The following is a 55283-nucleotide window of genomic DNA, read 5'->3' on the forward strand; positions in this document are numbered from 1 at the left end:
CATCGAGCCGTCGTGCACCGACCGCCACCAGCGCTCGCGACCCTTGCCCAGCTCCGGAGCGTCCTCGACCAGCCCGCTCTCCGCCAACTGGCGCAGGTGGTAGCTGGTCGCACCGCTGGACTCGGCGAGCCTTTCGCCGAGTTGGGAAGCGGTGGCGGGGCCGAAGTCGCGCAACGCCTTCAGTAGGCGAATCCGCAGGGGGTGCGCGACGGCGCGCAGCGTACGGGCGTCGACGTTGTGGATCCTGCGGTCGGTTCCGTCGTGGCGGTAGGGGTGGACGTCCTCGTTCTCTGCCATGGTTCGAAGGTAGAGATGCAAAGAAAACTTTGCAAGGCTTTTTTGCAAGGAACTGTTTGCAAGGATCCTTTGTAACTCACCCCTCCTTGATGAACCCCTCCGCCACCAGCCAGTCCTTCGCCACCTCGTGCGGGTCCTCGCCCTCCACGTCCACCTTGGCGTTCAGCGTCTGCGCGACCTCGGTCGTCAGCTTCTTCGCCAGCGGGTCCAGCAGCTCCGCGATCACCGGGTACTTCTCGAAGGTCGCCTCGTGGATGACCGGGGAGGCGTTGTAGTTGGGGAAGAAGTCCTTGTCGTCCTCCAGGACGTCCAGGTTCATCGCCTTGATCCGGCCGTCGGTGGTGAACACCTCGCCCAGCAGGCAGGAGTCGGACTCGGAGACCTGGGTGTAGATGATCCCGGCGTCCATCTTGCGGATGTTGCCCGCCGGGATGCTCATCCCGTACTTCTTCTCCATGCCGGGCAGCCCGTCGTCGCGGGAGGCGAACTCGTTCTCCACGCAGATCGTCACCGCGCCCGGGTCCTTCTTCGCCAGGGCCGCCACGTCCGAGAGGGTCTTCAGCCGGTACCTGGCGTTGTTCTTCTTGCTGATGGCCAGCGCGTACGTGTTGTCGAGCGGCGCCGGCGGCAGCCAGACCACCCCGTTGCCGCGGTCCTCGTCCCGCACGGCCTCGTACTGCTTCCTCGGGTCGACGATCGGGTCCGCGTGGCCGAGGAAGGTGATCCAGCCGGTGCCGGTGTAGTCCCACTGGGCGTCGGCGTCGCCGTTGATGATGGCCTCGCGCGCGCTGATCGAACCCGGCAGGTTCGTCCGGTCCAGGACCTCCGCCCCGGCCGCCTTGAACACCAGGCCGGTCATCTGGCCCAGGATGATGTTCTCGCTGAAGTTCTTCGACGTCACGGTCAGCGTCGCGCCCTTGAGCGGCTCGCCCTGCCCGACCGACCCCGGCGACACGTCGTCCACCATCGGCGAACCGCTCTTGAGCCCGCAGCCGCCCACCGCCACCGCCAGGGCCAGGCCACCGATCGCCACAGCCCCGCGCCGGGGAACGTACGCCGTCCTCCTCATCGCTCCTCCAGCCCGCGCGGCGTCAGCGCCAACTCGGCCAGCGAGGCCAGCCAGTCCACCAGCAGGGCCAGCACCACCGTCAGCACCGAGCCGATGACCAGCACCGGCATCCGCTGCGTCTGGATCCCCGACGTGATCAGGTCGCCCAGCCCGCCGCCCCCGCCGAACGTCGCCAGCGTCGCCGTGCCGACGTTCAGGACGAGTGCCGTACGCACCCCGGCCAGGATCAGCGGGACCGCGAGCGGCAGCTCCACCTTCATCAGGACGCCCCGGCCGGACATCCCCATCCCGCGCGCCGCCTCGATCATGTTCGGCTCGATCGCCCGCAGGCCCGCCACCGTGTTGGAGAGCACCGGGAGCACCGCGTAGATCACGATGCCGATGATCGCGGTCCGCGGGCCGATGCCCAGCCAGATCACCAGCAGCGCCAGCAGACCGATCGCGGGCGTCGCCTGCCCGATGTTGGCCAGCGCGGTGAACGCCGGGGCCGCCTTCCGCAGCCGCCGCCGGGTCAGGGCGATGCCCAGCGGGATCGCGATGATCAGCACCCAGAACGTGGAGATCGCCGTCAGCCGCACGTGCTGCCACCAGCGCAGCTGCACATTGCCCCCGGTCAGCGAGTTCTCCGCGATCGAGTCCAGGCGGGTGTTGGTGATCCAGACGTAGGTGACGACGAGGATCACCACCAGCACCACCGGCAGGACCACCAGCTTCCGCCAGGTGAACCGGCGCTCCGGAGCGGCCGGGGCGGGGGAGGGGTCGCTCTCCTCGTCGTGGAACGCGTGGCCCTTGACGTCGTGCTCGCCCGGCGGACGGGTGGGGGCGGCCGGGCCCTTGCCGGAGCCGGCCCGATGGCTGGGACTCATCGGCCGCCGCCACCCCCCTCCAGCTCCTGCTCCGTCTGGTGGACCCGCAGCTCCTCCAGCTCGTGCTGGTGCTCCATCGCCGTCAGCCGGTCGGCCTCCAGCAGCTCCTGCACGTTGTCCATCAGCGTCTTCATGTCGACGACCCCGATGAACTCGCCGCGCCGCCCGGTCACCGCGACCCGGCCCCCGCTGTCGGTGAGGACCGCCTCCAGCGCGTCGTGCAGCGTGGCGTCCCGGGTCACCGTGTCGTGCACCAGCTGCCCGGCCCGCGCCAGCGAACCGCGCGCCCGCATCAGGTCGCCGCGCCGCAGCCACTTGTACGGGCGGTTGCGGCGGTCCAGCATCAGCAGCTCGTTGTGCGAACCGCTGCGCAGCTTGTTGAAGATCGACTGGAGCGGGTCCTCGACCGTCACCGTCGGGAAGTCCGCGATGCCCACATCCCGTACGCGGGTCAGGTTCAGCCGCTTCAGGGCCGCGCCCGCGCCGACGAAGCCGGAGACGAAGTCGTCCGTCGGGTTGGTCAGGATCGCCTCGGGGGTGTCGAACTGCGCGATGTGCGAGCGCTCCCGCAGCACCGCGATCCGGTCGCCGAGCTTGATCGCCTCGTCGAAGTCGTGGGTGACGAACACGATCGTCTTGTGCAGCTCGTGCTGGAGCCGGATCAGCTCGTCCTGGAGGTGGTCGCGGGTGATGGGGTCGACGGCCCCGAACGGCTCGTCCATCAGCAGCACGGGAGGGTCGGCGGCCAGCGCCCGCGCCACCCCCACCCGCTGCTGCTGCCCGCCGGAGAGCTGGCGCGGATAGCGGCCGTGGAACTCGCGCGGGTCCAGGCCCACCAGGTCGAGCATCTCCTCCACCCGGTCCTTCACCCGGGACTTGGACCAGCCGACCATCTTCGGGACCAGGGCGATGTTGTCCGCCACCGTCATGTGCGGGAAGAGGCCGGAGGACTGGATGGCGTAGCCGATCTTGCGGCGCAGCTTCACCGGGTCGATGTCGGTGACGTCCTCGTCGTCGATCCGGATCCGGCCCGACGTCGGCTCGATCAGCCGGTTGATCATCTTCAGGGTGGTGGACTTCCCACAGCCGGACGGCCCGACGAAGACCACCGTCTCACCCGCCCTGATCTCCATCGAGACGTTCTCGACGGCCGGATTCGGGGTGCCCGGGTAGCTCTTGGTGAGGTTCTCCAGCTGGATGGTGGCCCCGGAGGTGGCGGTGGCCCCCTCCTCCGCGACGACGGCGCCGGTCTCGGTCTCAGGCACGGATCCCCCTCGGGATGGTCAGCCGCCCCAGCAGGACGTACGCGGCGTCGAAGAGCAGGGCCAGGACGACGATGCCGAGCGTGCCCGCGAGGACCTGGTTGATCGCGTTGGCGCTGCCCAGCGAGGCGATGCCCCGGAAGATCTCGTTGCCGAGGCCGGGCCCGGAGGCGTACGCGGCGATGGCGGCGATGCCCATCAGCATCTGGGTCGAGACCCGGATCCCGGTCAGGATCGGCGGCCAGGCGAGCGGCAGCTCCACCCGGCACAGCCGGGCCGGCCGCGACATCCCGATGCCCGCCGCCGCGTCGACCAGCGACGGATCGACGCCCCGCAGCCCGACGATGGCGTTCCGGACGATCGGCAGCAGCCCGTACAGCGTCAGGGTGATCACGGTCGGCGCGACACCGAGGCCGACCAGGGGAATCAGCAGACCGATCGCGGCGAGGGAGGGGATGGTGAGGATCGTGGCCGTGGAGGTGATGGCGAGCGAGCCGCCCCAGCCGCTGCGGTAGCTCACCACGCCGATGACCACGCCCAGCACGGTCGCGATCACCATGCACTGGAAGACCGCGCTGACGTGCTGGAACGCGTCCGTGAGCAGCTGCTGGTGGCGGGTGTTCAGATACTCCCAGAAGCTCACACGGCGCTCCTTCGGATCGGGTGGCCTCCCGAGCCCTTCGCTCAGTCGGTGTCCTCGGCCGCCTGTTCCACCAGCGGGATGATCCGCAGCGGAACCGGGTTCTCCATGACGATCGCCGTGGAGGCCCGGACAATGCCATCAAATCCGACAACCCGGTCGATCACCCGCTGGAGATCCGCGTTGGAACGGGCGACGAGGCGGCAGAACATGTCGCCGTGCCCGGTGGTCGTGTGCAGCTCCAGCACTTCCGGCACCCCGCCCAAGTGGGCGCGTACATCGGCCCCTTGGCCCTGCTTGATCTCCAGCGTGGCGAACGCGGTGACCGGGTAGCCGAGCGCCGCCGGATCCACGTCGGGTCCGAATCCCCGGATGACGCCGTTCGACTGAAGACGGTCCAGCCGCGCCTGCACGGTCCCGCGCGCCACCCCGAGCCGCCGGGACGCTTCGAGGACACCGATCCGCGGTTCGCGCGCCAGGAGCACGATGAGCCGCCCGTCCAGATGATCGATCGCCATGAGCCTGCCTCTGATGGTCACCCTGTACAGATAGTCCGGCCATCATCGCGACGCGCTGGGCACATTGACCAGTGGATGCGCGAACTGTTGCGCACCTTGCGATGTGGGGAGAGCCTTCGAACATGACTGAGACTCTGCACACCAGCCCCGAAACCGCCCGGCGGGCCGACCCCTTCCCGGTCAAGGGAATGGACGCGGTCGTCTTCGCCGTGGGCAACGCCAAGCAGGCCGCGCACTACTACTCGACCGCCTTCGGCATGAAGCTGGTCGCCTACTCCGGACCGGAGAACGGCACCCGCGAGACCGCGAGTTACGTCCTGACCAACGGCGCCGCCCGCTTCGTGTTCACCTCGGTGATCAAACCGTCCACCGAGTGGGGCACCTTCCTCGCCGACCACGTCGCGGAGCACGGCGACGGTGTCATCGACCTCGCGATCGAGGTCCCGGACGCCCGCGCCGCGTACGCGTACGCCGTCGAGCACGGCGCCCGCGGCCTCACCGAGCCGCACGAGGTCAAGGACGAGCACGGCACCGTCGTCCTCGCCGCCATCGCCACGTACGGCAAGACCCGCCACACCCTGGTGGAGCGCTCCGGCTACGAGGGCCCCTACCTCCCCGGCTTCGCGGCGGCCTCGCCGATGGTCGAGCCGCCCGCCAAGCGCACCTTCCAGGCGATCGACCACTGCGTCGGCAACGTCGAGCTCGGCCGCATGAACGAGTGGGTCGGCTTCTACAACCAGGTCATGGGCTTCACCAACATGAAGGAGTTCGTGGGCGACGACATCGCCACCGAGTACTCCGCCCTGATGTCGAAGGTCGTCGCCGACGGCACGCTCAAGGTCAAGTTCCCGATCAACGAGCCGGCCATCGCGAAGAAGAAGTCGCAGATCGACGAGTACCTGGAGTTCTACGGCGGCGCGGGCGTCCAGCACATCGCGCTCGCCACGAACGACATCGTCGCCTCGGTCCGCGCGATGCGCGCCGCCGGCGTCCAGTTCCTGGACACCCCGGACTCGTACTACGACACCCTCGGCGAGTGGGCCGGCGAGACCCGGGTGCCGGTCGAGACCCTGCGAGAGCTGAAGATCCTCGTCGACCGCGACGAGGACGGCTATCTGCTGCAGATCTTCACCAAGCCGGTCCAGGACCGGCCGACCGTCTTCTTCGAGATGATCGAGCGCCACGGCTCCATGGGCTTCGGCAAGGGCAACTTCAAGGCCCTGTTCGAGGCGATCGAGCGCGAGCAGGAGAAGCGCGGCAACCTCTGAGCCGTACCGTGCGCACATGACGCCGCCGCGGTCCGGGGCAGTACCCCGGACCGCGGCGGCCACGTCGTTCGCGGCGTCCTGTCCGGGTCAGGGGCTCTTCGACGCCTCGGCCGCCGCCTCCGGCTTCCCGGCCGCAGCGCTGCTCGCCGCCGCCTTCGACGGGGCCGGGGCCGGGGACGGGGGCGCGGAAGGGGCCGCCTTCGAGGGGACCGGAGCCTCGGGCTTCGTCTCCCGCCCCGTCTCCCGCTCCCTCTTCCGCTCCCCTTCCCGCTCTGTCTCCGGTTTCGGATCCGGGGCGGGCGGCGGCGGGGCCGGCCGCGTGGCGCCCGGCCCGCCCGGCGGCGGCTCGCCCAGCGCGTCCAGCGCCTGGCGGGCCAGCGGCGCGGCGAGCGGCGAGAAGGCCGGGTTGGTGCGCACGGCCTGTTCCAGATTCCGGCGCGCCGGGCCGTAGTCCTCCAGCTCCCGCTGGATCACGCCCAGGTGGTAGGCGTACGAGGCGTTCCGCACGCCCGTGTCCGCGGCCCGCTGCGCGTACTCCAGGCCCTCCTCCGACTCGCCCGCCCGGTGCAGCGCCCAGCCCAGCGCGTCCGCCACCGCCGCACTGCGGTGCTGCTTAGCCCACTGGCCGCGCAACAGCTCCACCGCCGCGTCCGGGTCCCCGTGGTCGGCCTCGAAACGGGCCAGCACCAGGGACTCGTCGACCCCGGTCTTCTTCGCCCCGGCCACCATCTTCCGCAGCCGGGCGTACTGGGTGCGGGCGTCCCCGTCCAGCCCCAGCGACTCGTACAGCTCGCCCAGCTCCAGGGCGTACTCCGGGCGCGGGAGCTTCTCCAGCGCGCTCTGGTACGCGGCCAGCGCCTCGTCGGTGCGCTCCAGCGCCACCAGGGCCCGGGCCCGGCCCGCCAGCGAGGCGTGGTGACCGGCGTCCGTGCGCAGCGCCGCGTCGAACTGCGCCACCGCCTCCTCCGGCTCGCCCCGCTCCCAGGCCAGCTCGCCGAGCCGGTGCAGCGCCTCGGCCTTCTCGGCGGGCTGCGTCGCCCGGTCCGCCGCCTCCCTGGCGGTGGCCAGCGCGTCCTCGCGCCAGCCCTGGCCCCGGTACAGCTCGGCGGTGCGGGCCAGCGCCGGAACGCCCTTGCGCAGCTCGCCGAACTTCTCCGTCGCCGCGGTCGCCGCCTTCTGGTCGCCGAGCCCGGTGTACGCGTCGATGAGGACCGGGTACACGCTCCAGGCCTTCGGCTGCTGCCTCTTCACGGTCTCGCCCCACCGCTTCGCCGCGAGGAAGTCGTGCCGGGCGTTGGCCAGGGCCGCCAGGCCCACCCACGCCTCCTCGTTCCCGCGCTCGCCCGCCCGCGCCTCCAGCGAACGCTTCAGGGTCTCCTCGGCGCGGGCGTAGTACGTCGTGTCCGCCGAACGCCGCGCCCACTCCACGTACGCCGTGCCGAGCGTCGCCAGGGACGGGGCGTCCTCGGGGTGGGACTCCACCCACTTCTGCCGGTCCCCGATCAGCGCGGTGAGGTCCGACAGTGAAGCGGGGGAGCCCGCGGTCACCGCCGCCTCGGCCCGCTCGACCGGCCCCGGCTCCTTCGGCCCGTCCCCCTCCCCGTCCTCCACCGCCACCAGCGCCCCGGCCAGTAGCACCCCGGCGGCGACCGCCCCGAACGCGGCCCGGCGCAACGTCGTCCGCAGGGTGGGCGGCGGCGGGGGTACGGCGGTGGCGCCTTCGGCGGGCATCACGTAAGGGGCTTGCGGGTCTCGCGAGTCCAGCGGCTCCAGCGGGTCCAGCGGCTCCAGCGGGTCCAGCAGGTCCTGTGGGCCCTGTGGCCCCTGCGGGGACGGCTCGGGCGGCTGGCGGGACTCCGGACCCTGCTGCGGCATGACATCCATGGCCATCACTGTGCGTCAGTCATACGAGCACACCGCTCCTTCGGATCGTCGCCGCCCACGGGTTCACACCATTGGCCCCGGGTGTCACGCTTGGATCATGAGCGATCTCCTCGAACGGCTGCGCGCGGGACTGCCCCCCGAGGCGCTGATCACCGATCCGGACGTCACCGCCTCCTACGCCCACGACATGGCGAGCTTCTGCGAGGCCGGCACCCCGGCCGTCGTGGTGCTCCCGCGCACGGTCGAGCAGGTCCAGCACGTCATGCGCACCGCCACCGCGCTGCGCGTCCCGGTCGTCCCGCAGGGCGCCCGTACCGGCCTGTCCGGCGCGGCCAACGCCTCGGACGGCTGCATCGTGCTCTCCCTGGTGAAAATGGACCGGATCCTGGAGATCAGCCCGGTCGACCGGATCGCCGTCGTCGAACCGGGCGTCGTCAACGCGGTGCTGTCACGCGCGGTGGACGAACACGGCCTGTACTACCCGCCGGACCCCTCCAGCTGGGAGACGTGCACCATCGGCGGCAACATCGGCACCGCGTCCGGCGGCCTGTGCTGCGTGAAGTACGGGGTCACCGCCGAGTACGTTCTCGGCCTGGACGTCGTCCTCGCCGACGGACGGCTCCTGACCACCGGCCGCCGCACCGCCAAGGGCGTCGCCGGATACGACCTGACCCGGCTCTTCGTCGGCTCCGAGGGCAGCCTCGGAGTCGTCGTCAAGGCCGTCCTCGCGCTGCGGCCGCGGCCGCCCCAGCAGCTCGTCCTCGCCGCCGAGTTCCCCTCGGCAGCCGCCGCCTGTGACGCTGTGTGCCGGATCATGGAGCGTGGTCACACCCCGTCACTCCTCGAACTGATGGACCGTACGACCGTGCGTGCCGTCAACGCGATGGCCTCCATGGGCCTGCCCGAGACCACCGAGGCCCTGCTGCTCTGCGCCTTCGACACCCCCGACCCCCTCGCCGACCTCGCCGCCGTCGGAGCCCTGTGCACCGCCGCCGGGGCCACCGAGGTGGTCCCCGCCGATAATCCCGCCGAGTCCGAACTCCTCCTCCAGGCCCGCCGGATGTCGCTCACCGCGCTGGAGACCGTCAGGCCCGCCACGATGATCGACGACGTCTGCGTACCGCGTTCGCAGCTCGGCGCGATGCTCGCGGGCACGGCGGCCATCGCCGAGGAGTACGACCTCACCATCGGCGTCTGCGCCCACGCGGGCGACGGCAACACCCACCCCGTCGTCTGCTTCGACCACCACGACCCCGACGAGTCCCGCCGGGCCCGCGCGTCCTTCGACGCGATCATGGCGCTCGGCCTGGAACTGGGCGGGACCATCACCGGCGAACACGGCGTCGGTGTCCTCAAGAAGGAGTGGCTCGCCCGCGAACTGGGCGAGACCGGCATCGAACTGCAGCGCTCCATCAAGGCGGCCTTCGACCCGCTGGGCCTCCTCAACCCCGGCAAGCTCTTCTGACAGCAACCCCGGCGCGTTCTTCTGACAGCAACCCCGCGAGCTCTCCTGACAGCGGCCCCGCAAGCTTTCCTGACAGCGCCCTCCCGTTCGGCAGCCCTCACGCCTCGCCGTCCTGGGACGGCGCGTCGTCCGACTGCCACGGGTCGCTCAGCCAGAGGTCGTCGGCCGGCAACGGGGCCAGCAGCTCCGCCAGCGCATCGTCGATGCCGAGCCGGTCGCTCTCCGAACCCGGCGGCACCACCCGCAGGGTCCGCTCCACCCAGGCGGCCACGGCCGCCGAGTTCATTTCGAGCAGGGCGTCGCCGTCGGGGGAGGTGAGGGCCACACAGATGACGCCGCGGCCCGCGACCTTCGTCGGCCAGATCCGTACGTCCCCGTGCCCGCACGGCCGGAACACGCCCTCCACCAGCAGCTCCCGGGCGAACGTCCAGTGCACGGGCGACTCGGAGCCGATGTGGAAGGCGATGTGCACGGCGTACGGGTCGTCCGTGCGATACGTCAGCCGGGCGGGTACGGGAATGGACCGCTCGGGGGACAGGACCAGCTTCAGCTCCAGCTCACGTTCCACGATGCTCATCATGAGAATGCACAACCTTCCGGTGCTCGTGGGCCGGCCCCGTGACCGTCCCGCACAAGGAGAGAGCGCCCTCCCCGCCACCTATTACGCGACTTCTCAAAAAAACTTCACGCAGTCCCGAAAGTGGTCCCAAACAGGTGGACCGGCCCGAGGGCGGTCGGCGGTCTGATAGATGTGGACCCTTGTATTGAGGCCGTCCGCCCGCCCGGCGGGGACGGCCTGAGGCCTCGAAGAGATACGGGACCCGCTGATGAGCGCGCCAACTCCGGCACCCGGTGACGAAAGCCCCCGCCAGGGCTACTACCCCGACCCCTCCATCCCCGGTTACGTCCGGTACTGGAACGGCGCGTCCTGGGTCCCCGGCACGAGCCGCCCCGCGCCCCGTCAGGCGGGCCCGGCCGCCGCTCCCGCCGACGGGGGGCAGGGTGCGCCGGTGGAGGAGACCGGGCCGATCTTCTTCGACGAGGAGGACGGTCTCCAGGAGGGCCTCCAGGACGGCCCGGCGGCCCCGGCGGCCCCGGCGGCCCCGGCGGCCCCGGCGGCCGGCTCCGGTGAACCGGACGCGGACCCCGCGGGCTCCGCGTCCGTCTGGCAGGCGGACACCGCACGCCAGAACGGTTTCGGCGGCGGACGGGACCGCCGGGTCGACTGGGGCGGGCCGGCCCAGGAGCCCGCCGGCCACGCCTCGGCGTCGGCCGACCCGAGGGCGCCGCTGGCCCAGGACCCGACCGGCGGCGCGCTGCCGGGAATGCGGGACGGCGGCCGGTCCGCCGAGGAGGCCGGGACGCGTCCGCCGACCGACGGGACGGTCACGATCCGCGCGGTGGGACCGCGCGCCGCAGGGCCCGACGCCGCACAGTCCAACGCCGCACAGTCCAACGCCGTTCAGCCGGCCGCTCCGGCACCGTCGAACGCCGGTACGCAGCAGGGGCCGCAGAACGTGGTCGCGGCACAGAGCGGCCTCGCACCGGCTCCCGCGCCCCGGGCACTGCCGACGCAGGCGCAGCACGCGCAGCAGTCACAGCAGGCACAGCACGCGCAGCAGCCACAGCAGCGACTGGCACAGCAGGCGCAGCCCCAGCAGACACCGGTACAGCCGGCACCGGTACAGCAGGCAGCCCTGCCGGCCCCCGCGCCGACCGCCCCCGTCCCGGCCCCCGCTCCCGTACCGCAGGAAGTGCGGCAGGGGCCGGTCCAGGCCCCCGCCCCCGTGCCCACGCCATCCCCCGCCCCCGTGCCCCCGGCGGCCCCGCAGACGCCGCTGACGCCGGGCCCCGGCGGCGGCTCGGCCTCCTGGGCGCAGCAGGTCCACCAACTGGCCCAGCCCGAGCCGCGACAGCAGCAACCGCACCAGCAGCAGCAACCGCACCAGCCCCAGCACCAGGGGCCGGGCGCGGACCAGCCCGTCGTGCCCTGGAAGCCGCCGGTCGACGACCATTTCCAGCAACTCGCCCGCAACCAGGCCTCGGCCCGGCCCGCGGGGCTCGGCAAGCGGTTCGCCGCCCGGCTGGTCGACAGTCTCGTGCTCGGCGCGGTCGTCGGGGCCGCGGCCGTCCCGCTGGCGACCCGGGCGCTCGACCACATCGACCGGAAGATCACCGCGGCGAAGGAGACAGGGGAGACGGTCACCGTCTGGCTGCTGGACTCCACCACCGGGGCGCTGCTGGGGGCGCTGCTCGCCGCGTTCCTCCTCATCGGCTTCCTCCTGGAGGCGCTGCCGACGGCCAAGTGGGGCCGGACGCTGGGCAAGAAGCTCTGCGGGCTCGACGTACGGGACATCGAGTCCCACGACGCGCCCACCCTGGGCGCGGCCCTGCGCCGCTGGCTCGTCTACGGCGTGCTGGGGCTCCTCGTCATCGGCGTGGTCAACGTTCTCTGGTGCCTGATCGACCGGCCCTGGCGCCAGTGCTGGCACGACAAGGCGGCCCGCACGTTCGTCGCCGGCTGAGCGGGTTGAGCGGGCTGAGTCGGCTCATCGGGCTCATCGGGCCGACCGGGCTGGGCGCGCTGAGTGGACCCGGGGAAACGCGTGCCCGGGCTCCGGCAGGACGCGTGCCCGGGCTCCGGCAGGACGCGTACCCGGGCTCCGGCAGAACGCGTGCCCGGGCTCCGTGGCAACGCGTGCCCGAGCGTGCGGCGACCTGCCCGTTTAGACTCGGATGCCGCTCCGTGTCCCCCGAACGCACCTGAGCCGTTGCGGGGCCCGGTGGAGCGGGATGCACTGCCCCCATGAGCAACGACCAGCCGACGCCCGGCCAGCCGCCCGAGGACGACGATCCGTTCCTCAAGAAGCCGCAGGAGCCCTCGCCGCCGTCCGAGGGTCGGCCGTACGGCAGCGCGCCGCCCCCGCCGCCGCCCCCGCCCCCGCCCCCGCCGAACGACCCGTACGGCAGCGGCGGCGGCTTCGGAGCGCCCGACCCGCTGGCCGGAATGCCGCCGCTCGCCGAGCCGGGGAAGCGGATCCTGGCGCGGCTCATCGACTTCCTCGTCATCTCGATCCCGCTGTACCTGATCTCCCTCCCCTGGGGCGGCGCGGTCGACGTCAACGGGGACGGCGACGACGGGTTCGGCGACGCCGTCGCCAACGGGTACGGCGGGAGCCAGCTGCTGTGGTCGATCATCGGCCTGGTGGTCTACGTCGCCTACGACACGTACTTCACCCACAAGGACGGCCGCACGCTGGGCAAGCGGCTGCTCAAGCTGCGCGTCGCGATGCTCAACGACGGGCGGGTGCCCGACACCGGGGCGGCGCTGATGCGGGCCGTCGTGCTGTGGGCCCCGGCGCTGCTGTGCTGCCCGTGCCTGTGGTGGCTGATCAACATCGTGCTGATGTTCACCGACAAGCCCTACCGGCAGGGGCTCCAGGACAAGGCGGCCAAGACGGTCGTGGTGGCCGCTCGCTAGCGGACGGCCACCCTGCGGTCCGTCGTCGCCCGCTCAGCGGCGCAGCGAGTGCTCGTCCGCCGGCGCCGGCGCCGACGAGCGGCCCGCCGTGACCCGCTCCCGGGCCCCGATGCCCTCCAAGGCGTGGTGGGTTCGGGCGGCGTCGGCGGTCGCGGTCCGTCCCGCTGCCTCCGCGGCGCGGTGGCGGGGGAGGGGCAGGAGCACGGCGACCAGAAGGCCGAGGGCGAGCGCGGTCGTCCCCACGGCGGCGACGCCGATGCCGGACTCCGTGCGGAACAGCAGCAGCAGGGCGAGCGTCGTGACGACGACGGTGGCCGAACCGTAGGCGAACTGTGCGGCAGTCGGACGCGGCATGGCGGTTTCCGTCCTCGGGACGTCGGATGGGCGGGCGGCGGTCGGCACGGTCGTGCGCGCCGAACGACCCTACGACGGTGGATGCCCGGGCCGGACCGGTAGTAAGCGTGACCTAACGCACGGTACCGGTGCACAGGGGGCGCACGGAGTCACGCCGCTCACCAACCGGACGGCGCGACGCGCCTGTTGGTGTGGGGCGAACGGCCAGGTCCGGGCCGCGGACGTTCTTTTACCGTTCCCATGCCCTTCCCATACCGTCCGCATACCGGAAGGGCACTCCGCATAGTGCACTTGGTCTGTTCAAGTCAAGGTCTGTCTTTTCTTTCATGACTCCGATCGAATGTCGTCACTTGTGACGCGTTTACGCGCGCGGCCCGCTTTCTACCCCCCTGGCCGCTGCGCGGACGCCCGGGGAGGACTGCATCAAGTGACCAATCAGAGACGGGCGCTTCGCGCCGCCGCCGTTGTCGTGGCCATGGCCGCGACCGCCGCGACGGCGTCGACCTTCGCCACCGCCCAGGCGCATGACAGCTCATCAGGTTCCGGTGTCTCCACCGTCGACCGCCGTGACCCGGCGCCGGCCAAGGGGCACGTGGAGCACAACCTGGAGGGTCCCTTCAGCGAGCAGCAGGCCGCTCAGCGCGAAGCCGCGCTGGAGCAGGTGCTGTCCGGGGACAAGAAGGTGACGAACCGGAACGGCTCCAAGGTCGTCAGGCTCGGCGACAAGAAGTACGTGGAGCTCGGCCGGGAGAAGACCGACAAGATCTTCACCATCCTGCTGGAGTTCGGCGACCAGGTCGACGACACCACGATGTTCGACCCGGACGGCGACGGCCCCAAGCCGCCCGTCAAGAAGTTCGGGGGCGCCCCGGGCCCGGCGCACAACAAGATCGCCAAGCCGGACCCGAAGAAGGACAACAGCACCGCCTGGAAGGCCGACTACAACCGGGCGCACTTCCAGGAGCTCTACTTCGGCGAGGGCAAGGGCGTCCACTCGCTCAAGACCTACTACGAGAAGACCTCCTCGGGTCGCTACTCGGTCGAGGGAGAGGTCTCCGACTGGGTCAAGGTCCCCTACAACGAGGCCCGTTACGGCTCCAACTACTGCGGCCAGACCAACTGCGCCAACGTGTGGGACGCGGTGCGCGACGGCGTGAACGCCTGGGTCGCCGATCAGCAGGCCAAGGGCCGCACCGACGCGGAGATCAAGGCGAACCTCGCTGAGTACGACGAGTGGGACCGCTACGACTTCGACGGTGACGGCAACTTCAACGAGCCCGACGGCTACATCGACCACTTCCAGCTGGTGCACGCCGGCGAGGACGAGTCGGCCGGCGGCGGCGCCGAGGGCACCAACGCCATCTGGGCGCACCGCTGGTACGCGTACGGCACGAACGCCGGTGCGACCGGCCCCGCGGACAACAAGGCCGGTGGCGCCCAGATCGGCGACACGGGCATCTGGGTCGGCGACTACACCGTCCAGCCCGAGAACGGCGGCCTGGGCGTCTTCGCCCACGAGTACGCCCACGACCTCGGTCTCCCGGACCTGTACGACACCTCCGGCGGCGGCGAGAACTCGGTCGGCTTCTGGTCCCTGATGTCGGCGGGCTCCTGGCTCGGCACCGGCACCGGCGAGATCGGCAACCTGCCGGGCGACATGACCTCGTGGGACAAGCTCCAGCTCGGCTGGCTCGACTACGACAAGGCCAAGGCCGGCAAGACCTCGCTGCACAAGCTGGGCGTCTCGGAGTACAACACCAAGAACCCGCAGGCGCTCGTCGTCGAGCTGCCCGAGAAGGCCGTCACCACCACCGTCGTCAAGCCCGCCGAGGGTGCGAAGCAGTGGTGGAGCGACATGGGCGACAACCTGTCGAACACCCTGACCCGCTCGGTCGACCTGACCGGCAAGTCCAAGGCCACGCTGGACCTTTCGGGCTGGTACGACATCGAGGCCGAGTACGACTACCTCTACACCGAGGTGTCCGACAACGGTGGCGCCAACTGGACCGCGCTCGACGGTACCGCCGACGGCAAGGCCCTCCCGCGCGACGCCAGTGACAAGCCGGCCCTGACCGACGTCTCGGGCGCGTACAAGAAGCTGTCCTTCTCCCTGGACGCCTACGCGGGCAAGAAGGTCGACTTCCGCTTCCGCTACCAGACGGACGGCGGCGCGGGCGGCAAGGGCTTCGCGGCCGACGCCATCACCGTCACGGCCGACGGCGCCGCGCTCTTCTCGGACAATGCCGAGGGCGACGACAACGGCTGGACCGCGAAGGGCTTCTCGCGCATCGGCGAGTCCTTCACCCAGAACTACCCGCAGTACTACATCGCGGAGAACCGCCAGTACGTGTCGTACGACGAGACCCTCAAGGTCGGCCCGTACAACTTCGGCTTCTCCGGCACCCGTCCGGACTGGGTCGAGCACTACGCGTACCAGAACGGTCTGCTGGTCTGGCTCTGGGACACCTCCCAGAAGGACAACAACACCTCCGTCCACCCGGGCCAGGGTCTGATCCTGCCGGTCGACGCGCACGCCAAGCCGCTGAAGTGGAAGGACGGCTCGCTCCTGCGCAACAAGATCCAGCCGTTCGACGCGCCGTTCAGCTGGTACCCGAACCAGGGCTTCACGCTCCATAACGCGGACGTCCCGCTGCACATCAAGCCCGCCCTGGGCAACCCGGTCTTCGACGACCGCAAGGGCACCTACTGGTACAAGGAGAACCCCACGGGTGGTGTCAAGGTCCCTGACACGAACACCCGCATCTCCATCGTCCACGAGCCCCGCAACGGCTCGACGATGAGCGTGCTGGTCAGCCCCTCGGGCCGCTGATCGAGTAAACCCGCAGGTCAAACCATGATCGGCCGTCGCCCCCTAGCGGGCGGCGGCCGATCGTGTTTAGGTGCGTCTTGTTCACATCCTTATTGACACGACGTCTCACGGGGGAGCGCGGAGCATGGCAGGCGGAGGTTTCTGCAGGTTGCCGAACGGCACGGTGGTGGTCGCACTGACCCTGACCAGACCGGCCGACGGAGCGGGCCCCCACGGGGGTACGGGGGAGGGGCCAGGGGCCCCCGTGCGGGTGCTGGTGCACGCGGCGAACCGGGCGCGCGCCCTGACCAGGCTGCGCAACCTGGGGCTGCGGGCGGTCTACCTGCGCGGCAACGACCGGCCGCCCACGCCGGACGAGGTCACGGCGGTGCTGCACCATCCGGACGGGCTGCTGTGGCGGGCCGCCCCGCAGGCGGAGCCGGCCGGCCTGCCGGGCCTCGCGCCCCCGTCGCCCCCGCCCTCCGCGTCGCCCCAGTCGTGCCAGGAGCTGTGGCACCCGATCAGGGCCCTGCTGGGCCCCACCGGATACGCCGGACCGGCCCGCCCGGCCGCGTAGGCGCGCGAGGCGGTGATATCCGGGCGCGGCGCGCGAGGTGTGATGCCCGGGTGCGGTGGGGTCCCGGGTGCGGTGGGGTTACGACGCGACGACCGGTGTGCCGGAGAGCTTCACGCCCGCCGTGCGCAGCTCCGCCAGGGCCCGCTCCGTGGTCGCCCCGGACACGCCCGCGGTCAGGTCGAGCAGCACGTGCGTGACGAAGCCCTCACGGGCCGCGTCCAGCGCGGTGGCCCGTACGCAGTGATCGGTGGCGATGCCGACGACGTCGACCTCGGTGACGTCGCGGTCGCGCAGCCACTGGGCGAGTCCGGCCCCGTTCTCGTCGGAGCCCTCGAACCCGCTGTAAGCGGCCGCGTACGCACCCTTTTCGAACACCGTGTCGATCGCGCCGGAGGCGACGGCGGGCGCGAAGTTCGGGTGGAAGCCGACCCCCTCCGTACCGGCGACGCAGTGCACCGGCCAGGAGTGCTCGAAGTCCGGGCTGGGCGAGAAGTGGTCGCCCGGGTCGATGTGGTGGTCGCGGGTGGCCACCACGTGGCGGTAGCCGGGCTGGGCGTCGCCGATCAGGTCGGTGATGGCGGCGGCGACGTCGGCACCGCCCGCCACCGCGAGGCTGCCGCCCTCGCAGAAGTCGTTCTGAACGTCCACGACGATCAATGCGCGGTGCATGGCGGGTGTCCTTCGGTGGGGGCGGGAGCGGATGGGGCGGGGACGGGACGGGGGCGGGAGCTCGTGGGGCCGGAGCGGGGTGGCGCCGAGCGGAGGGGGGTGCCGGGGTTTCCGGGTGTGTCCGCGGGTTCGAGCCTAGGCACTGCACCGTCACAATCAAGCCCGTCGGCCAAACCCCCGGTTCCGGACCCGGCCGGTCCGGACGCCGGGGCGACCCTGGGGGCCGCCCCGGGCCGTTCTCAGGCGTACTCGGTCGGGATCACCGGCTCGCCCCGCGACAGCTGGATCGCCGACATCGGCAGCCCCGCGCGCGCCGCCACGTGCCGCTCCCGGATGGCCTCCAGGGGCTCCCGCGCGAGCACCTCGCCACCGCGCACCAGCTCCACCGGCAGCTGCCGGTCGGCCAGCTCCTCGGGGACCGGACCGGTGCCGATCACCTCGGCCTCGGCGACGCCGTGCTCGTCGGTCCGGCGGGCGGCCCACTTGCGGCCGCCCTTCGACGACTTCGCGCCGAGCGACTTCTTCGCCACCGGCACCAGCGGGGCGTCCGGCTCCGCCGAGCCGGCGCGGGCCACCAGCTTGTAGACCATGGAGCAGGTGGGGTGCCCGCTCCCGGTGACCAGCTGGGTGCCGACCCCGTACGCGTCCACCGGCGCGGCGGCCAGCGAGGCGATGGCGTACTCGTCCAGGTCCGAGGTCACCACGATCTTCGTGTCCGTCGCCCCCAGCTCGTCCAGCTGCTGCCGCACCCGGTGCGCGACCAGGAGCAGGTCCCCGGAGTCGATCCGTACGGCGCCCAGCTCGGGCCCCGCGATCTCGACGGCCGCCCGGACCGCCTCGGTCACGTCGTACGTGTCGACCAGCAGCGTCGTGCCCCGGCCCAGCGAGTCCACCTGCGCCCGGAACGCGTCGCGCTCGCAGTCGTGCAGCAGGGTGAAGGAGTGCGCGCTCGTGCCGACGGTCGGGATCGCCCAGCGGAAGCCGGCCGCCAGGTCGGAGGTGGCGTCGAAGCCGCCGACGTACGCGGCGCGGGCCGAGGCGACCGCGGAGAGCTCGTGGGTGCGGCGCGCGCCCATCTCGATCAGCCGGCGGCTCCCGGCGGCGGCCGACATCCGTGAGGCGGCGGCGGCGATGGCGGAGTCGTGGTTGAGGATGGAGAGGATCACCGTCTCCAGCAGCACGCACTCGGCGAAGGAGCCCTCCACGCGCAGGATCGGGGAGCCGGGGAAGTAGACCTCGCCCTCCGGGTAGCCCCAGATGTCGCCGCCGAAGCGGTAGTCGGCCAGCCATTCGAGGGTGGGCTCGTCGACGATCTCCTGCTGCCGCAGGAAGCCGATCATCTCGTCGTCGAAGTGGAAGTTCTCCACCGCGTCCAGCACCCGGCCGGTGCCCGCGACGACTCCGTAGCGCCGCCCCTCGGGCAGCCGGCGGGTGAACGCCTCGAAGACCGAGTGCCGGTCGGCGGTGCCGGCCCTGAGGGCCGCCTGCACCATGGTCAGCTCGTACTGGTCGGTGAAGAGCGCGGTCGACGGAACGCCGACCCGTCGCCCGAGGTCCGCTGAGTTCATGGCTGGGATGCTACCCCCTATTCGTCAAAGTGACGAGATGTGGGGTCCGTTTATGCGCGGGACCCGCCCGGGTGGCAGCATGGGACAGGTGAGCGTTGCTACCCCGCTAGAGATCGAACGTCCCGATTCGGCCGAGGAGACCTTCGCGGTCCCCGAGCCGGACGTCCCGTGGGTGACGCTCGTCCACAATGACCCGGTCAACCTCATGAGCTACGTGACCTACGTCTTCCAGGCCTACTTCGGCTACCCGAAGGACAAGGCCCACCGGCTCATGATGGACGTGCACCAGAAGGGCCGCGCCGTCGTCTCCAGCGGGAGCCGCGAGGAGATGGAGCGCGACGTCCAGGCCATGCACGGATACGGACTGTGGGCCACCCTCACCCAGGACCGCAACTAGAGCCGCCCGGGCCCGCCCGACCGCCCCGCTCTCGCCCGCCCCGCCCTCCCCCGCCCCGTTCGACCCACCATCGGAGAATCCATGGCCGGCCATTTCGAGGCCACCCCAGGCGGCGGCGCGGCCGTCGCGCTCGACGAGGTCGAGATCTCCATCCTGCGCTCCCTCGCCGTCCAGCTGCTCGAACTGATCGGCCCCGGCGAGACGCCCGCCGACGGCGAGGACCCGCTCGCCGCCCTCTTCGCCGAGGGCCCCAGCAAGCCGCCGTCCGACCCGGCGCTCGCCCGGCTCTTCCCCGACGCCTACGGCGGCCCCGACCGGCCCGCCGAGGGCGGAAAGCCGGAGGAGGAGCTCCGTGAGCTGTCCTCCGAGTTCCGCCGCTTCACCGAGAACGACCTGCGCTCCGGCAAGCGCGAGGACGCCGTCACCGTCGTCCGCACCCTGGACGCGCTCTCGCCCGCCGGGGACGGCGGCGCCATCCTCACCCTCACCGGCGAGGAGTGCCGCAGCTGGCTGCGCTCCCTCAACGACCTGCGTCTGACCATCGGCACCCGGCTGGAGGTCTCCGACGAGGACGAGGGCGGCGAGGGCTCGCTCTACCGGCTCCCCGACGCCGATCCGCGCAAGCCGATGGTGATGGCCTACCTCTGGCTCGGCGCACTCCAGGAAACGCTCGTCGAGACGCTCATGCCGTAAAGCGGTAAAGCGGTAAAGCCGTGAACGCAGAGGGCGCCCGCCCGCCCGCCGTGCCGGGGCGGGCGCCCTCTGCGTTCGCTCAACGGACGCTCAGATCCGCATAAAGATCACACCAAATGATCCGGCCTTTTCGTGCCAGACAGAACCCCTTGCCCGCTTTTTCCTGTGTCGTGCGCCACAGAATGTCCCATCGTGTCCCGCGACGGCCGTGTTAAATCTTCACGACCGCCCGGGAACGCCACCCCTGTTCCCGGGGGCGCCACGAACCGGCCGAACGCCGGCGGCACTCCATCCATATCCGGGGGGATCAGGACCTGATCCGCGGCCTTGTGAGGCGCGGATCGGCGTGGAGAAAGGCGCACCACCATGACATCGGCGCAGGTCGACGAGGGACAGGCCGACAAGGGCCGGCCCGGCGGCGACGCCGGGGGATCCGGGACCAGTGGCGAGGGATACCAGCGCGGTCTGGGCGCTCGTCAGATCCAGATGATCGCCATCGGCGGAGCCATCGGCACCGGGCTCTTCCTCGGCGCGGGCAAAGCCATCGACCGGGCCGGACCCAGCCTCGTCCTGGCCTACGTCATCGCGGGCCTGGTCATCTTCTTCATCATGCGGGCCCTGGGCGAACTCCTCATGTACCGCCCGGTCTCCGGTTCCTTCTCGGAGTACGCCCGGGAATTCCTCGGCCCGTTCTTCGGATTCGTGACCGGCTGGACCTACTGGCTCTTCTGGGTCGTCACCGGAATCACCGAAGTCACCGCCGCCGCCACCTATATGACGTACTGGTGGAACATTCCGCAGTGGCTGTCCGCCCTGGTGTTCACCGTCATTCTGTACGGCGCCAACCTGATCTCCGTGAAGCTCTTCGGTGAGCTGGAGTTCTGGTTCTCCATGGTCAAGGTCACCGCGATCATCGGCATGATCCTGATCTGCGCGGGCGTCCTCACCGTCGGATTCTCCGACGCCGGCGACACCGCCACCGTCGCCAACCTCTGGAACGACGGCGGCTTCTTCCCCAACGGCATCACCGGCACGCTCATGACGCTCCAGATCGTCATGTTCGCCTTCCTCGCCGTGGAACTCGTCGGCGTCACCGCCGGGGAGTCCAAGGACCCCGGGACCGTGCTGCCCAAGGCCATCAACACCGTGCCGTGGCGCATCGCCGTCTTCTACGTCGGCGCGCTGATCATGATCCTCTCGGTCGTGCCGTGGTCCACCTTCAAACCCGGCGTCTCCCCGTTCGTGAAGGCCTTCGAGGAGATGGGGTTCAGCGTCGGCGCCGCCGTCGTCAACTTCGTCGTCCTCACCGCCGCGCTCTCCTCCTGCAACTCTGGCATGTACTCCACCGGCCGCATGCTCCGCGACCTCGCCCTCAACGGCCAGGGCCCCCGCGCCTTCACCAAGCTGACGAAGAACGGCCTGCCGCTCGTGGGCACCACGTTCTCCGCCGCCCTGATGCTCGTCGGCGTCGGGATCAACTACCAGTGGCCCGGCGAGGCGTTCAACTACGTCGTCTCCTTCGCCACCATCTCCGGCATGTGGGCCTGGATCATGATCCTGTGCAGCCAGATCCGCTACCGCCGCATGGCCGACGCCGGTCTGCTCCCGCAGTCCTCGTTCAAGGCCCCCGGAGCCCCGTACACGAGCTGGTTCGCGCTCCTGTTCATCGGCATGGTCATCGTCATGATGGCGATCGACGAGGACGCCAGGATCTCGCTCTACTGCGCACCCCTGTGGGCGCTCATCCTCTTCGTCTCCTACCGGGCGCTCCAGGCGCGCACCCCGGAGAAGAAGACCACCACCGAGCCCCACCACTGACCCGGGGGCGGGCCCCACACCGCCCCCTCCCGGACCGCCCCGGCCGCCCCAACGGCCGACGTGTCCAGCATGCGGCCCCTTCCGTACCACCCACCGGTACGGAAGGGGCCGCCCGCATATCCTGGCGCCATGCTGACCATCACCCAGACGCTCTACGACCAGATCGTCGCCCACTCCCGCGCCGACCACCCCGACGAGGCGTGCGGAGTGGTCGCGGGCCCGGCCGGGACGGACCGCCCCGAGCGCTTCATCCCGATGCTCAACGCCGCCCGCTCGCCCACGTTCTACGAGTTCGACTCGGCCGACCTCCTCAAGCTCTACCGCGCGATGGACGACCGCGACGAGGAGCCCGTGATCGTCTACCACTCGCACACGGCGACCGAGGCCTACCCCTCCCGCACCGACGTCACCTACGCCAACGAGCCCGGCGCCCACTACGTCCTGGTCTCCACCGCCGACACCGACGACGCCGGACCCTTCCAGTTCCGCTCGTACCGCATCGTGGACGGCGAGATCACCGAGGAAGACGTGCGGGTCGTCGAGGCGTACTGACCCACCAGGGACTCACGAGGGACCCACCAGGGACTCACGAGGGACCCACCAGGGACTCACGAGGGACCCACCAGGGACCCACCAGGGACCCAGCCAGGGACCTACGAGGGTGCCCCCGCAGGGCCCCCGCACGGGTCTGGCACACTGCTCCCAGACCCAACAAGGCAGCAGGAACCAGGAAGCCGGTGCGAATCCGGCACGGTCCCGCCACTGTGACCGGGCCCCCTCCCACGCGGACGACTCCCCAGCGGACGACGTCGCACCGGAGGGCGGCCCGGAAGTCAGGAACTGGCCCGCCGCCTTCTCGCATCGACCAGGGGACGCGGAAATCCCCCGGAGAGGCCTCGCCATGTCCCGGCGCACCCCCGCGCTCATAGCCGCCGCCGTGCTGCTCCCGCTCGCCCTCACCGCCTGCTCCTCCTCCGACGGCGACGCCGCCGCCACCGGGGACAGGGCCGTGGCGAAGAGCGACGGATTCCCGTACACCGTGAAGAACTGCGGTGTCACCACCACGTTCGAGGCCCCGCCGAAGCGCGTCGTCACCATGAACCAGCACGTCACCGAGATCATGCTGGAGCTGGGCCTGGCGAAATCCCTCGTCGGCACCGCCTACCTCGACGACCAGGTCCTGCCGAAGTACGCGGAGGACTACGCGTCCGTCCCGGTCATCGCCAAGGAGTACCCCTCCTACGAGCAGGTCCTCGCCACGAACCCCGACTTCGTCTACGGCGGGTACGCCAGCGCGTTCGCGGCAGGCGACGGGCGCGGGCGCGCGGCGCTGAAGAAGTCCGGCATCGAGAGCCGGCTCAACACCGAGAGCTGCACCAAGGGCGACCAGCCCATGGACACCCTCTACGACGAGATCCGCGAGCTCGGCCGCACCTTCGGCGTCACCGACCGCGCCGAGGCCTGGATCAAGCAGGCCAAGGCCGACAACGCCGCCACCGCCAAGAAGCTCGCCGGCCTGAAGCCCGTCTCCGTCTTCGTCTACGACAGCGGCGACAAGACCGCCTTCACCGCGGGCGGAGAGGGCATCGGCAACGAACTGATCGAGCGGGCCGGCGGCACCAACGTCTTCGCCGACCTCGACAAGCCCTTCGGCGACGCCTCCTGGGAGAACGTCGTCGCACGCAAGCCCGAGGCCATCGTGATCTACGACTACGGGGCCACCACCGTCGAACAGAAGAAGAAGCGCCTCCTCACCGACCCGGCCCTCGCCGACGTCCCCGCCGTCAAGAACAAGCGTTTCGCGGTCATGCCGCTCTCCGACGCCGTCCTCGGCGTCCGCGTTCCCGCCGCCGTCGGCAAACTCGCCGCCCAGCTCCACCCGGGGGCCACCACCCCGTGAGCTGCCGCACCCCCGCACCGCGGCGGCTGCTCCGCTACACCCTGGTCGTCGGCACCCTCGCCGCGCTCCTCGCCGCCGCCGTGCTCGCCGCGCTCGCCCTCGGCTCCGTCCGCATCCCGCCCGGCCAGGTCATCGACATCCTGACCGGGCAGGCGGACGCGAGCCCCTTCCGCACGATCGTCCTGGACGTCCGGCTGCCCCGGGTGCTGCTCGGCATCGTCGTCGGCGCCGGACTCGCCGTCATCGGCACCGTCCTCCAGGCCCTCGTACGCAACCAGCTCGCCGACCCGTTCCTCCTCGGCGTCTCCTCCGGGGCCTCCACCGGCGCGGTCCTGGTGATCGTCCTCGGCATCGGCGCCACCCTCGCCACCACCGTCACCATCCCCGCCGCCGCCTTCGTCGGGGCGCTGCTCTCGCTGCTCCTCGTCTACACCCTGGCGCGCGGTGGCGGCGGCCTCACCACCAACCGGCTCGTCCTCGCCGGGGTCGCCGTCTCCTACGTCCTCTCCGCCCTGACCAGCCTGATCCTGGTCACCTCCGCCCGCGCGGACCACCTCCAGGAAGTCCTCTACTGGACCCTCGGCGGCCTCGGCGCGGCCCGCTGGGACATGCTCGCGCTCCCCACGGTCACCCTGGCCGTCGGCACCGCCGTCCTCCTCACCCTGGCCCGCCCGCTCGACCTGCTCCTGGTGGGGGAGGAGGGCGCGACCGTCCTCGGCCTCGACACCGCCCGCTTCCGGGCCGCCGTCTTCGTCCTCGCCTCCCTGATGACCGGGGCGCTCGTCGCGTACAGCGGGGCGATCGGCTTCGTCGGGCTGATGGTCCCGCACATGGCCCGGATGGCCGTCGGCGCCGCGCACCGCGCCCTGCTCCCGGTCGTCGCCCTCGGCGGGGCGGTGTTCCTGGTCCTCGCCGACCTGGCCGCCCGGACGGTCGCAGCCCCGCAGGACATCCCCGTCGGCGTGCTCACCGCGCTGACCGGCGGCCCGTTCTTCCTCTGGATGCTCCGCCGCCGCCCCGAAGGAGCGCCCGTATGAAGACGCCACTCGTCGAGGGAGCCCGCGCGACAACTCCGTACGCCCGGGGAGCCCGTCCGACCGCTCCGTACGCCGGAGGAGCCCGCCCGACCGCTCCGTACGCCCGGGGAGCCCGCCCGACCGCTCCGTACGCCCGGGGAGCCCGTCCGACTGCTCCGTACGCCGGAGGAGCCCGCCCGACCGCTCCGTACGCCGAAGGAGCCCGCGCGACAACTCCGTACGCCCGGGGAGCCCGCCCGACCGCTCCGTACGCCCGAGGAGCCCGCCCGTGACCACCCTGCGCACCGAGGGCCTCTCGTACGGGGTCGGCGAAGGCCGCCACCTCGTCGACGCCGTCGACCTCACCGCCGCCGACGGCGAGACCGTCGGCCTCGTCGGCCCCAACGGCAGCGGCAAGACCACCCTCCTGCGCTGCGTCTACGGAACCCTGCGCCCCACCCACGGCCGGGTCCTCCTCGACGGCGACGACCTCGCCACCCTCCCCGTGAAGGCCCGCGCCCAGCGCATCGCCACCGTCCCGCAGGACGGCCACGCCGGCTTCGAGCTGACCGTCGGCCAGGTCGTCGCGATGGGACGCGCCCCGCACAAACGGTTCTGGGAGGCGGACACCGCCGCCGACACCGCCCTGGTCGCCGGGGCCCTCGCCCGGGTCGGCATCGCCGCCCTCGCACCCCGTACGTTCGCCTCCCTCTCCGGCGGCGAACGCCAGCGCGCCCTCGTCGCCCGCGCCCTGGTCCAGCAGCCGTCGCTCGTCGTCCTGGACGAGCCGACCAACCACCTGGACATCCGCTACCAGCTGGAGATCCTCTCCCTGGTCCGCGACCTCGGCACCACCAACCTCCTCGCCCTGCACGACCTCAACCTCGCCGCGTACTACTGCGACCGCCTCTACGTCCTCAAGGACGGCGCCGTCGTCGCCTCCGGCACCCCGGAAGAGGTCCTCACGTCCGAACTGCTGGGCGACGTGTACGGCGTCGCCGCCGAGGTCAGCACCCACCCGAAGACCGGCGCACCCACGGTCGTCTACCTGCCGGAAGGGCTCACCACCCCCGCCCCTCCCACATAGTGGTCACTCACCATCCACCATCTGATACGACACTCGGGTTTCCGCACAGGGAATCGATACGATGCCCGCATGGTTCCCCATGACGTGAGCAACAAGACGCCGGGCACGCTGCTCGTAGCGCGGCTGCACGTCGACCTGTGCAGGCTCGCCAGCGCGATCTGTCCCGCCCGCAGCCTGCCCGTGAGCCGCCCGGCCTGAGCCGCGGTCCGCGCGCCCACCCACACGCACCACCCCCTGCGCGGGGGCAGAAACGCGCGCCCCACGCCACCTCCACGCTTTCGACAGGAGCCCACGCCATGGCCATCGAGGTCCGCATCCCGACCATCCTCCGCACCTACACCGACGGCGCGAAGGCCGTCGAAGGCAACGGGGACACCATCGCCGACCTCTTCGCCGACCTGGAGAGCCGCCACACCGGCATCCGTGAGCGAATCGTCGACGGCGCGAACGGCGACCAGCTCCGCCGCTTCGTGAACGTCTACCTCAACGACGAGGACGTCCGCTTCCTCGACGGCATCACCACCAAGCTCAGCGACGGCGACAACGTCACGATCCTCCCGGCCGTCGCCGGCGGCATGCGCTGATGCGGTACGACAGCCCGCTGGCAGCCGTGGGCAACACACCTCTGGTGCGTCTGCCCCGGCTGTCCCCGTCCGAGGACGTCCGGATCTGGGCCAAGCTGGAGGACCGCAACCCCACCGGCTCGATCAAGGACCGCCCCGCGCTCCACATGGTCGAGCAGGCCGAGAAGGACGGCCGGCTGACACCCGGCTGCACCATCCTGGAACCCACCAGCGGCAACACCGGCATCTCGCTCGCCATGGCGGCCAAGCTCAAGGGCTACCGCATCGTCTGCGTCATGCCGGAGAACACCTCCCAGGAGCGGCGCGACCTCCTCGCCATGTGGGGCGCCGAGATCATCTTCTCCCCGGCCGCGGGCGGCTCCAACACCGCCGTGCGCGTCGCGAAGGAGCTGTCGGCCGAGCACCCGGACTGGGTGATGCTCTACCAGTACGGCAACCCGGACAACGCGGGCGCCCACTACGCCACCACCGGACCCGAGATCCTCACCGACCTCCCGTCCATCACCCACTTCGTCGCGGGCCTCGGCACCACCGGCACCCTCATGGGCGTCGGCCGCTACCTCCGCGAGAACCGCCCGGCCATCCAGATCGTCGCCGCCGAACCGCGCTACGACGACCTGGTCTACGGCCTGCGCAACCTCGACGAGGGCTTCGTCCCCGAGCTCTACGACGCCTCGGTCCTCACCACCCGCTTCTCCGTGGGCTCCGCCGACGCGGTCACCCGCACCCGCGAACTCCTCCAGCAGGAGGGCATCTTCGCGGGCGTCTCCACCGGCGCGGCCCTCCACGCGGCGATCGGCGTGGGCAACAAGGCGGTCAAGGCGGGGGAGAGCGCCGACATCGTCTTCGTCGTCGCGGACGGCGGCTGGAAGTACCTCTCGACGGGCGTCTACACGGCGCAGACGACAGAAGCGGCGATCGAAACCCTTCAGGGCCAGCTCTGGGCGTGACCGGTCCGGGCCATCCCAGCCCGTCCGGCGTTTGAGGACATCTTTCAAGCCCCTCCGGCGATTGAGGAGCGGGGCCCGGGGGGGGGGCCCCCAAACAAGGGCCCCCCCCCTCACCCCGCCCCCAGCCCCCGCACCCGCTCCCACACCCCCGGATCCACCGTCCCCACCCGCCGACGGAACCCGGCGATCCGGACCTCCCGCAGCTCGTCCGTCTCCAGGAAGCTCTGCCGCCCCTGCCGGTCCCCGACCGTCCCCGAGGGCAGCGCGATCACCCCGGGCCGCTCCTCGTGATGCCGGCTGGTGATCTTCGCGACCAGCGCAGTGCGCCTCCCGCCCCGCCCCCGCACCGAGATCACCAGACACGGCCGGTCCTTCGACCCGGGCCCGTCCTCGTACGGCACATCGGCCCACCACACCTCACCGGCCCGAGGTGTACGCCCGTCCCCACGCCCCTCCGGACCCGACGGGCCCGAAGGCCGCGACGGCCGCGACGGCGGCCGGGTCGACCCCACCGGCTGCCGGGGCCGACGCGACCGGGGACCGCGGTCCGAGCGCCCCCGGCCGTCCACCACCGCGGCCACGAGCGCCAGCAGAACCACGGCGACCAACGCCACCCACCAGAACGTGTTCATCCCCCGACCGTACCGGCGGCCGCGACGGGCACGGCGGGGCAGCCGGTGGGCGCGCTTCCATCGAACCGGTGACAGGGCAGGTGAGTTCCCCCACAACGGAGGGCAGCGGAGGAGCGACGCGGAGTTTCGCGCCTTACGCTCGACAAACCGCAGAACCCATTCCGCAGGCACCGTACGAAGCTCCGCAGGCACCGTACGGAACCCCGGCGGAATCGCACGAACCCTCCCCGTTCCCGCGTACCGGAGGTTCACGCTCCATGAAGCTCACCGTCGTCGGCTGCTCCGGCTCGTTCCCCTCCACGGGTTCGGCATGCTCGAGCTACCTCGTAGAGGCCGACGGCTTCCGGCTGCTCCTCGACATGGGCAACGGCGCCCTCGGCGAGTTGCAGCGCCACGTCGGTCTCTACGACCTCGACGCGATCTTCCTCAGCCATCTGCACGCGGACCACTGCATCGACATGTGCGCGTATTTCGTCGTGCGCTACTACCGCCACGACGGCGCCCGCCCCGTCCCTCTCCCGGTCTACGGGCCCGAGGGCACCGAGCAGCGGCTGACCGCCGCCCACGGGGACACCCCGTCCGACCGGGCGATGAGCGAGGTCTTCGACTTCCACACCCTCAAGTCCCAGTCCTTCGAGATCGGACCCTTCTCGGTCCGTACGGAGAAGCTCCGCCACCCCGTCGACACCTTCGGCATCCGGATCGAGCACGGCGGCTCCGTCCTCGCCTACTCCGGCGACACGGGGACCTGCGACGCCCTGGAGGACCTGGCCCGCGACGCGGACCTGTTCCTCTGCGAGGCGTCGTTCATCGACGGCAAGGAGGACATCCCGGACCTGCACCTCAACGGCCGCGAGGCCGGTGAGGCGGCGGCCCGCGCCGGAGCACGCCGGCTCGTCCTCACCCACATCCCACCGTGGACCGACGCCGACCGCAACGCCGCCGACGCCCGTGCGGCCTACCCGGGCCCGGTGGAACTGGCGACCCCGGGCGCGGTGTACGAGCTCTGAGCCCCGCGCGGGCGGCGGACGGCCCGGTTTCGCGGGACGCGCCACCGGCCCCGGGCCGCTCTGCGAGACTGCTCGGATGATCACGATCAGACCCGCCCGGGACGCCGACCTCGACGGCTTCCTGACGCTGGCGTCCCAGGTCGAGCACTGGTTCGGGCCGATGGTCGAGGAGCCGGGCTTCCACCGTGCGGTGGAAGCCCACATCCGTGACGGGGCGGCCCTGGTCGCCGAGTCCGCCGACGCGTCCGGCCCCGTCGGCGGCCTGCTGTTCGGCGCCGAACCGCCCACGTACCACGTGCACTGGCTCGTCACCGCCGAACACCTTCGAGGCGCCGGAGTGGGCCGGCTGCTGATGGCGGAGGCGATGCGCCGTTACGTCACGGGGCCCGCCACCGTGGAGGTGATCACCTTCGGACCCGACCACCCCGGGGCGGTGGAGAGCGGGGCCCGCGTCTTCTACGAGCGGCTCGGCTTCCGCCCCGGCGAGCCCGCAGAGCCGGGACCGGAGGGCGGCTCCCGCCAGCTCTACCGGCTGGACGTGCCTGATTCCGTACGCCCGGTGTGACGGGTACGCCGAAGCCCCCGCTTCCCGAAAGACGTCTTCGGGAAGCGGGGGCTTCGGCGTACGGGCGTGGCGGAGGCTACTTCGCCTCGGCCTTCTGCAGCTCGGCGAGCTCCTCGTCCGACTCCCGGCCCGGGGTCGGCAGGTTGAACTTGGTGATCGCGAAGCGGAAGACCACGTAGTAGACCACCGCGAAGCAGAGGCCGACCAGGACCAGCAGCCAGGGCTTCGACGCGATGCCGAGGTTCAGCAGGAAGTCGACCAGACCGGCCGAGAAGCCGAAGCCGTCCTTCATGCCGAGCGCCCAGGTCAGGGCCATCGACACACCGGTCAGCACCGCGTGGATCGCGTACAGCACCGGGGCGACGAACATGAAGGTGAACTCGATCGGCTCGGTCACACCGGTGACGAACGAGGTCAGCGCCAGCGAGAACATCATGCCGCCGACGACCTTGCGGCGCTCGGGGCGGGCACAGTGGACGATCGCGAGGCAGGCCGCCGGGAGGGCGAACATCATGATCGGGAAGAAGCCGGTCATGAACTGTCCGGCGGTCGGGTCGCCCTCCAGGAAGCGGGCGATGTCACCGTTCTTGCCGTTGTACTCGCCCGCCTGGAACCACGGGAAGGAGTTCAGCAGGTGGTGCATGCCGACCGGGATCAGCGCACGGTTGGCGACACCGAAGATGCCCGCGCCGACCGCGCCGGAGCCGACGAGCCACTCACCGAAGTTGTGCAGACCGGCGCCGAGGACCGGCCAGATCAGGCCGAAGACGATGCCGATGACCAGACCCGCGAAGGCGGAGAGGATCGGGACCAGACGACGGCCGCTGAAGAAGCCGGCCCAGTCGGGCAGCTTCGTCCGGTAGAACTTCTGGTAGAGCAGCGCCACGACGATGCCCATCACGACACCGCCGAGGACACCGGCGTTGACGGGGGCGTCGACCATTACGATCTTGTCGTCGACGACGGTGGCCTTCTGCGGCAGGCTGCCGTCGGTGAAGGTCGCGAGCACCTTCTGGAAGACGAGGTAGCCGGTGACGGCGGCCAGGGCGGTGGAGCCGTCCGACTTCTTCGCGAAGCCGATCGCGATGCCGACGGCGAACAGCAGCGCCATGTTGTCGAGGAGCGCGTTGCCGCCCGCGGACATGTAGCCGGCGAGCTTCGTTATGAAGGTCGGGAACGACTCGCGGCCCAGCATGTCGTCATTGCCGAGGCGGACCAGGAGTGCGGCGGCCGGCAGCACGGCGACCGGCAGCATGAGGCTGCGGCCGATGCGCTGCATGACGGACATCACGCCGGCGCCCTTCTTCTTCTCGGCCGCGGGTGCGGTCTCAGCCGTGGTCATCAACTTCCTCCATGGGACACGGTGCCGCCCGGGTCGTTGATGCGGGGAGGCGGCGACTCGACAGACGCCGGCAGACAGCCGTGGTCTGGACCACTCAGTGGTGTAGACCAGTTTTAGCACGGTGAGGGTTAGATAAGGAACCTGCAATTACCTGTTTATTCGCAGTAGCAGATCCGGCACTTTCGGTGACATGCCGAAGCCCCCGGACCGAGTGGTCCGGGGGCCTCATACGTGCCGTGTGCACCGGGTCCGAAGACCCGGGGCCCTTGCCGTGCCGCCGCGCTACTTCGTGAGGTCCTTCTCGATCTCCTTCTCGATCTCCTCCGGTTCGCGCCCCGGTGTCTTGAGGTCGAACTTGATGATCGCGAAACGGAAGACCACGTAGTAGACCACCGCGAAGCACGCACCGATCGGGATGATCAACCAGGGTTTCGTATCCAGATGCCAGTTGACGACGTAGTCGATCAACCCGGCCGAGAAGCTGAACCCCGCGTGCACCCCCAGCAGCCAGGTGATGCCCATCGACGCCCCGGTCAGCACCGCGTGCACGCCGTACAGCAGCGGCGCGACGAACATGAACGAGAACTCCAGCGGCTCCGTCACACCCGTGACGAACGAGGTCAGCGCCACCGAGACCATCAGGCCCGCCACCTCCTTGCGGCGCTCGGGCCGCGCGCAGTGGGTGATGGCGAGGGCCGCGGCCGGCAGGCCGAACATCATGATCGGGAAGAACCCCGAAGTGAACTGACCGGCCGACGGATCCCCGGCGAAGAACCGGGAGATGTCGCCCTGCACGGTCTGGCCGTCCGCCCCGGTGAACTCGCCCGCCTGGAACCAGAAGAACGTGTTCAGGAACTGGTGCATGCCGATCGGGATCAACAACCTGTTTGCGAAGCCGAAGATCGCCGCGCCCCAGGAACCGAGGTCGATCAGCTGCTTGGAGAACCAGGTCAGCCCGTCGCCCACCGGCTGCCACAGCAGGCCGAACAGCACGCCGAGGATCACACAGAGGAACGCCATCAGGATCGGCACCAGGCGTCGCCCGTTGAAGAACCCGAGCCAGTCGACCAGCTTGGTGCGGTGGTAACGCTGCCAGACGACCGCGGTCAGCAGCCCGATCAGGATGCCGCCGAGCACGCCGGGGTTCTGCGGCTCACCGTCGGGCAGGGCCTCCGTCACGGTGCCGTCCATGGGGAACGCGGTCAGCACCCCCCGGTAGACCAGGAACCCGACGACGGCCGCCAGCGCGGTGGAGCCGTCCGCCTTCTTCGCGAAGCCGATGGCGACGCCGATGCAGAACAACAGGGGGAGGCCGAGCTCGCCGTCGAGGATCGCGCCGCCGCCGTTGAGCAGGACCTTGGAGGTCTTGTCCCAGAAGGCGCCGTCCAGGTACGAGCTGAAGAGGTTGCCGAGACTGACGAGCAGGCCGGCGGCGGGGAGCACGGCCACCGGGAGCTGAAGGCTCCGCCCGACCTTCTGCAGGCCCTGGACCGGTCCGTTCCACCATTTTTGCTGCGGTACCGCAGCGGCGCTCGAACTCATGGGCGTCCTCCCGGAACACTTCACGTTTGGCGGTCGTTGCAAACTGGTGTAGACCAGTTGCGTCACGGTCCGGGGTCCGTCCCGAAGACAGGGCGCCGGTGATCGTTATCTTTCGGGATTATCCGGTTACCCGCCCGCGAAGTTGGGCCAACCGTGCGTTACCGTGACGAAACGGACCCGCAGCGGGCGGCCGTCTGCGCGCGAAACCAGGGAGAAGGACATGGCCACCAAGGCTGAGAAGATCGTCGCCGGGCTCGGCGGTATCGACAACATCGACGAGATCGAAGGCTGCATCACCCGCCTCCGCACCGAGGTCCACGACCCCAGCAAGGTCGACGAAGCCGCCCTCAAGGCCGCCGGCGCCCACGGCGTCGTCAAGATGGGCACCGCGATCCAGGTCGTCATCGGCACCGACGCGGACCCCATCGCCGCCGACATCGAAGACATGATGTGACCGGCTGACCCCACGCCGGAAACCACAGGCCCCGCCCCCCACCGGAGGACGGGGCCTGCGCCATGCCCCGACACCCCGCGCACGCGGGGACGTGCGGGTCTCGGCGGCCGCCACCACACCCGAACGGAGCCACCCCCGCCACCGGATAAAGTCGGGCCCATGTCTCGCATCGACGGCCGCACCCCCGAACAGCTCCGCCCCGTCACCATCGAACGCGGCTGGAGCAAGCACGCCGAGGGCTCAGTCCTCATCTCCTTCGGCGACACCAAAGTCTTCTGCACCGCCTCCGTCACCGAAGGCGTCCCGCGCTGGCGCAAGGGCAGCGGCGAAGGCTGGGTCACCGCCGAATACTCCATGCTGCCCCGCTCCACCAACACCCGCGGCGACCGCGAAGCCGTACGCGGCAAGATCGGCGGACGCACCCACGAGATCAGCCGGCTGATCGGCCGCTCACTGCGCGCCGTCATCGACTACAAGGCCCTCGGCGAGAACACCATCGTCCTGGACTGCGACGTCCTCCAGGCCGACGGCGGCACCCGCACGGCCGCCATCACCGGCGCCTACGTCGCCCTCGCCGACGCCGTCGCCTGGGCCCAGGGCAAGAAGATCGTCAAGGCCGGCCGCAAGCCGCTCACCGACACCGTCGCCGCCATCAGCGTCGGCATCGTCGACGGAACCCCCCTCCTCGACCTCTGCTACGAGGAGGACGTCCGCGCCGAGACCGACATGAACGTCGTCTGCACCGGCGACGGCCGCTTCGTCGAGGTCCAGGGCACCGCCGAGGGCGCACCCTTCGACCGCAAGGAACTCGGCGCGCTCCTCGACCTCGCCACCGCCGGCTGCGTCGACCTCGCCGCACTCCAGCGTGACGCACTCGCCCGCACCCAGGACGCGTAGCGACCCACCCTCCGCGGGTAAAGAAGCAACCAAATACGCACCACAGAGCGTCGTTACGGATACGGGCGCACGGGTCGAACCGTGCGTCCGTCCACGTAACGATCCCTGGGGAGGGACCGAACCATGGCATCGCGCCGCCACCAACGCCTCGCACTCGCCACCGCCGCCACCCTGCTGACGCTGACCACGGCCGCGGGCTGCGCCGGCCTCGACAAGGCGCTCGACTGCGTCCGCACCGCCGACGCCATCGCCACCAGCGTCGGCAACCTCCAGAAGGCCGTCTCCAACGCCTCCGAGGACATCACCCAGGCCTCCGAGTCCCTGGACGAGATCGACCGCGAGCTGAAGAAGCTCGACGACACCACGGACAACGCCGACCTCTCCAAGGCCGTCGACGACCTCCAGACCGGCGTCACCGGCGTCCGCAAGTCCATCGAGGCCGGCGACGCCACCCCCGACATCACCCCGGTGACGGACGCGGCGACGGAGATCGGCAAGGTCTGCAGCCCGTAAGCACCACCAGGGGCGGGGTGGGCCAGGGGGCGCGACCGGGCAGCCCGGGCCGGCCCGGCCCGGCGGCCCGGGGCGGCACGGCCCGCCCAGGCCGCCGCCCGGGGCGATAATCGCCCCATGAAGCGCCTGATCCTCGCCACCCGCAACGCCGGGAAAATCACCGAACTCCACGCCATCCTCGCCGACGCGGGACTCGACCTCGACCTCGTCGGCGCGGACGCGTACCCCGACATCCCCGACGTCAAGGAAACCGGCGTCACCTTCGCCGAGAACGCGCTCCTCAAGGCCCACGCCCTCGCGAGCGCCACCGGCCTCCCGGCCGTCGCCGACGACTCGGGCCTCTGCGTGGACGTCCTCGGCGGCGCCCCCGGCATCTTCTCCGCCCGCTGGTCCGGCACCCACGGCGACGACACGGCCAACCTGAACCTGCTCCTGGCCCAACTCGGCGACATCGCCGACGAACACCGCGGCGCCTACTTCGCCTGCGCCGCCGCCCTGGCCCTCCCCGACGGCACGGAACGCGTGGTCGAGGGCCGCCTGAACGGCACCCTGCGCCACGCCCCGTCCGGCACGGGCGGCTTCGGCTACGACCCGATCCTCCAGCCGGAGGGCGAGACCCGCACGTGCGCGGAGCTGGCCCCGGCGGAGAAGAACGCGATCAGCCACCGGGGGAAGGCGTTCCGGGCGCTGGTGCCGGTGGTGCGGGAGTTGGCGGGGTAGGGCAGTCACAGAAGCGGCCTGCGAACCAGTCTTCGGTTCGCAGGCCGTTCTCGGTGCGGCGGAAGGGATTCGAACCCTCAAGCCGTTTCACGGGCCACAGATCCTAAGTCTGCTGTGTCGCCAGTTGCACCACCGCCGCCAGACGCATGTCATCGTACCGGGCGAGTGGCGGCACCGATGAGCGAGTTTCATGGGTGCGTGAGTCGGCGTGCTCCCCCTCGGCACCAGGTGGTGGTGACGGCGTGGCAGTTCGGGCACAGCAGCCGGAGGTTCTCGGCACGGTCATCACTCCAGTCACCATTGATGTGGTCGATCTCCAGAGTCATGGGAGATCCACACCAGACAGGCTCGGTTCCGCATGCGTCGCATTGCTCGGGTACGCCGATCTCGTGCAGGGCGCGGCGTAACAGCACGGTCTTCGTGCGATGCCTGCCAGGGTGTCTCACCAGCAATTCCTCGGGGCGCCTGGCGGGCGTCGTTCCCGGTCGGCCACGCTGGTGAGCCTGGCCGAGGAAGTGTGAGGTCGACAGGCACTCTTCGGCGATCCATTGACGTAGAAGGTTTCGTTGGTGCCCGTTCTCGCGGCGTCCGAGTTCGCGCAGCAGTTCCGCGATGGAGCGTGAGGCAGCCACGGCCTCGCGGAGTCTGTCCCGGGAGGGGCGTGAGGCGACGGTGTCCGAGCCGCAGCGGCGGAAGTGAGAGACATCGATTCCGAAGTGAGCGAACCGCCTCAGTAGATGGCGGTGGAGCTGCGCGTAGGGACGAGTGCCCAGAAGCGAGATGACTTCGTTGATGTCCGAGCAACGCTCCGCGGCCTCGACCAGCCGCTCGCGAGAGTACTGCTGTCGCTCATTCACCGGCTGCCGCCGTGCCCGGCGCGGCGGGCCTTGGCCCGGCCGCGATAGTTGTCGGTCACCGAATGGCAGTTGGGGCAGAGGAAGCGCAAATTGTCCAGGCGGTTGTCACTCCACCTGCCGTTGATGTGGTCCACCTCCAGCGGGAGCGGCCGACTGCGCCAGAGTGGTTCAGTACCGCAGCGGGCGCAGCGTTCCGCCACCCCGAGCGCGGTCATGGCGGGCTTGAGGCGCGAGCTGGGGATGCGGCGAGGGTGTGGTGATCGGTTGTCCACCAGCAAATCCTCGGGCAAAAGGCGAGGCGTCTTCTTCGTCCCGGCACGCGACGGCTGGACGAAGTGCGACGTGTCGATGCCGTACGCCTTGATTCGTCTGCTGATGTTGGTGTGGTGGCCTCCTACGGCCTCCAGGCCGAGACGTCTCAGCACCTCATAGACGCTCGTCGACACGGCGACCACGGGCTCAAGAACGTCTCTTGTCCAGCGAGCGCCCTCGCGCTCGAAATGGTCCGTGGCTATGCCCATCTTCTTCATGCGTTCGTGGACGTATCGCCGCGTCGGACTCTTCGGATCCACCCCCAGCTTCGCCAGAGCCTCCGAGAGCGTCCGCGACGAGGATGCCGCCTCCGCCAGCCGCTCCCGTGTGTACGGGCTGTTCCCCATGGGTTCCCCCTCCGTCCCGGCTGCGCGTTCGCAGCCTCGTACGGAGTAACGAACCGCTTATCGGACAGTCACGCCCGAAATTCGGTGAGGGCGCGGAACGGCCCGCACCGCTCGACGCGAGCGGTGCGGGCCGTTCCTCCGAGGGAGGGCCGGAAGGGGGCGGGTCAGAACTTCGGGTCCGGTGCCTGGGACTGGACCAGTTCCGCCGCCTCCTCGTCCGTCTCGACCGACGGCGGGGAGCCGATCAGCGGTTGCTGGGCCGTCTCCTTCATGCAGGCGACCGCGATCAGGCCGACCAGGGCCGCCGCCATCGCGTAGTACGCGGGCATCAGGTTGGATCCGCTCCAGCTGATCAGGGCCGTGATGACCAGCGGGGTCGTGCCGCCGAAGATCGACGCGGAGAGGTTGTAGCCGACCGACAGGGACCCGTAGCGGACGTTCGTCGGGAAGAGGGCCGGGAGCGCGGCCGACATCGTGCCGAGCATGCAGACCAGGGAGAGGCCCAGCATCAGCATGCCGATGGTGATCGGGAGGATGCCGTCGATCCGGATGAGGAGGAACGCGGGCAGGGAGAGGAAGAGGAAGCCCAGCATCCCGGTCATCAGCAGCGGTTTGCGGCCGAAGCGGTCGGACAGTTTGCCGATCTGGGCGATGATCGTCATCAGGAACACCATCACCGCGAGCAGGATCAGCAGCCCGTGCGTCTCGCTGTAGCCGAGCTCGTCGGAGAGGTACGTCGGCATGTACGACAGCAGCATGTAGTCGGTGATGTTGTACGCGCCGACCAGGCAGATGCAGAGGACCAGCGTCCGCCAGTGTTGCCGGAAGATCTTCGCCAGGTCGCCCTTGGCCGTGGACTCGACGCCGTCCGCCGCCTCGCTCGCGTGCGCCGTGCCGCCCTCCAGCTTCTGGAAGGCGGGGGTCTCGTCCAGGCGCAGTCGCAGGTAGAGGCCGACCAGGCCCAGCGGGCCCGCGACGAGGAACGGGATCCTCCACCCCCAGGCCTCCATCTGCGCGTCGTTCAGGAGGGCGTACAGGGCCGTCACGAGGCCTGCCGCGCCGACGTAGCCGGCCAGGGTGCCGAACTCCAGGAAGCTGCCGAAGAAGCCGCGTCGTTTGTCGGGGGCGTACTCGGCGATGAACGTCGAGGCGCCGCCGTACTCACCTCCGGTCGAGAAGCCCTGGAGCATCCGGAAGAAGATCAGCAGGACCGCGGCCCAGACGCCGATCGTGTCGTACGAGGGGATCAGGCCGATCGCGAACGTGCCGACGGCCATCAGGATCATCGTCAGCGCGAGGACCTTCTTGCGGCCGAGCTTGTCGCCCATCGGGCCGAAGAACATGCCGCCGAGCGGCCGTACGAGGAAGGCCACCGCGAAGGTCGCGAAGGAGGAGAGGAGCTGCGTGGTCTCGTTCCCGGACGGGAAGAACACGTGTCCGATCGTCACGGCCAGGTAGGAGTAGATCCCGAAGTCGAACCACTCCATGGCGTTACCCAGGGAGGCGGCTTTCACGGCCCGCTTGACCGCCGCGTCGTCCGTGACCGTGATGTCCGTCCGGCGCAGCGGCGGGTTCCGCCGTTTCCGGATGGCCCGGAAGAGCGTGGGGTGGCGTTTGACCGCTTCGGGGTCGGCCGCCTGGTGGGGGTCGGGGGCCGCCATGGCCGGGTCCTTTCCTCGGAGTGTGTTCCAGGAAAAGCTTCTGCGCAGTCATGGCGGTCGCAAACCGACTTCGTGGGCCGATGCGACCTCCCTCACACGATCTGAACACGTTATCCGGTCGGCCGCCGGTCGGAATCGCCGTGATTGCCGGAATCGTGTGAGGGGTGGCCCGGGGGTGGCCCGGGGCCGCCGGTGCCCCGGGCGGGGGGCGTCAGATGCCCAGATCCCTGATGATCTTGGCTACGTGGCCGGTCGCCTTCACGTTGTAGAACGCGTGCTCGATCTTGCCGTCCTCGTCGACGACGACGGTGGAACGGATCACGCCCGTCACCACCTTGCCGTAGAGCTTCTTCTCGCCGAAGGCGCCGTAGGCCTCCAAAGTTTCCTTGGCCGGGTCGCCCACCAGGGTGACCTTGAGGTTCTCCGTGTCGCGGAACTTGGCGAGCTTCTCCGGCTTGTCGGGGGAGATGCCGATGACGTCGTACCCGGCGCTCGTCAGGAGATCGAGGTTGTCTGTGAAGTCGCAGGCCTGCTTGGTGCATCCGGGGGTAAGCGCGGCCGGGTAGAAGTACACGATGACCTTGCGGCCCTTGTGGTCCGCGAGCGACACCTGGTTGCCGTCGGCGTCGGGAAGGGTGAAGGCGGGAGCGGTGTCGCCGGGCTTCAGTCGCTCGCTCATGTGGTTCTCCTCGGGTGGTGCGCGGGTCGGACGGGACCGAGGGTAATAGGGGTGCCGCCGGGTGTGCGGGGGTTCGAGCTGACAGACTGTCGATGAAGGTTCACGAAGGTTCCCGAAGGTTTACCGGACGACGACCACGGAGGCGGCGCAGTGTCGGATGCCAGGACCCCTGCGCAGATCGAGGCGGACATCATCAGCAGGCGCGAGCAGCTCGCTGTGGTGCTCGACGAGATCGGGGTGCGGGTACACCCGAAGACGATCATCGGAGATGCCAAGGCGAAGGCGGCCCAGTCCGTGGACCGGACGGCCGGCCGTGCCTTTGTCGCGGTGAACCGTTCGGTGTCGGAGGTGAAGGCGCAGTTCGTCGCGGAGGACGGCTCCCCGCGGCTGGAGCGGGTGATTCCCGCGGCTCTGCTGGTGGTCGGTGTGGTGGGGCTGCTCACCGTGTCCAGGCGTCGCCGCAGGTGACCGGCGGCGGTCGGTAGGCGTCCGGTGGCGTTCGGCACCCGGCGGCGTACGGTCTGGGGCCCGGCAGGTAGGTTGCGGGCGTGAGCGACAACACCCATGAGGGCCATCGCGGCGCCACCGGCTCCGCCGACGACGACAAGCTGCCCATCCGGATGCTGCACGACCGGGTGCTGGTGCGGAACGACGCGTCCGAGGGCGAGCGGCGCTCCGGTGGCGGCATCCTGATTCCGGCGACGGCCGCGGTGGGCCGGCGTCTGGCCTGGGCCGTCGTCGTCGCGGTCGGGCAGAACGTGCGGACGGTGGAGCCCGGCGACCGGGTGCTGTACGACCCGGAGGACCGTGCCGAGGTCGAGGTGCGGGGCGTGGCGTACGTCCTGATGCGGGAGCGCGATCTGCACGCGGTGGCCGCCGACCGGTTCGAGGGTTCGGTGGATTCGACCGGGTTGTATCTGTAGCGCTCCGTATCTGTCGGGCTCGCCGGGGGCCCTCGGGCGGGCCCTGGTCATGCCGGGAAGGCCCTGGTCATGCCGGGCGGGCCCCGGTCATGCGGGCGGGCCCCGGTCATACCGGGGCCGTGAACGCCCTCGATGGAGCCTCAGCCTCAGCCTCGGCCGTCCCTGCTGCCCCCCTCCCCGTCACCGTCGGTGCCGTTCGTTCCGCCGTCCGCTCCGCCGTCCCTGCCGCCCGTTCCGCCGGTGTCCGTGCCGGACGTGGGCGGGCTGCTGCCGGCCGGGTTGATCTCCGGGCTGCCGGAGGGGCCGGTGGTGGGTTCGGACGAGGAAGACGGGTCCGTGCCGCCGTCGGGGTTCTCGTCGAGCGGGGGTTCGTCCTCCTCGTCGGAGCCGGGTGCCGTCTCCAGGTCGAACTCCTGGGCGGGGGAGGAGCGCAGCGCCGCTTCCGTGTAGGCGGCCCAGGTCTCGGCCGGGGCGCCGCCGCCGTTGACGCGGGGCAGGCCGAGGGCTCCGTACAGCGGGGTCTGGGCGCCCGTCTTCGGGTTCTGGCCCATCACGGCGACGACGGTCGCGAGGTCCGGGGTGTACCCGGCGAACCAAGCGGCCCGGTCCTCCTCCGCCGTGCCGGTCTTGCCCGCGGCGGGGCGGCCCACGGCCTGGGCCGCCGTGCCGGTGCCACCCTCCACGACGCCGCGCAGCACGGCGGTGGTGGTGTCGGCGGCCTCGCGGCTGACGGCCTGGTCGGTGGTGCGCTCGGGCAGTTCGATCTCCGCGCCGTCCTTGGTGACCTTCTCGACGAGGACGTGACGGCCGTGCCGGCCGTGGTCGGCGAGGGTGGCGTACGCCTCGGTCATGTCGAGGACGCTGGCGTTGGCGGTGCCGAGCGCGATGGAGGGGGAGGCGGTGAGGTCGGGGGTGTCGGTGGGGATGCCGAGGGCGACCGCGGTGTCCCGGACCTTTCCGGGGCCGACGTCCTGGGCCATCTGCGCGTAGACGGAGTTGACGGACTTGTCGGTGGCGGCGCGTACGGTGATGTCGCCGTAGTCGACATCGTCCTCGTTGGCGGGGGCGTAGTCGGTGGGGCCTTGCACGCCGACGACCATGCGTTTGTTGGCGCCGTCGTAGACGGTGTTGGGCGTGATGCGCCGGCCGTCCTGTGTGGTGGAGTCGTTGACGACGGCGGAGGTGAGGACGAACGGCTTGAAGATCGAGCCGACCTGGTAGTCGCGGCGGGTCGCGTTGCTGACGTACTGCTTCGTGTAGTCGATGCCGCCGTACAGGGCGACGACCTCGCCGGTGCCGGGGACGATCGAGGCCCCGCCGACGCGGACGTTGCGGTCGGCCTTGCGGTCGGCGCTGGTCCTGGACATCACGTTGGCGTCGACGGCCTTGACGAAGGCGTCCTGCTTGGCCTTGTCGAGGGTCGTGGTGATGCGGTAGCCGCCGGTGGCGAGGGTCTTCCCGTCGAGGATGCCGCGCTGGTCGAGGTGGTCCTCGACGGCCTGGACGATGTAGCCGCGCTGTCCCGAGAGCCCGGTCGGCGGTCTGGCCTCGCCGGGGGTGGGGAACTCCGTCGTCGCCCGTTCGGCCGCATCGAGCCAGTCCTCCTTGACCATGCCGTCCAGGACGTAGTCCCAGCGGTGGCGGGCGGCGGGTTCGTTGTCGGGGTGGGCGACGACGTCGTAGGCGCTGGGGGCGTTCAGGAGGGAGGCGAGGTAGGCGCCCTCGGCGGTGGTGAGGTCCTCGACGTTCTTGCCGTAGTACGCCTGGGCGGCGGCCTGGATGCCGTAGGCGTTGCGCCCGAAGTAGCTGGTGTTGAGGTAGCCCTCGAAGATCTGGTCCTTGGTCTCCTCGCGGTCGAGCTTGACCGCGATGAAGAACTCCTTGGCCTTGCGCACTACGGTCCGCTCCTGGCCGAGGTAGTAGTTCTTCACGTACTGCTGGGTGATCGTCGAGCCGCCCTGCTTGCCCTTGCCGGTCACGGTGTTCCAGCCGGCCCGGGCCATCGCCTTCACGTCCACGGCGCGCTCGGAGTAGAAGTCCCGGTCCTCGGCGGCCAGTACCGCGTGCTGGACGGTGGCGGGGACCTGGGAGAGCTTGACCTTCTCCCGGTTCACGTCGCCGTCGCGGGCGATGACGCTGCCGTCGCGGTAGAGGTAGACGTTGGACTGGGCGGTGGCCGCGGCGTTGGCGGCCGGGATGTCGACGAACTGGTATCCGGCGACGAAACCTCCGATGAGGAGGAGCCCGAGGCCCAGGACGGTCCCGAGGGTCATCCGCCAGGTGGGGACGGCGCGCCGCCAGCCGGTGCGTCGTTTCCTGTCGTTCTTCCGGTTCTCGCGGTTCGTCCGGTTCTTCCCGTTCTTCCCTGGCGGCTCTCCCTGGTGGTTCCCGGGTGCGGCCGCCGCGCCCGAGGGGTCGCGGGGGGCCCAGTGCTGTGACTCGTCGCTCATGTCCGTGGGGCTCCTCGGGCGTGGTCAGTTCTCCCATACTGCCCGTTTCATGGGGAAATCTTCGGTTCTCCCTGGTTCGTTCCCTCCACCGGTCGTCACGGTCGTCACGGTCGTCACGGTCGTCAGGGTCGTCACTGTCGTCACCGAGGTCACGCACACACACGGTCGACAACCCGGTCGCGAAAACCCGGTCGCTGGGGCCGTGGCACCTGCACTAGGCTCGGGCGCTTTGGTGTCGGGAGCCGGTGGTGCCGGGGAAGAGGGGGCGACGTGCGGCTCTACGCGTTGGTGGCGGGAGGAGCGTTCCGGCGCTACGCCACCTACCGGACGGCCACGGCCGCGGGGGTGTTCACCAACACGGTCTTCGGCTTCATCGTGGCGTACACCTACATCGCGCTGTGGGACGCACGTCCGCAGCTCGGCGGGTACGACACGTCCGAGGCGCTGACCTATGTCTGGCTCGGACAGGCCCTGCTGATGGCCTGCGCCATGATGGGCGGCGGCTTCGAGGACGAGCTGGCGGAGCGTATCCGTACGGGGGACATCGCCGTCGACCTGTACCGTCCCGCCGACCTCCAGCTGTGGTGGATGGCGGGCGACCTGGGCCGGGCGGCGTTCCATCTGCTGGGGCGCGGTGTCGTGCCGATGTTCCTCGGGGCGCTCGCCTTCGATCTGGCGCTCCCGGGATCGCCGTGGACCTGGCCGGCGTTCTTCGTCTCGGTGTTCCTGGGCGTGGTGGTCAGCTTCGCGATGCGCTTTCTGGTCGCGATGTCGGCGTTCTGGCTGATGGACGGGGCGGGCGCGATGCGGATCGTGTCGCTGGCCGGGCTGTTCTTCTCCGGGATGCTGCTGCCGCTGAACCTGTTCCCCGGACTGCTGGGGGAGGTGGCGCGGGCGCTGCCGTGGTCCTCGCTGCTCCAGGTCCCGGCCGATGTGTTCCTCGGCAAGCACACGGGGTGGGGGCTGGTGGAGGCGTACGCGTTCCAGGGCGGCTGGGCGGTGGTGCTGCTGCTGGCGGGCCGTCTGCTCCAGACCGCGGCGACCAGGAGGGTGGTGGTGCAGGGTGGCTGAGAGTGTGGCGCGGACGGAGGAGAGGGCCGGGACGCCGGAGGTGCCGGAGGCGTTCCCCTTCCCGGAGCGGCCCCGGCTCTTGGAGGGCGTGCGGGCGTACGGGCTGATCATGGCGATGTGGGTGCGCTCGACGATGGCGTACCGGGCCTCGTTCGCCATGACGGTGTTCGGGGACTTCGCGGTGACGGCCTTCGACTTCGTGACGATCCTGCTGATGTTCTCGCACGTCGACGCCCTGGGCGGCTACACGTTGCAGGAGATCGCCCTGCTGTACGGGGTGTCGGCCACCGCGTTCGGGCTGTGCGACCTGCTGCTGGGTTCGATGGACCGGGTGGGCCGCCGGGTCCGGGACGGGACGTTCGACACCCTGCTGGTGCGGCCGGTCCCGGTGCTGGCGCAGGTCGCGGCGGACCGGTTCGCGCTGCGCCGGCTGGGGCGGATCACACAGGGGCTGCTGGTCCTCGGCTATGCGCTGGTCTCGCTGGACATCGCGTGGACGCCGCTGAAGGTGCTGATGCTGCCGATGATGGTGGTGAGCGGTGCGGCGATCTTCGGCGCGATCTTCGTCGCGGGGGCGGCGTTCCAGTTCGTCGCGCAGGACGCCTCGGAGGTGCAGAACTCCTTCACGTACGGCGGGACGACGCTGCTCCAGTACCCGCCCACGATCTTCGCGAAGGACCTCGTGCGCGGGGTGACGTTCGTGGTGCCGCTGGCCTTCGTCAGCTGGCTGCCCGCGCTGTACGTGCTGGACCGGGAGTACCCGGTCGATCTGCCGGAGTGGGTGGCGTTTCTGCCGCCGCTGGTGGCGGTGGCCTGCTGGGGGCTGGCGGGGATCGCGTGGCGGGCGGGGCTGCGGGCGTACCGGAGCACGGGCAGTTGAGCGGGAACGATCACGGAGGAGGGGACGGGCATGGGTGACGGCACGGGCACTGGCACGGGCACGGACGCAGGTGTGGGCACGGGCACGGACACAAGTGTGGGCACGGGCACGACCACGGGCACGACCGCAGGCATCGGCGGTGACACCGACGGCTTCATCACGCTCGACGGCGTCGAGAAGGTCTTCCAGGTCCGCCGCCGCGCCGGGCTGCTGCGCCGCGAGCGCCGCGAGGTGCGGGCGGTGGACGGGATCAGCTTCCGGGTGGCCCGCGGCGAGATGGTCGGCTACATCGGCCCGAACGGGGCCGGGAAGTCGACCACGATCAAGATGCTGACGGGCATCCTCACCCCGAGCGGCGGCCGGCTGCGGGTCGCGGGTATCGACCCCTCCCGCGAACGTACGCGCCTGGCACACCGCATCGGTGTCGTCTTCGGCCAGCGGACCACCCTCTGGTGGGACCTGCCGCTGCGCGACTCGTACCGGCTGATGCACCGCATGTACCGGATCCCTGACCGGCGTTACCGGGAGAACCTGGACCGCTGCGTCGAACTCCTCGACCTGGGGGAGCTGTTGGAGGTCCCGGTACGGCAGCTCTCGCTGGGGCAGCGGATGCGCGGCGACATCGCGGCGGCGTTGCTGCACGATCCGGAGGTGCTCTACCTGGACGAGCCGACGATCGGCCTCGACGTGATCTCCAAGGCCAAGGTGCGGCAGTTCCTGAAGGAGTTGAACACCGAGCGCGGGACGACGGTCCTGCTGACGACGCACGACCTCACCGACATCGAGCAGCTGTGCAACCGGGTGATGGTGATCGACCACGGCCGTCTGATGTACGACGGTTCGCTGGCGGGACTCCACGAGGTGGGGGAGAGCGAACGCATGCTCGTGGTGGATCTGGAGAGCGAACTCCCCCCGATCGTTATGGAGTCGGAGGAGGCGGGCGGCGGGCCGGCCCTGCGGGCGGTCAAGGTGGAGGGCCCGCGCCAGTGGCTGGCGTTCCCGGCCGCCGCGTCGGCGGCCCCGCTGGTGGCGCGGATCGCCGCGGAGTACCCGCTGGTCGACCTGTCGGTACGGGAACCGGACATCGAGGCCGTGATCGCCAGGATGTACGAGTCCGCGCCGTGACGGGCGCACTCCCTCGGGGCGGCGCGACGGGCACTCCTCCGGAGCGGCGCGCGCAGGTCACGGGCCTGAACGTCTGTGCCGGGAACGGGTGCGTTCAATAGGCTGCGCCGTATGACAAGTGAGAGTCCGGACATGCGCGCCTCCGATGCCGAGCGTGAGCGGATCGCGGAACTGCTGCGCGAGGCCGTGGCCGAGGGCCGCCTGGACATGGACGAGTTCGACCAGCGCCTCGAAACGGCCTACAAGGCCCGCACGCACGGGGAGTTGGAGCCGTTGGTCCAGGACCTTCCGGCGCCGGGTTCGATGGTCGCTCCGGTCGGCTCGTCCGCGCCCGCCCCGTTGCGGGGCTCCGCGGCGAACTGGCCCGCGAGGATCGGCGGCAACGCCACCTCGAAAGGGGCGTTCGCCCTGTATGGCGGGTTCAACCGGAAGGGCCGCTGGACGGTCGGCCGGGTGTTCACCGCGTTCGCGATGTGCGGCGGCGGCGAGATCGATCTGCGCGAGGCGCACTTCGAGGACCGCGAGACCGTTATCCGCTGCATCACCATCATGGGCGGCATCCATGTGACCGCGCCGCCCGAGCTGAACGTCGATGTCAGGGGCGTCGGCATCATGGGAGGTTTCGGGGAGGGCTCCAACGAGGAGGGCGAGCCCGCCCCGGACGCCCCGTACGTGCGGATCACCGGCTTCGCCCTGATGGGCGGCGTCGGCGTGGACCGCAAGCGGACGAAGGCGGAGCGCCGCCGGCTGAAGGAGGCGAAGGAGGCCGAACGGGAGGCGCGCCGCCGGCGCGAGCTGGAGGGCCCGGACGGCGGCGGTCCCGACAGCGGCGGCCCGGACGGCGGCGGCCCGGACGGCGGCGGCCGCAAGGAACTCTGAGAGCCCGGGGCGGGCACGGGGCCCGGATGGCCCCTCAGCGCCTCAGCGCCCCTCAGCGCCTCACAGCGCGTCGGACCGGGGTGCGCCGGCCCGGTCCAGGACCTTCAGGTCCAGCCGGTCGCCGAGCGCGCGGTACCCGTCGTCGTTGAGGTGCAGATGGTCACCGGAGTCGTACGCGGCGAGGATGCGGTTCGGAGCGGCGGGGTCGCGTACCGCCGCGTCGAAGTCCACGTACGCGTCGAAGACCGTGCCCGCCCGGATCTGCTCGTTGACGGCCTGCCGCACGGCGTCGCGCTGGGGCGTCCAGGTGGCGAAGCCCTCGAACGGGGTCAGCGTCGCGCCGACGACCGTGAGCCCGCGCGCGTGCGCCCGGTCGGTGAGGGCGCGCAGGCTGTCGACGATGCGCTGGGGGTCGGCCTCCTGGGGGCGCTGCTGTACGTCGTTGATGCCGAGCGCCACGACGACCGCCCGGGCCCCGGCGACCGCCAGGGCGTCGCGGTCGAGCCGGTCGGTGCCCGACTGGCCCCCGGTGCCGCGGCCGATGCCCACGACCCGGTTGCCCGCGATGCCCGCGTTGGCGACTCCGTACCGGCCGCCCAGCCGGTCGGCGAGGACGTCGGGCCAGCGGGCGTTGGCGTCGGTGGTGGAGCCGCTGCCCGCGGTCAGGGAGTCCCCGAAGGCGACGATCGCGCCGCGCGCGCTCTCGCTGCGGACGTCCACGGCGGTCAGATAGCGCCAGTGGGTGGTGCTCCAGGTGCCGCGTTCGTCGATCATGTACGAGGTCTGGTGCGTGTTGGGGTGGTAGGTGACCGGCCCGCCCGCCCGCGGGGTGCGGAAGCCGACCTGGAGGTCGGAGTCGGCGGCCACGGGCACCACGACCGGGTCGCTGATGACCTGTCCGCCCGCCGCGACGGTGACGGCGGCGGAGCCCTTGAAGGTCACCGGCCGGGTGTTGACGGTGGCCTGGTCGACGACCAGGGGGCCCGTGCCGAAGAGGTTCGACAGGGTTATCCGGGCGACCTCTCCGCCGATGCTGGTGTGCACGACGTTACGGATGGTGCGCCCGGGGAGCCCGTCCTCGGTGCCCGGTTCGGCACGGACGGGCGCGGCGGCCCAGGTGGTGACCCACCTGCCGCCCGAGGTCGCGGGGGCGACCGGGTTGCGGGCCGCCGCCTGGGTCTCGGCGGGCGGCAGCGGTGTCGACCGGTGGCCGGAGAGCAGCGCCGTACCGAAGGCGACGGCGGCGGCGAGCACGGCTGTGCCCGCCACTAGGGCGATGAGCAGGGCATACCCCTGGCGCCTGGGCATGTGCGGTGTTTCTCCTTGTGATGATCGTGCTGGTCCCATGATGCGACAGGCCGTCGGGAACTCGACGTGCGGCCCGGGAGTAGGGGAGGTAGGGACAATGCGTACGTCACGGGGGCGAGGCGCACGCGGACGGGTGGAGCGGATGGAACGGACCGGATCCGGCGAGCAGGAGCAGGGCGAGGACGCGGTGCAGAAGTCGGAGCGATCGGAGCATGCGGCGCTGCCGCCGGCACAGGAACAGGGGCAGGCACAGGCACAGACGCAGGCACAGACGTCGGGGCAGGCGCCGAGGGCGGGTGCGGGCCCGCTGGCCTCGTTCGCGTACACCGCCGCCGACGAGGAGAAGCAGCGCGGCGTACGGCGCATGAAACTCACGGCCACCGGCCTCCTTCTGCTCGTCGCGCTCGTCTACGTCCTGGCCACCTGGGCGAAGAACTCAGGCGTGGAGGGCTGGCCGGGCTACGTCGCGGCGGCTGCCGAGGCGGGGATGGTGGGCGCGTTGGCGGACTGGTTCGCCGTCACGGCGCTCTTCCGGCGCCCGCTCGGCCTGCCCATTCCGCACACAGCCATCATCCCCACCAAGAAGGATCAGCTGGGACAGTCACTCGGTTCCTTCGTCGGCGAGAACTTTCTCTCCGGAGACGTCATTCGTGACCGAATTCACGCTCTGGGGGTCGGCCGGAGGCTCGGTGTGTGGCTCGCGGAGCCGGCCCACGCCGACCGGGTCACCGCCGAGCTGGCGACGGCCCTGCGCGGTGCGCTCACCGTCCTTCGGGACTCCGATGTGCAGGCGGTGGTCGGCGAGGCCATCACCCGGCGCGCGGACGCGGCGGAGGTCGGCCCGGGCCTCGGCAAGATGCTGGAGAAGGTCGTCACGGACGGCGGCCACCGCAAGGTCGTCGACCTCGTCTGTGTCCGGGCGCACGACTGGCTGGTGGAGCACGGCGACTCGGTGATGAACGCGGTGCAGGGCGGAGCCCCCGGCTGGACCCCGCGGTTCGTGGACAAGCGGGTGGGGGAGCGGGTCTACAAGGAACTGCTGCGGTTCGTCACGGAGATGCGGGACATGCCGGAGCACCCGGCGCGCGGCTCCATCGACACGTTCCTGACCGACTTCGCGTCCGACCTCCAGAGCGACGCCGACACCCGGGCGCGGGTGGAGCGGCTGAAGTCGGAGATCCTGGGCCGCGGCGAGGTCCAGGACGTCATCGCCTCGGCGTGGTCCTCCGTACGGACGATGATCCTCTCGGCGGCGGAGGACGAGCGCAGCGAACTGCGGCTGCGGGCACGCGCCTCGCTGATGTCGCTGGGAGCGCGGCTGTCGAGCGACGAACGGCTCCAGGGCAAGCTGGACGGCTGGCTGGAGGACGCCGCGGTGTACGTCGTGACGACGTACCGCGCGGAGATCACCTCGCTGATCAGCGAGACGGTGGCCGGCTGGGACGCGGACCAGACCTCGAAGAAGATCGAGGCGCACATCGGCCGCGACCTCCAGTTCATCCGGATCAACGGCACGGTGGTCGGCGCGCTGGCGGGCCTGGCGATCTACACGGTGTCGCACGCGCTGAGCGGCTGAGCGACTGAGCAGTTGGGTGGCTGAGCGACTGAGCGGCTGAGCGACTGAGCAGTTGGGTGGTTGAGCGGCTGGGTGGCTGGGCGTCCCGTCGGCCCGCCCTCGGCGGCGAGGTCGGGCCGGCGATCGGCTCAGGGGTTCGCGCCGCGCCGCGTGACGGCCCAGGAAGCTGCGGCCACGCCGCCCGCGACGGCGAAGACGGCGGGCCAGGCGCCGACCTTCTTGGCGAGCGGGTGCGATCCGGCGAAGGCGGCGACGTAGGCGACGGTCAGTCCGGCGGCGGCACGGGGCCCCGCCTGGCGGTTCCACTCGTACGCGGCGAGGGACCCGGCGGCGGCCAGCGCGACACCGCCGAGCGGCCGCTTCCTGGTCCACCGGGCGACGCCGTAGCCTCCAACGAGCCCGCTCGCCGCCACTGCCGCTGCCGGGATCCTCACTACCGCCCTCTTCACCATCGCCGCCACCATCGCTTCCTGTGAGCCGTCGGTACACCTGTGGTTGCACACCTGTGGTTGCCTACTCCGTCCGAGGCTAGCCTTCGGGGCGACGGTGCCGCCGGGCGGGCCGGACCGAGGAGTGCGGGCGGCGGACGCGGAGACAGGGGTGTCGGGTGGGAGCGGTCACGACGACGGTGACGGTCGAGCACGGCGAAGCGGCGGGCGGAACCGGCCCCGTACGCCTCTCCTGCACCGATCACGGCGGCGCGGGCCCGCCCCTCCTCCTGCTGCACGGCCTGGCCGGTCATTCCGGCGAGTGGGAGGCGCTGGCGGCCCGGTTCGCGTCCACGCACCGGGTGATCGCCTTCGACGCCCGGGGCAGCGGGGCGAGCACCCGCCGTCCCGGGGACGTGACGCGGGCGGCGCACGTCCGCGACGTACTCGCGGTCGCGCGCCGGTTCGGTCTGGCGGGGGAGCACGCGGTGCTGGCCGGCCAGTCGATGGGCGGCCTCACCGCGCTGCTGACGGCGGCGGCGCACCCGGAGGTGTGCCGCGCGCTGGTCCTGATCGAGGCGGGCCCGGCGGGGCCGAGTCCTCGACTGCCGGAACAGATAGGTGACTGGCTCGACGCGTGGCCGGTTCCGTTCCCGGACGCGGGGGCGGCCGAGGTGTTCTTCGGCGGCGGGCCCGCGGGCCGGGCCTGGGCGGCGGGGCTCGTGCCGGGCCCCGGCGGGCTGCACCCCCGGGTCGACCGGGACGTGATGGTCGCCACCGTCCAGGAGAACGCGCACCGGCACTTCTGGGACGACTGGGACGCGGTGCGCTGCCCGGTCCTCGTGCTACGGGGCGAGAACGGCGCGATGAAGCCGGACGAGGCGGACCGGATGCGGGCCCGGCACCCCGGGACGCGGATCGGCGTGATCCCGGGAGCCGGCCACGACGCCCACCTGGACAACACGGCTGCGGTGTACGGGGAGATGGCGGCGTTTCTCGGGTGACCGCTCCTGGCCGATCGCGGGGTTCCCCGCGTGAGGGCGGGCCGCGGTGCCCTGTGCGGGCCGGGTAGGGTCTGGACCCTTCGCACGAGGGGGGTCTCATGCTGTTCCGTAACGCTGCCCGTACCGCCGCCGGTCCGGGTGACCGGGTCGTCGCTCACCGTCCGGCCCGAACCGGCTGGCGTACAGGGGCACTTGCGGTGGTCGTGGCCGCGGCGCTGGTGTCCTGCACCCAGGCGTCCAGCGGCGGCGGCCCCGACGGGGACGTTCCGGCCGCGTCCGCGGATCCGGCGGCGGACCAGGAGCGGATCGCGGAGGACACCGAGAACGCGGACCAGGCCGAGCGGGAGGCCGCCGCGGAGGAGCCCAACGCCGTGGTCACGCCCGGCCCCGAACTGGTCCGCAGCGCCTTCGCGACACTCCAGGCGACGCTCGACGACACCTGCACCCCGGGCGCGGGCGACTGCGCCTACTTCCTCGGCCGGGTCACCCGGGAACTCACCGAGCTGGACGAGGCGATGCGGGCCGACGACAAGGGCCCCGGCCACTTCAAGCAGCCGCTCGCCGACATGAAGGTCCTGTTCGACACGCTGGGAGACGACCGGTCCGAGGCACACCTGGAGAAGTACTTCTCCGAGATCGTCGGCACCCGTGACGGCATCAACACCTGGATGCAGGACCACCCGGACGACTACCGCTGACAGGAACCACCGGTTCGACGGGTCCTGCCGGACCCACGAGTCTCATGATGCCCATGAGCCCCGCCGGGCCCGCCGGTCGCCTCCGACCGCCCGCCGGAACACGAGAACGTGCGCCAACCGTCCCGCCCGGCCAGCACCCGGCCGCTCTGTCCGCGTGCGCCGGTGGCATGTCACGTGAGTGAGTGAGGGAGGGAGGGAGGGAAGAGTGGACCTGTACGAAGTGCTCGGCCTGCTCGCCGCCGCGACCGCGGCGGGCTGGGTGGACGCGGTGGTCGGCGGTGGCGGGGTGCTGCTCATCCCGGTACTGCTACTGGCCTTTCCCACGTACTCGCCCGCGGTGGCGCTCGGCACGAACAAGATCGCGGCGGTCATGGGCACCGCGACCGCCGCGTACATGTACCAGCGACGCACCGAACTGGACCGCTCGATCCTGCTGCCGACCGCGGGACTGGCGATCCCCTTCGGCGCGTTGGGCGCGCTGTCCGCGTCGAGCGTTCCCGCGAGCTATTTCCGGCCCGTCATCATGGGCCTGCTCATCACGGTGGCGCTCTTCGTGGCCTTCCGGCCCGGCTTCGGGGTCCAGCAGCGGAACATCGTCGTCACCCCGCGCCGCCGCAACGCCGCGATCCTCGTCGCGGGCGTCGGCATCGGCTTCTACGACGGGGTCTTCGGGCCCGGCGTCGGCACCTTCCTCATCATTTCCTTCACCACGCTCCTTGCGACCCAGTTCCTGGAGAGCGCGGCCATGGCGAAGGTGATCAACGCCTCCTCCAACCTGGGAGCCCTAGCGGTCTTCGCCTGTCAGGGGAACGTCCTGTGGGCCCTCGGCCTGGGAATGGCGGTGGGCAACATCGTCGGCGCGATGATCGGGTCACGTACCGCGATGAAGAGGGGATCCGGATTCGTCCGGGTGGTTCTGGTGCTCGTGGTCTCCGGCATGGTGATGAAGATGGGATTCGACCAGTTCGTCTGACGGGTGCTGACGGGTGCTGACGGGTGCTGACGGGTCCGGGCGGGTCCGGGCGGCCAGGCCCGGGGCGGGCGGGGGCCTGACACGGGGCCTGGCGGCCTCACCGGCACACCCGAGCCCGCCCACCCGCCCGCCTCCCGCCCCTGCGCGGGCATCGCGGCTCACTCGCAGCCGACGCCGTCCCCGTCACGGTCCAAGTGCCGCCCGTAGCCGGGGTCCCCGGCCCGGATGGGGGCGGCGCCGGCGTTCCGTACGGCGGTGCAGTTCGCGTAGGAGACGCTGCCGCCGCCACCCCCACCACTCGTACCGTTTCCGTCGGAGGAGGAGGAGGAGGACTCACCCCACGGCTCACAGCCCACGCCGTCACCGTCGCGGTCCAGGTGGGGTGCGTAGCCGGGATCGCCCTCCTCGACGGGAGCGGCTCCGGCGTCGCGGGCGGCGTCGCAGTTCTTGTAGTACGCGGGTGCCGGGTCCGTCGCCTCAGGGGCGGAGTCCGAGGCGTTCGAGGCCGGAGTCGGAGTCGTTTCGGTGGCGGCGGCGGTGACGGTGATGCGGACGACGGCGGTGGCGGCGGGGACCTCGGCGCCCTTGACGAGGACCTCGTACGTGAGCTTGTCCTCGCCGGCGTACCCGTCCCCGGCGGTGTACGTGACCGTGGTCCCGGACACCGATGCGGAACCGTGGTCGGGCTCGGTGTCGATGCTCAGGGTCAGTTCGGCGGGGTCGTAGGTGTGGAGCAGCGCGGCCCGGTCCCCGTTCTCCAGGGTGACGGAGTCGTTGTCGAGGACGTCCACGTCCAGGCTGTTGCCCGCGTCCATGGTCTGCTCGTCGTCCATGAGCGCCAGCGCCCGATCCACGGAGGCCGCAGAACCGACTGACGCGGCGCCCTTCCCGCCTTGGTCGTCCGTGGTGCCGTCATCGCCTCCGCACCCCGTCAGGATCAGCGCGAGCGCGCCCGCTCCGGCCGATATCCGTATGCGGAGGAACCCGCGCCCGGGCCGCCGTGACTGCTTCCTCGTCTGCATGTGTTGCCCCCAAGGCCGAACGCTGTGCTGTGGAGCAGCCGATATTCGCAGCGCGGCCGGGCGTACATCAGGGGCATGTCGGAAGCGAAGCGGAATTGTGATGAGAGCGTGTACAAAGCGTGTAAGGAGGCGAGGGCGAGAGGCGAGCCGAGAGGCAGGAGCCGAGGGGGTGGCGGGCAAGGGCGACGGCAGTGGGTGGAGCCGGCCACCCCGGTCCTCCCCGGAGGGCCACTACGGTGTCCCGTATGAAGGACCGTCCGACCGATATCGACGAAACCGTCCTGGCCGCCGCCCTCGGGGCCTGGGGCATCGAACCCGTCGTACTCACCCACGCCCCGGTCGGCTTCGGCGACCACCACTGGGTCGCGGCCGACGCGGAAGGCCGGCGGACCTTCGTCACGGTCGCCGACCTCGCGCACAAGCCGCACTGCGGGCGCGACGCGGCCGAGGCGTGGACGGGCCTGAGTCGCGCCATGGACACGGCCGCCACGCTCGAATCGGCCCTCGACCAGGCGGCGTTGGTGGCACCGCTGCGCACCGGCGGCGGCGAGACGCTACTCCGTCTGACCGACCGGTACGCCGTGAGCGTCTTCCCGTACGTGGAAGCACCCACCGGCCACTTCGGCCAGGCGCTGGGCCCCGGGGCGCGAGGGGTGCTGGTGAAGCGACTGGCCCAACTGCACGCGACACGCGCCCCGTTGACGGCCCCGTCCCATGACCCGGCGCTGCCGGGCCGCGCGGCGATCGGAGCGGCGCTGGCCGATCCGCAGCGCTTCCGCGCGGACGCGGGCCCGTACGCGCAACGCTGCCAAGCTCTGCTGACCGTCAACTCGACTGCCCTGCGGTCGACGTTGGAGCGCTACGACAGCGGCACGGCGCAGCTCATGTCCGACGCGTCGACCGCCGCCACCGTGGTCACCCACGGCGAACCCCACCCCGGCAACGTCCTGGATCCCGGCGGCCGTACCCTCCTGGTCGACTGGGACACCGTCGCCCTCGCACCGCCGGAACGCGACCTCTGGCTCGCCACCGACACCCAGGAGGACCTGTCCCGCTACGCCGAACTCACCGGCCACCACCCGGACCCGGAGCTGCTCGCGTACTACGAACTCCGTTGGGCGCTGGACGACATGGTCTCCGCGCTCGACATCTTCGCCACCCGGCACCCGGACACGGCCGACACGCGGCAGGCGTGGGAGGGCCTGGTCGACGCGGTGACCGCGCTGACGAACCGTCGGTGTTAGGCCCTGTCTGTCACGTGCGGAGTGAGAGGGGACCTGCCGTATCGAATGTATGGGCGGCACTCGCCATCTTCGCGGCGGGCGTGACGGTGCGAGGCGGAGTCCGGCGTGGTAGCGAGCGGCGAGCTTGTCGACGGTCCCTCGCGAAGTCGGACGGCGGCAGGCGCGACGCCTGTCGTGCGCGCCTGCCGCACTGCGGTCTCTCAGTCCTGCGGTGCGACGCGGATACGGTTCCCGTCGGGATCGGCTGCGAGGAAGGTCAGCCCGAACCCCGCGTCATGGGGCTCGCGCAGAATGGTGACCCCCTTGGACCGCCACTGCTGGAAGGTCGCGTTGAGCTCGTCGGGCCCACCGTCGATGGCCAGGCACACCTCACTGGTGCGCGGGACGTCCGGCGACAGATCATCGAACTGGCCGGACCACAGGGCGAGGTCGGCACCCGGCCCGAGGTCGAAGGCGCTGTATCCCGGGGTCTCGAACGACGGGCTCAAGTCGAGGAGGTCGCCGTAGAAACGAGCTGCGGCGGCGGAGTCGTTCACGTAGACGATGGACACGACGGATGCGGTCATGATCATTCCCTTTCACGGTTCGTTCGTGGGTACGCGTCCACCAGCCTGAGCGGTATATGCGCCGCATCCTGTCGCCATTTCTGAAAAAGTCGGTGTGTGACCCCAGACCGCTTCTTCGCCCTGATGCTGCTCCTCGAATCGAGGGATGCCGTGACGACACAGGAGCTCGCCTCGGCGCTCGGAGTGTCCCTTCGAACCATCAACCGGGACCTGAACTGGCTCCGTGACGCCGGTCTGCCGGTATCCGCACACCGGGGCCGCCTCGGAGGCGTGACCATGCTGCCCGGGGCCGGGCTCGACCTCACGCGACTGACACCGGGCGAACGTGATCATCTGTCGCTCACCGGGCTGGATGAGAAGCAACGCGCGGAGCTCGACGTGTCGGTGGAGAGCCGGCGCGCGCTCTCCAAGATCTCCGCCTCCGCCGCACAGG

57 protein-coding genes, 1 tRNA gene and 1 riboswitch (2 of these 59 running past the window's edge) are annotated in these 55283 nt (G+C 70.9%); of the genes, 34 read left to right on the plus strand and 24 right to left on the minus strand.

The annotated features are described in order from the left end of the window. The 6 genes from D581_RS0117240 to D581_RS0117265 form a co-directional block, all read right to left on the minus strand. On the minus strand, positions 1–297 hold the 5' portion of the coding sequence (locus tag D581_RS0117240) for a winged helix-turn-helix domain-containing protein (RefSeq protein ID WP_018958464.1). It extends 318 nt beyond the left edge of the window; the window shows 297 of its 615 coding nt (coding positions 1–297); its start codon is at positions 295–297; its stop codon lies beyond the left edge, outside the window. A 76-nt stretch (positions 298–373) separates the two neighbouring features. Further along, positions 374–1366, minus strand: a complete 993-nt coding sequence (locus D581_RS0117245) for a glycine betaine ABC transporter substrate-binding protein (RefSeq protein ID WP_032752786.1) — start codon at positions 1364–1366, stop codon at positions 374–376. Continuing rightward, positions 1363–2232, minus strand: a complete 870-nt coding sequence (locus D581_RS0117250) for an ABC transporter permease (RefSeq protein WP_018958466.1) — start codon at positions 2230–2232, stop codon at positions 1363–1365. Before D581_RS0117250 ends, D581_RS0117245 begins: the two co-directional genes overlap by 4 nt. Then, positions 2229–3497 carry an ABC transporter ATP-binding protein gene (locus D581_RS0117255; protein ID WP_018958467.1) on the minus strand — a complete coding sequence of 423 codons (1269 nt, stop codon included), beginning with the start codon at positions 3495–3497 and terminating at the stop codon, positions 2229–2231. Before D581_RS0117255 ends, D581_RS0117250 begins: the two co-directional genes overlap by 4 nt. Further along, on the minus strand, positions 3490–4137 hold the full coding sequence (locus D581_RS0117260) for an ABC transporter permease (protein ID WP_018958468.1): 648 nt from the start codon (positions 4135–4137) through the stop codon (positions 3490–3492). Before D581_RS0117260 ends, D581_RS0117255 begins: the two co-directional genes overlap by 8 nt. A 41-nt stretch (positions 4138–4178) precedes the next feature. Then, positions 4179–4652 carry an Lrp/AsnC family transcriptional regulator gene (locus tag D581_RS0117265; protein WP_003968841.1) on the minus strand — a complete coding sequence of 158 codons (474 nt, stop codon included), beginning with the start codon at positions 4650–4652 and terminating at the stop codon, positions 4179–4181. Between the two features lie 122 nt (positions 4653–4774). On the opposite strand from D581_RS0117265, the gene hppD reads away from it, so the two are divergent. Then, positions 4775–5920, plus strand: a complete 1146-nt coding sequence (gene hppD / locus D581_RS0117270) for a 4-hydroxyphenylpyruvate dioxygenase (protein ID WP_018958469.1) — start codon at positions 4775–4777, stop codon at positions 5918–5920. Between the two features lie 87 nt (positions 5921–6007). Here the strand turns inward: hppD and D581_RS0117275 are convergent, their stop codons facing one another. After that, the gene (locus tag D581_RS0117275; protein ID WP_032752799.1) at positions 6008–7804 is read right to left on the minus strand and encodes a tetratricopeptide repeat protein; all 1797 of its coding nucleotides are present in this window, start codon (positions 7802–7804) and stop codon (positions 6008–6010) included. 97 nt (positions 7805–7901) lie between these two features. Between D581_RS0117275 and D581_RS0117280 the strand changes: the two genes are divergently transcribed. Then, positions 7902–9269, plus strand: coding sequence for an FAD-linked oxidase C-terminal domain-containing protein (locus D581_RS0117280; protein ID WP_018958471.1), 1368 nt, complete (start codon positions 7902–7904; stop codon positions 9267–9269). 97 nt (positions 9270–9366) lie between these two features. On the opposite strand, the gene D581_RS0117285 is transcribed toward D581_RS0117280, so the two are convergent. Then, on the minus strand, positions 9367–9849 hold the full coding sequence (locus D581_RS0117285; protein WP_018958472.1) for an SsgA family sporulation/cell division regulator: 483 nt from the start codon (positions 9847–9849) through the stop codon (positions 9367–9369). Positions 9850–10096: 247 nt separating this feature from the next. Between D581_RS0117285 and D581_RS0117290 the strand changes: the two genes are divergently transcribed. Both D581_RS0117290 and D581_RS0117295 read left to right on the plus strand, forming a co-directional pair. Continuing rightward, positions 10097–11794 (plus strand): RDD family protein, encoded by a 1698-nt coding sequence (locus D581_RS0117290; protein WP_018958473.1) that lies wholly within the window; start codon positions 10097–10099, stop codon positions 11792–11794. A gap of 281 nt (positions 11795–12075) precedes the next feature. After that, positions 12076–12750, plus strand: a complete 675-nt coding sequence (locus tag D581_RS0117295; protein WP_018958474.1) for an RDD family protein — start codon at positions 12076–12078, stop codon at positions 12748–12750. A 33-nt stretch (positions 12751–12783) separates the two neighbouring features. Here the strand turns inward: D581_RS0117295 and D581_RS0117300 are convergent, their stop codons facing one another. After that, the gene (locus D581_RS0117300; protein ID WP_018958475.1) at positions 12784–13104 is read right to left on the minus strand and encodes a hypothetical protein; all 321 of its coding nucleotides are present in this window, start codon (positions 13102–13104) and stop codon (positions 12784–12786) included. Positions 13105–13531: 427 nt separating this feature from the next. Between D581_RS0117300 and D581_RS0117305 the strand changes: the two genes are divergently transcribed. Both D581_RS0117305 and D581_RS0117310 read left to right on the plus strand, forming a co-directional pair. Further along, positions 13532–15934, plus strand: coding sequence for an immune inhibitor A domain-containing protein (locus D581_RS0117305; RefSeq protein WP_018958476.1), 2403 nt, complete (start codon positions 13532–13534; stop codon positions 15932–15934). A gap of 124 nt (positions 15935–16058) precedes the next feature. Beyond that, positions 16059–16490: a hypothetical protein gene (locus D581_RS0117310; RefSeq protein ID WP_032752787.1), complete on the plus strand. Its 432-nt coding sequence runs from the start codon at positions 16059–16061 to the stop codon at positions 16488–16490. A 78-nt stretch (positions 16491–16568) separates the two neighbouring features. On the opposite strand, the gene D581_RS0117315 is transcribed toward D581_RS0117310, so the two are convergent. Together D581_RS0117315 and D581_RS0117320 are read right to left on the minus strand one after the other, a co-directional pair. Further along, entirely contained in the window at positions 16569–17159 is a 591-nt protein-coding gene (locus D581_RS0117315; RefSeq protein ID WP_018958478.1) for an isochorismatase family protein, read from the minus strand. A 239-nt stretch (positions 17160–17398) separates the two neighbouring features. Next, entirely contained in the window at positions 17399–18727 is a 1329-nt protein-coding gene (locus D581_RS0117320) for a nicotinate phosphoribosyltransferase (RefSeq protein WP_018958479.1), read from the minus strand. Between the two features lie 79 nt (positions 18728–18806). Between D581_RS0117320 and clpS the strand changes: the two genes are divergently transcribed. The 10 genes from clpS to D581_RS0117370 all read left to right on the plus strand — a co-directional run bounded on the left by clpS (position 18807) and on the right by D581_RS0117370 (position 27172). Then, positions 18807–19124: an ATP-dependent Clp protease adapter ClpS gene (clpS, locus tag D581_RS0117325; protein ID WP_026290599.1), complete on the plus strand. Its 318-nt coding sequence runs from the start codon at positions 18807–18809 to the stop codon at positions 19122–19124. Between the two features lie 81 nt (positions 19125–19205). Further along, positions 19206–19817: a DUF2017 domain-containing protein gene (locus D581_RS0117330; RefSeq protein ID WP_018958481.1), complete on the plus strand. Its 612-nt coding sequence runs from the start codon at positions 19206–19208 to the stop codon at positions 19815–19817. Positions 19818–20183: 366 nt separating this feature from the next. Further along, positions 20184–21635, plus strand: a complete 1452-nt coding sequence (locus D581_RS0117335) for an amino acid permease (protein ID WP_018958482.1) — start codon at positions 20184–20186, stop codon at positions 21633–21635. Positions 21636–21764: 129 nt separating this feature from the next. Continuing rightward, positions 21765–22187 (plus strand): M67 family metallopeptidase, encoded by a 423-nt coding sequence (locus D581_RS0117340; protein WP_018958483.1) that lies wholly within the window; start codon positions 21765–21767, stop codon positions 22185–22187. Between the two features lie 120 nt (positions 22188–22307). Beyond that, positions 22308–22498: riboswitch (cobalamin riboswitch) on the plus strand. A 38-nt stretch (positions 22499–22536) separates the two neighbouring features. Further along, the gene (locus tag D581_RS0117345; protein ID WP_018958484.1) at positions 22537–23535 is read left to right on the plus strand and encodes an ABC transporter substrate-binding protein; all 999 of its coding nucleotides are present in this window, start codon (positions 22537–22539) and stop codon (positions 23533–23535) included. Beyond that, positions 23532–24572: an iron ABC transporter permease gene (locus D581_RS0117350; protein WP_018958485.1), complete on the plus strand. Its 1041-nt coding sequence runs from the start codon at positions 23532–23534 to the stop codon at positions 24570–24572. Before D581_RS0117345 ends, D581_RS0117350 begins: the two co-directional genes overlap by 4 nt. Positions 24573–24840: 268 nt before the next feature. Further along, on the plus strand, positions 24841–25638 hold the full coding sequence (locus D581_RS0117355) for an ABC transporter ATP-binding protein (protein ID WP_018958486.1): 798 nt from the start codon (positions 24841–24843) through the stop codon (positions 25636–25638). Between the two features lie 69 nt (positions 25639–25707). Beyond that, positions 25708–25836: a putative leader peptide gene (locus D581_RS1000000142135; protein WP_018958487.1), complete on the plus strand. Its 129-nt coding sequence runs from the start codon at positions 25708–25710 to the stop codon at positions 25834–25836. Between the two features lie 98 nt (positions 25837–25934). Then, the gene (locus D581_RS0117365) at positions 25935–26222 is read left to right on the plus strand and encodes a MoaD/ThiS family protein (protein ID WP_018958488.1); all 288 of its coding nucleotides are present in this window, start codon (positions 25935–25937) and stop codon (positions 26220–26222) included. After that, positions 26222–27172, plus strand: a complete 951-nt coding sequence (locus tag D581_RS0117370) for a cysteine synthase (protein WP_018958489.1) — start codon at positions 26222–26224, stop codon at positions 27170–27172. The genes D581_RS0117365 and D581_RS0117370 overlap by 1 nt, the downstream gene beginning before the upstream one ends. Before the next feature lie 110 nt (positions 27173–27282). Here the strand turns inward: D581_RS0117370 and D581_RS1000000139745 are convergent, their stop codons facing one another. After that, complete coding sequence (locus D581_RS1000000139745) at positions 27283–27804, minus strand: type II toxin-antitoxin system PemK/MazF family toxin (protein ID WP_078625860.1); 522 nt, start codon at positions 27802–27804, stop codon at positions 27283–27285. A 257-nt stretch (positions 27805–28061) separates the two neighbouring features. Here D581_RS1000000139745 and D581_RS0117380 point away from each other — a divergent pair, with 257 nt between their 5' ends. Next, positions 28062–28814, plus strand: coding sequence for an MBL fold metallo-hydrolase (locus tag D581_RS0117380; RefSeq protein WP_018958491.1), 753 nt, complete (start codon positions 28062–28064; stop codon positions 28812–28814). Positions 28815–28890: 76 nt separating this feature from the next. After that, positions 28891–29379 carry a GNAT family N-acetyltransferase gene (locus D581_RS0117385; RefSeq protein WP_018958492.1) on the plus strand — a complete coding sequence of 163 codons (489 nt, stop codon included), beginning with the start codon at positions 28891–28893 and terminating at the stop codon, positions 29377–29379. 76 nt (positions 29380–29455) lie between these two features. Here the strand turns inward: D581_RS0117385 and D581_RS0117390 are convergent, their stop codons facing one another. Together D581_RS0117390 and D581_RS0117395 are read right to left on the minus strand one after the other, a co-directional pair. Next, positions 29456–30721, minus strand: coding sequence for a PTS transporter subunit EIIC (locus D581_RS0117390; protein ID WP_018958493.1), 1266 nt, complete (start codon positions 30719–30721; stop codon positions 29456–29458). 282 nt (positions 30722–31003) lie between these two features. Continuing rightward, a complete protein-coding gene (locus D581_RS0117395; protein WP_026290601.1) occupies positions 31004–32263 on the minus strand; it encodes a PTS transporter subunit EIIC in 1260 nt (419 codons plus the stop codon). Positions 32264–32426: 163 nt separating this feature from the next. Between D581_RS0117395 and D581_RS0117400 the strand changes: the two genes are divergently transcribed. The 4 genes from D581_RS0117400 (at position 32427) to rdgB (ending at position 34847) form a co-directional block, all read left to right on the plus strand. Then, a complete protein-coding gene (locus D581_RS0117400; protein ID WP_078625861.1) occupies positions 32427–32717 on the plus strand; it encodes a PTS sugar transporter subunit IIB in 291 nt (96 codons plus the stop codon). A gap of 159 nt (positions 32718–32876) precedes the next feature. Next, positions 32877–33614 (plus strand): ribonuclease PH, encoded by a 738-nt coding sequence (gene rph / locus D581_RS0117405; RefSeq protein WP_018958495.1) that lies wholly within the window; start codon positions 32877–32879, stop codon positions 33612–33614. Between the two features lie 123 nt (positions 33615–33737). Continuing rightward, positions 33738–34127 carry a hypothetical protein gene (locus D581_RS0117410; protein WP_018958496.1) on the plus strand — a complete coding sequence of 130 codons (390 nt, stop codon included), beginning with the start codon at positions 33738–33740 and terminating at the stop codon, positions 34125–34127. Positions 34128–34244: 117 nt separating this feature from the next. After that, a complete protein-coding gene (gene rdgB, locus D581_RS0117415; RefSeq protein WP_018958497.1) occupies positions 34245–34847 on the plus strand; it encodes an RdgB/HAM1 family non-canonical purine NTP pyrophosphatase in 603 nt (200 codons plus the stop codon). 54 nt (positions 34848–34901) lie between these two features. On the opposite strand, the gene D581_RS0117420 is transcribed toward rdgB, so the two are convergent. The 5 genes from D581_RS0117420 to bcp all read right to left on the minus strand — a co-directional run bounded on the left by D581_RS0117420 (position 34902) and on the right by bcp (position 38703). Next, a tRNA-Leu gene (locus D581_RS0117420) sits at positions 34902–34986 on the minus strand. Positions 34987–35035: 49 nt separating this feature from the next. Then, a complete protein-coding gene (locus tag D581_RS1000000139750) occupies positions 35036–35704 on the minus strand; it encodes an HNH endonuclease signature motif containing protein (protein WP_078625862.1) in 669 nt (222 codons plus the stop codon). Continuing rightward, positions 35701–36363: an HNH endonuclease signature motif containing protein gene (locus D581_RS0117425; RefSeq protein WP_018958498.1), complete on the minus strand. Its 663-nt coding sequence runs from the start codon at positions 36361–36363 to the stop codon at positions 35701–35703. The genes D581_RS1000000139750 and D581_RS0117425 overlap by 4 nt, the downstream gene beginning before the upstream one ends. 164 nt (positions 36364–36527) lie before the next feature. Beyond that, the gene (gene proP, locus D581_RS0117430) at positions 36528–38024 is read right to left on the minus strand and encodes a glycine betaine/L-proline transporter ProP (protein ID WP_018958499.1); all 1497 of its coding nucleotides are present in this window, start codon (positions 38022–38024) and stop codon (positions 36528–36530) included. Between the two features lie 211 nt (positions 38025–38235). Then, a complete protein-coding gene (gene bcp, locus D581_RS0117435; RefSeq protein WP_018958500.1) occupies positions 38236–38703 on the minus strand; it encodes a thioredoxin-dependent thiol peroxidase in 468 nt (155 codons plus the stop codon). 150 nt (positions 38704–38853) lie between these two features. Between bcp and D581_RS0117440 the strand changes: the two genes are divergently transcribed. Beyond that, positions 38854–39171, plus strand: coding sequence for a DUF3618 domain-containing protein (locus D581_RS0117440; RefSeq protein WP_018958501.1), 318 nt, complete (start codon positions 38854–38856; stop codon positions 39169–39171). 80 nt (positions 39172–39251) lie between these two features. Continuing rightward, positions 39252–39626 carry a GroES family chaperonin gene (locus tag D581_RS0117445; protein ID WP_007450657.1) on the plus strand — a complete coding sequence of 125 codons (375 nt, stop codon included), beginning with the start codon at positions 39252–39254 and terminating at the stop codon, positions 39624–39626. Positions 39627–39772: 146 nt separating this feature from the next. On the opposite strand, the gene D581_RS01000000137375 is transcribed toward D581_RS0117445, so the two are convergent. Then, positions 39773–42076, minus strand: a complete 2304-nt coding sequence (locus D581_RS01000000137375; RefSeq protein ID WP_018958502.1) for a transglycosylase domain-containing protein — start codon at positions 42074–42076, stop codon at positions 39773–39775. Positions 42077–42346: 270 nt separating this feature from the next. Between D581_RS01000000137375 and D581_RS0117455 the strand changes: the two genes are divergently transcribed. The 4 genes from D581_RS0117455 to D581_RS0117470 all read left to right on the plus strand — a co-directional run bounded on the left by D581_RS0117455 (position 42347) and on the right by D581_RS0117470 (position 46031). Beyond that, positions 42347–43147: an ABC transporter permease gene (locus D581_RS0117455; RefSeq protein ID WP_018958503.1), complete on the plus strand. Its 801-nt coding sequence runs from the start codon at positions 42347–42349 to the stop codon at positions 43145–43147. Next, complete coding sequence (locus tag D581_RS0117460; RefSeq protein WP_026290602.1) at positions 43140–44027, plus strand: ABC transporter permease; 888 nt, start codon at positions 43140–43142, stop codon at positions 44025–44027. Before D581_RS0117455 ends, D581_RS0117460 begins: the two co-directional genes overlap by 8 nt. Positions 44028–44057: 30 nt before the next feature. Continuing rightward, positions 44058–45152: an ATP-binding cassette domain-containing protein gene (locus D581_RS0117465; protein WP_018958505.1), complete on the plus strand. Its 1095-nt coding sequence runs from the start codon at positions 44058–44060 to the stop codon at positions 45150–45152. A 132-nt stretch (positions 45153–45284) separates the two neighbouring features. Next, complete coding sequence (locus tag D581_RS0117470) at positions 45285–46031, plus strand: DUF1707 and DUF2154 domain-containing protein (RefSeq protein WP_018958506.1); 747 nt, start codon at positions 45285–45287, stop codon at positions 46029–46031. 60 nt (positions 46032–46091) lie between these two features. On the opposite strand, the gene D581_RS0117475 is transcribed toward D581_RS0117470, so the two are convergent. Then, positions 46092–47339 (minus strand): GDSL-type esterase/lipase family protein, encoded by a 1248-nt coding sequence (locus D581_RS0117475; RefSeq protein WP_018958507.1) that lies wholly within the window; start codon positions 47337–47339, stop codon positions 46092–46094. A gap of 142 nt (positions 47340–47481) precedes the next feature. Between D581_RS0117475 and D581_RS0117480 the strand changes: the two genes are divergently transcribed. After that, positions 47482–48915: a DUF445 family protein gene (locus D581_RS0117480; RefSeq protein ID WP_018958508.1), complete on the plus strand. Its 1434-nt coding sequence runs from the start codon at positions 47482–47484 to the stop codon at positions 48913–48915. 128 nt (positions 48916–49043) lie between these two features. On the opposite strand, the gene D581_RS0117485 is transcribed toward D581_RS0117480, so the two are convergent. Continuing rightward, the gene (locus tag D581_RS0117485) at positions 49044–49379 is read right to left on the minus strand and encodes a hypothetical protein (RefSeq protein ID WP_026290604.1); all 336 of its coding nucleotides are present in this window, start codon (positions 49377–49379) and stop codon (positions 49044–49046) included. Between the two features lie 143 nt (positions 49380–49522). Between D581_RS0117485 and D581_RS01000000137380 the strand changes: the two genes are divergently transcribed. The 3 genes from D581_RS01000000137380 to D581_RS0117500 all read left to right on the plus strand — a co-directional run bounded on the left by D581_RS01000000137380 (position 49523) and on the right by D581_RS0117500 (position 52018). Further along, entirely contained in the window at positions 49523–50347 is an 825-nt protein-coding gene (locus D581_RS01000000137380; protein WP_018958510.1) for an alpha/beta fold hydrolase, read from the plus strand. A gap of 98 nt (positions 50348–50445) precedes the next feature. Further along, the gene (locus D581_RS0117495; protein ID WP_018958511.1) at positions 50446–51045 is read left to right on the plus strand and encodes a hypothetical protein; all 600 of its coding nucleotides are present in this window, start codon (positions 50446–50448) and stop codon (positions 51043–51045) included. Between the two features lie 205 nt (positions 51046–51250). Further along, on the plus strand, positions 51251–52018 hold the full coding sequence (locus D581_RS0117500; RefSeq protein WP_018958512.1) for a TSUP family transporter: 768 nt from the start codon (positions 51251–51253) through the stop codon (positions 52016–52018). Positions 52019–52176: 158 nt separating this feature from the next. Here the strand turns inward: D581_RS0117500 and D581_RS0117505 are convergent, their stop codons facing one another. Beyond that, a complete protein-coding gene (locus D581_RS0117505; protein WP_486585843.1) occupies positions 52177–52851 on the minus strand; it encodes an excalibur calcium-binding domain-containing protein in 675 nt (224 codons plus the stop codon). Positions 52852–53285: 434 nt separating this feature from the next. Here D581_RS0117505 and D581_RS0117510 point away from each other — a divergent pair, with 434 nt between their 5' ends. Beyond that, the gene (locus D581_RS0117510) at positions 53286–54284 is read left to right on the plus strand and encodes a phosphotransferase (RefSeq protein ID WP_018958514.1); all 999 of its coding nucleotides are present in this window, start codon (positions 53286–53288) and stop codon (positions 54282–54284) included. Positions 54285–54484: 200 nt separating this feature from the next. On the opposite strand, the gene D581_RS0117515 is transcribed toward D581_RS0117510, so the two are convergent. Next, complete coding sequence (locus D581_RS0117515) at positions 54485–54850, minus strand: VOC family protein (RefSeq protein ID WP_026290606.1); 366 nt, start codon at positions 54848–54850, stop codon at positions 54485–54487. A gap of 96 nt (positions 54851–54946) precedes the next feature. Between D581_RS0117515 and D581_RS0117520 the strand changes: the two genes are divergently transcribed. Then, positions 54947–55283, plus strand: partial view of a WYL domain-containing protein gene (locus tag D581_RS0117520; protein ID WP_018958516.1) — the beginning only. It continues 665 nt past the right edge of the window; 337 of the gene's 1002 nt are visible here — the first part of the coding sequence; its start codon is at positions 54947–54949; its stop codon lies off the right edge, out of view.

Source organism: Streptomyces sp. CNB091 (genome assembly GCF_000377965.1).

Coding starts and splice junctions, on each gene's coding strand:
- D581_RS0117245 (WP_032752786.1), bottom strand. CDS start 1,366: ATGAGGAGGACGGCGTACGTTCCCCGGCGCGGGGCTGTGGCGATCGGT.
- D581_RS0117250 (WP_018958466.1), bottom strand. CDS start 2,232: ATGAGTCCCAGCCATCGGGCCGGCTCCGGCAAGGGCCCGGCCGCCCCC.
- D581_RS0117265 (WP_003968841.1), bottom strand. CDS start 4,652: ATGGCGATCGATCATCTGGACGGGCGGCTCATCGTGCTCCTGGCGCGC.
- hppD (WP_018958469.1), top strand. CDS start 4,775: ATGACTGAGACTCTGCACACCAGCCCCGAAACCGCCCGGCGGGCCGAC.
- D581_RS0117275 (WP_032752799.1), bottom strand. CDS start 7,804: ATGGATGTCATGCCGCAGCAGGGTCCGGAGTCCCGCCAGCCGCCCGAG.
- D581_RS0117280 (WP_018958471.1), top strand. CDS start 7,902: ATGAGCGATCTCCTCGAACGGCTGCGCGCGGGACTGCCCCCCGAGGCG.
- D581_RS0117285 (WP_018958472.1), bottom strand. CDS start 9,849: ATGATGAGCATCGTGGAACGTGAGCTGGAGCTGAAGCTGGTCCTGTCC.
- D581_RS0117290 (WP_018958473.1), top strand. CDS start 10,097: ATGAGCGCGCCAACTCCGGCACCCGGTGACGAAAGCCCCCGCCAGGGC.
- D581_RS0117295 (WP_018958474.1), top strand. CDS start 12,076: ATGAGCAACGACCAGCCGACGCCCGGCCAGCCGCCCGAGGACGACGAT.
- D581_RS0117300 (WP_018958475.1), bottom strand. CDS start 13,104: ATGCCGCGTCCGACTGCCGCACAGTTCGCCTACGGTTCGGCCACCGTC.
- D581_RS0117310 (WP_032752787.1), top strand. CDS start 16,059: ATGGCAGGCGGAGGTTTCTGCAGGTTGCCGAACGGCACGGTGGTGGTC.
- D581_RS0117315 (WP_018958478.1), bottom strand. CDS start 17,159: ATGCACCGCGCATTGATCGTCGTGGACGTTCAGAACGACTTCTGCGAG.
- D581_RS0117320 (WP_018958479.1), bottom strand. CDS start 18,727: ATGAACTCAGCGGACCTCGGGCGACGGGTCGGCGTTCCGTCGACCGCG.
- clpS (WP_026290599.1), top strand. CDS start 18,807: ATGGGACAGGTGAGCGTTGCTACCCCGCTAGAGATCGAACGTCCCGAT.
- D581_RS0117330 (WP_018958481.1), top strand. CDS start 19,206: ATGGCCGGCCATTTCGAGGCCACCCCAGGCGGCGGCGCGGCCGTCGCG.
- D581_RS0117335 (WP_018958482.1), top strand. CDS start 20,184: ATGACATCGGCGCAGGTCGACGAGGGACAGGCCGACAAGGGCCGGCCC.
- D581_RS0117340 (WP_018958483.1), top strand. CDS start 21,765: ATGCTGACCATCACCCAGACGCTCTACGACCAGATCGTCGCCCACTCC.
- D581_RS0117345 (WP_018958484.1), top strand. CDS start 22,537: ATGTCCCGGCGCACCCCCGCGCTCATAGCCGCCGCCGTGCTGCTCCCG.
- D581_RS1000000142135 (WP_018958487.1), top strand. CDS start 25,708: ATGGTTCCCCATGACGTGAGCAACAAGACGCCGGGCACGCTGCTCGTA.
- D581_RS0117365 (WP_018958488.1), top strand. CDS start 25,935: ATGGCCATCGAGGTCCGCATCCCGACCATCCTCCGCACCTACACCGAC.
- D581_RS0117370 (WP_018958489.1), top strand. CDS start 26,222: ATGCGGTACGACAGCCCGCTGGCAGCCGTGGGCAACACACCTCTGGTG.
- D581_RS1000000139745 (WP_078625860.1), bottom strand. CDS start 27,804: ATGAACACGTTCTGGTGGGTGGCGTTGGTCGCCGTGGTTCTGCTGGCG.
- D581_RS0117380 (WP_018958491.1), top strand. CDS start 28,062: ATGAAGCTCACCGTCGTCGGCTGCTCCGGCTCGTTCCCCTCCACGGGT.
- D581_RS0117385 (WP_018958492.1), top strand. CDS start 28,891: ATGATCACGATCAGACCCGCCCGGGACGCCGACCTCGACGGCTTCCTG.
- D581_RS0117390 (WP_018958493.1), bottom strand. CDS start 30,721: ATGACCACGGCTGAGACCGCACCCGCGGCCGAGAAGAAGAAGGGCGCC.
- D581_RS0117395 (WP_026290601.1), bottom strand. CDS start 32,263: ATGAGTTCGAGCGCCGCTGCGGTACCGCAGCAAAAATGGTGGAACGGA.
- rph (WP_018958495.1), top strand. CDS start 32,877: ATGTCTCGCATCGACGGCCGCACCCCCGAACAGCTCCGCCCCGTCACC.
- D581_RS0117410 (WP_018958496.1), top strand. CDS start 33,738: ATGGCATCGCGCCGCCACCAACGCCTCGCACTCGCCACCGCCGCCACC.
- rdgB (WP_018958497.1), top strand. CDS start 34,245: ATGAAGCGCCTGATCCTCGCCACCCGCAACGCCGGGAAAATCACCGAA.
- D581_RS0117425 (WP_018958498.1), bottom strand. CDS start 36,363: ATGGGGAACAGCCCGTACACACGGGAGCGGCTGGCGGAGGCGGCATCC.
- proP (WP_018958499.1), bottom strand. CDS start 38,024: ATGGCGGCCCCCGACCCCCACCAGGCGGCCGACCCCGAAGCGGTCAAA.
- bcp (WP_018958500.1), bottom strand. CDS start 38,703: ATGAGCGAGCGACTGAAGCCCGGCGACACCGCTCCCGCCTTCACCCTT.
- D581_RS01000000137375 (WP_018958502.1), bottom strand. CDS start 42,076: ATGAGCGACGAGTCACAGCACTGGGCCCCCCGCGACCCCTCGGGCGCG.
- D581_RS0117465 (WP_018958505.1), top strand. CDS start 44,058: ATGGGTGACGGCACGGGCACTGGCACGGGCACGGACGCAGGTGTGGGC.
- D581_RS0117470 (WP_018958506.1), top strand. CDS start 45,285: ATGCGCGCCTCCGATGCCGAGCGTGAGCGGATCGCGGAACTGCTGCGC.
- D581_RS0117475 (WP_018958507.1), bottom strand. CDS start 47,339: ATGCCCAGGCGCCAGGGGTATGCCCTGCTCATCGCCCTAGTGGCGGGC.
- D581_RS0117480 (WP_018958508.1), top strand. CDS start 47,482: ATGGAACGGACCGGATCCGGCGAGCAGGAGCAGGGCGAGGACGCGGTG.
- D581_RS0117485 (WP_026290604.1), bottom strand. CDS start 49,379: ATGGTGGCGGCGATGGTGAAGAGGGCGGTAGTGAGGATCCCGGCAGCG.
- D581_RS0117495 (WP_018958511.1), top strand. CDS start 50,446: ATGCTGTTCCGTAACGCTGCCCGTACCGCCGCCGGTCCGGGTGACCGG.
- D581_RS0117505 (WP_486585843.1), bottom strand. CDS start 52,851: ATGGACGACGAGCAGACCATGGACGCGGGCAACAGCCTGGACGTGGAC.
- D581_RS0117510 (WP_018958514.1), top strand. CDS start 53,286: ATGAAGGACCGTCCGACCGATATCGACGAAACCGTCCTGGCCGCCGCC.
- D581_RS0117515 (WP_026290606.1), bottom strand. CDS start 54,850: ATGACCGCATCCGTCGTGTCCATCGTCTACGTGAACGACTCCGCCGCC.